Source organism: Spirosoma sp. (assembly GCF_026391055.1).
In the GTDB taxonomy this organism is placed as follows: Bacteria; Bacteroidota; Bacteroidia; order Cytophagales; family Spirosomataceae; genus Spirosoma.
In genome coordinates this window covers 57,672-115,342 of the sequence record NZ_JAPLET010000015.1, presented here as the reverse complement: position 1 = coordinate 115,342, position 57,671 = coordinate 57,672, and the positions used below count along the sequence as shown (strand labels likewise).

At 50.4% G+C, this 57,671-nt stretch carries 46 protein-coding genes and 1 tRNA gene (2 of these 47 cut by a window edge); 18 read left to right on the top strand and 29 right to left on the bottom strand.

Annotated features, from left to right (window positions below):
* The 10 genes from NT073_RS06155 to NT073_RS06110 form a co-directional block, all read right to left on the bottom strand.
* Positions 1-561, bottom strand: partial view of a c-type cytochrome gene (locus tag NT073_RS06155; RefSeq protein ID WP_297370357.1) — the beginning only. The gene continues 1,728 nt to the left of window position 1, outside the view; only the first 561 of its 2,289 coding nucleotides appear in the window; the start codon lies at positions 559-561; its stop codon lies off the left edge, out of view.
* 18 nt (positions 562-579) lie between these two features.
* Positions 580-1,401, bottom strand: coding sequence for a ceramidase domain-containing protein (locus NT073_RS06150; protein ID WP_297370354.1), 822 nt, complete (start codon positions 1,399-1,401; stop codon positions 580-582).
* A 59-nt stretch (positions 1,402-1,460) separates the two neighbouring features.
* Positions 1,461-3,722, bottom strand: a complete 2,262-nt coding sequence (locus tag NT073_RS06145; RefSeq protein WP_297370352.1) for a c-type cytochrome — start codon at positions 3,720-3,722, stop codon at positions 1,461-1,463.
* Between the two features lie 171 nt (positions 3,723-3,893).
* A complete protein-coding gene (locus NT073_RS06140; RefSeq protein WP_297370349.1) occupies positions 3,894-6,263 on the bottom strand; it encodes a GH92 family glycosyl hydrolase in 2,370 nt (789 codons plus the stop codon).
* A 64-nt stretch (positions 6,264-6,327) separates the two neighbouring features.
* Entirely contained in the window at positions 6,328-8,922 is a 2,595-nt protein-coding gene (locus tag NT073_RS06135; protein ID WP_297370346.1) for a glycoside hydrolase family 95 protein, read from the bottom strand.
* 37 nt (positions 8,923-8,959) lie between these two features.
* On the bottom strand, positions 8,960-10,666 hold the full coding sequence (locus NT073_RS06130) for a hypothetical protein (RefSeq protein ID WP_297370343.1): 1,707 nt from the start codon (positions 10,664-10,666) through the stop codon (positions 8,960-8,962).
* Positions 10,667-10,932: 266 nt separating this feature from the next.
* On the bottom strand, positions 10,933-11,421 hold the full coding sequence (locus NT073_RS06125; RefSeq protein WP_297370341.1) for a GtrA family protein: 489 nt from the start codon (positions 11,419-11,421) through the stop codon (positions 10,933-10,935).
* Positions 11,422-11,588: 167 nt separating this feature from the next.
* On the bottom strand, positions 11,589-12,347 hold the full coding sequence (locus NT073_RS06120) for a succinate dehydrogenase/fumarate reductase iron-sulfur subunit (RefSeq protein ID WP_297370336.1): 759 nt from the start codon (positions 12,345-12,347) through the stop codon (positions 11,589-11,591).
* 115 nt (positions 12,348-12,462) lie between these two features.
* On the bottom strand, positions 12,463-14,400 hold the full coding sequence (locus NT073_RS06115) for a fumarate reductase/succinate dehydrogenase flavoprotein subunit (RefSeq protein ID WP_297370333.1): 1,938 nt from the start codon (positions 14,398-14,400) through the stop codon (positions 12,463-12,465).
* Between the two features lie 89 nt (positions 14,401-14,489).
* Positions 14,490-15,185 (bottom strand): succinate dehydrogenase cytochrome b subunit, encoded by a 696-nt coding sequence (locus NT073_RS06110; protein WP_012929489.1) that lies wholly within the window; start codon positions 15,183-15,185, stop codon positions 14,490-14,492.
* 372 nt (positions 15,186-15,557) lie between these two features.
* On the opposite strand from NT073_RS06110, the gene fabD reads away from it, so the two are divergent.
* On the top strand, positions 15,558-16,433 hold the full coding sequence (gene fabD, locus NT073_RS06105; RefSeq protein ID WP_297370327.1) for an ACP S-malonyltransferase: 876 nt from the start codon (positions 15,558-15,560) through the stop codon (positions 16,431-16,433).
* Positions 16,434-16,558: 125 nt separating this feature from the next.
* Positions 16,559-16,629 (top strand) — tRNA-Gln (locus NT073_RS06100).
* 148 nt (positions 16,630-16,777) lie between these two features.
* Here the strand turns inward: NT073_RS06100 and treF are convergent.
* Positions 16,778-18,385, bottom strand: a complete 1,608-nt coding sequence (treF, locus tag NT073_RS06095) for an alpha,alpha-trehalase TreF (protein WP_297370324.1) — start codon at positions 18,383-18,385, stop codon at positions 16,778-16,780.
* 92 nt (positions 18,386-18,477) lie between these two features.
* Between treF and NT073_RS06090 the strand changes: the two genes are divergently transcribed.
* Positions 18,478-19,377 (top strand): hypothetical protein, encoded by a 900-nt coding sequence (locus NT073_RS06090; RefSeq protein WP_297370321.1) that lies wholly within the window; start codon positions 18,478-18,480, stop codon positions 19,375-19,377.
* A gap of 66 nt (positions 19,378-19,443) precedes the next feature.
* On the opposite strand, the gene NT073_RS06085 is transcribed toward NT073_RS06090, so the two are convergent.
* Together NT073_RS06085 and NT073_RS06080 are read right to left on the bottom strand one after the other, a co-directional pair.
* Positions 19,444-19,920, bottom strand: coding sequence for a hypothetical protein (locus tag NT073_RS06085; RefSeq protein WP_297370318.1), 477 nt, complete (start codon positions 19,918-19,920; stop codon positions 19,444-19,446).
* A 156-nt stretch (positions 19,921-20,076) separates the two neighbouring features.
* Complete coding sequence (locus NT073_RS06080; protein WP_297370315.1) at positions 20,077-20,484, bottom strand: Hsp20/alpha crystallin family protein; 408 nt, start codon at positions 20,482-20,484, stop codon at positions 20,077-20,079.
* Between the two features lie 283 nt (positions 20,485-20,767).
* Here NT073_RS06080 and hemC point away from each other — a divergent pair, with 283 nt between their 5' ends.
* From hemC to NT073_RS06065, 3 genes are read left to right on the top strand one after another with little or no spacing between them, the layout of a single operon-like run.
* The gene (hemC, locus tag NT073_RS06075; protein ID WP_297370312.1) at positions 20,768-21,697 is read left to right on the top strand and encodes a hydroxymethylbilane synthase; all 930 of its coding nucleotides are present in this window, start codon (positions 20,768-20,770) and stop codon (positions 21,695-21,697) included.
* Positions 21,694-22,131, top strand: a complete 438-nt coding sequence (locus NT073_RS06070) for a GNAT family N-acetyltransferase (protein ID WP_297370309.1) — start codon at positions 21,694-21,696, stop codon at positions 22,129-22,131. The genes hemC and NT073_RS06070 overlap by 4 nt, the downstream gene beginning before the upstream one ends.
* 57 nt (positions 22,132-22,188) lie before the next feature.
* Positions 22,189-23,445, top strand: a complete 1,257-nt coding sequence (locus NT073_RS06065) for an ABC transporter permease (protein ID WP_297370306.1) — start codon at positions 22,189-22,191, stop codon at positions 23,443-23,445.
* Positions 23,446-23,543: 98 nt separating this feature from the next.
* On the opposite strand, the gene NT073_RS06060 is transcribed toward NT073_RS06065, so the two are convergent.
* The 5 genes from NT073_RS06060 to NT073_RS06040 all read right to left on the bottom strand — a co-directional run bounded on the left by NT073_RS06060 (position 23,544) and on the right by NT073_RS06040 (position 30,834).
* Positions 23,544-24,590 carry an adenylate/guanylate cyclase domain-containing protein gene (locus tag NT073_RS06060; protein WP_012929499.1) on the bottom strand — a complete coding sequence of 349 codons (1,047 nt, stop codon included), beginning with the start codon at positions 24,588-24,590 and terminating at the stop codon, positions 23,544-23,546.
* Complete coding sequence (locus tag NT073_RS06055) at positions 24,587-24,967, bottom strand: response regulator (RefSeq protein WP_297370302.1); 381 nt, start codon at positions 24,965-24,967, stop codon at positions 24,587-24,589. Before NT073_RS06055 ends, NT073_RS06060 begins: the two co-directional genes overlap by 4 nt.
* Positions 24,968-25,034: 67 nt before the next feature.
* On the bottom strand, positions 25,035-26,090 hold the full coding sequence (locus tag NT073_RS06050; protein ID WP_297370299.1) for an alpha/beta fold hydrolase: 1,056 nt from the start codon (positions 26,088-26,090) through the stop codon (positions 25,035-25,037).
* Positions 26,091-26,190: 100 nt separating this feature from the next.
* Positions 26,191-27,564, bottom strand: a complete 1,374-nt coding sequence (locus NT073_RS06045; protein WP_297370296.1) for an ATP-binding protein — start codon at positions 27,562-27,564, stop codon at positions 26,191-26,193.
* 99 nt (positions 27,565-27,663) lie between these two features.
* Positions 27,664-30,834: a cyclic nucleotide-binding domain-containing protein gene (locus tag NT073_RS06040; RefSeq protein WP_297370293.1), complete on the bottom strand. Its 3,171-nt coding sequence runs from the start codon at positions 30,832-30,834 to the stop codon at positions 27,664-27,666.
* Positions 30,835-31,195: 361 nt separating this feature from the next.
* Here NT073_RS06040 and NT073_RS06035 point away from each other — a divergent pair, with 361 nt between their 5' ends.
* The 3 genes from NT073_RS06035 (at position 31,196) to odhB (ending at position 37,627) form a co-directional block, all read left to right on the top strand.
* A complete protein-coding gene (locus tag NT073_RS06035) occupies positions 31,196-32,824 on the top strand; it encodes a SulP family inorganic anion transporter (RefSeq protein ID WP_297370290.1) in 1,629 nt (542 codons plus the stop codon).
* Positions 32,825-33,106: 282 nt separating this feature from the next.
* Positions 33,107-35,905 carry a 2-oxoglutarate dehydrogenase E1 component gene (locus NT073_RS06030; protein WP_297370287.1) on the top strand — a complete coding sequence of 933 codons (2,799 nt, stop codon included), beginning with the start codon at positions 33,107-33,109 and terminating at the stop codon, positions 35,903-35,905.
* A gap of 99 nt (positions 35,906-36,004) precedes the next feature.
* Positions 36,005-37,627, top strand: coding sequence for a 2-oxoglutarate dehydrogenase complex dihydrolipoyllysine-residue succinyltransferase (gene odhB / locus NT073_RS06025; RefSeq protein WP_297370284.1), 1,623 nt, complete (start codon positions 36,005-36,007; stop codon positions 37,625-37,627).
* Between the two features lie 81 nt (positions 37,628-37,708).
* Here the strand turns inward: odhB and gpmI are convergent, their stop codons facing one another.
* The 4 genes from gpmI to eno all read right to left on the bottom strand — a co-directional run bounded on the left by gpmI (position 37,709) and on the right by eno (position 41,624).
* On the bottom strand, positions 37,709-39,286 hold the full coding sequence (gene gpmI, locus NT073_RS06020; protein ID WP_297370281.1) for a 2,3-bisphosphoglycerate-independent phosphoglycerate mutase: 1,578 nt from the start codon (positions 39,284-39,286) through the stop codon (positions 37,709-37,711).
* Between the two features lie 53 nt (positions 39,287-39,339).
* Complete coding sequence (locus NT073_RS06015) at positions 39,340-39,858, bottom strand: low molecular weight protein-tyrosine-phosphatase (RefSeq protein WP_297370278.1); 519 nt, start codon at positions 39,856-39,858, stop codon at positions 39,340-39,342.
* Between the two features lie 97 nt (positions 39,859-39,955).
* Positions 39,956-40,267 (bottom strand): hypothetical protein, encoded by a 312-nt coding sequence (locus NT073_RS06010; protein WP_012929509.1) that lies wholly within the window; start codon positions 40,265-40,267, stop codon positions 39,956-39,958.
* Between the two features lie 76 nt (positions 40,268-40,343).
* Positions 40,344-41,624 carry a phosphopyruvate hydratase gene (gene eno / locus NT073_RS06005; RefSeq protein ID WP_012929510.1) on the bottom strand — a complete coding sequence of 427 codons (1,281 nt, stop codon included), beginning with the start codon at positions 41,622-41,624 and terminating at the stop codon, positions 40,344-40,346.
* Positions 41,625-41,885: 261 nt separating this feature from the next.
* Here eno and NT073_RS06000 point away from each other — a divergent pair, with 261 nt between their 5' ends.
* Together NT073_RS06000 and recA are read left to right on the top strand one after the other, a co-directional pair.
* Entirely contained in the window at positions 41,886-42,392 is a 507-nt protein-coding gene (locus NT073_RS06000) for a hypothetical protein (protein WP_297370275.1), read from the top strand.
* A 176-nt stretch (positions 42,393-42,568) separates the two neighbouring features.
* Positions 42,569-43,663, top strand: coding sequence for a recombinase RecA (gene recA, locus NT073_RS05995; protein WP_297370272.1), 1,095 nt, complete (start codon positions 42,569-42,571; stop codon positions 43,661-43,663).
* An 80-nt stretch (positions 43,664-43,743) separates the two neighbouring features.
* On the opposite strand, the gene NT073_RS05990 is transcribed toward recA, so the two are convergent.
* From NT073_RS05990 to uvrA, 4 genes are all read right to left on the bottom strand, one after another.
* A complete protein-coding gene (locus NT073_RS05990; RefSeq protein WP_297370269.1) occupies positions 43,744-45,030 on the bottom strand; it encodes a citrate synthase in 1,287 nt (428 codons plus the stop codon).
* Between the two features lie 279 nt (positions 45,031-45,309).
* Positions 45,310-46,584: an amidohydrolase family protein gene (locus NT073_RS05985; RefSeq protein WP_297370266.1), complete on the bottom strand. Its 1,275-nt coding sequence runs from the start codon at positions 46,582-46,584 to the stop codon at positions 45,310-45,312.
* Between the two features lie 271 nt (positions 46,585-46,855).
* A complete protein-coding gene (locus NT073_RS05980; protein ID WP_297370264.1) occupies positions 46,856-47,248 on the bottom strand; it encodes a hypothetical protein in 393 nt (130 codons plus the stop codon).
* Positions 47,249-47,304: 56 nt separating this feature from the next.
* A complete protein-coding gene (uvrA, locus tag NT073_RS05975; RefSeq protein ID WP_297370262.1) occupies positions 47,305-50,211 on the bottom strand; it encodes an excinuclease ABC subunit UvrA in 2,907 nt (968 codons plus the stop codon).
* 108 nt (positions 50,212-50,319) lie between these two features.
* Between uvrA and NT073_RS05970 the strand changes: the two genes are divergently transcribed.
* The 6 genes from NT073_RS05970 to NT073_RS05945 all read left to right on the top strand — a co-directional run bounded on the left by NT073_RS05970 (position 50,320) and on the right by NT073_RS05945 (position 54,385).
* The gene (locus NT073_RS05970) at positions 50,320-50,607 is read left to right on the top strand and encodes a type II toxin-antitoxin system HigB family toxin (RefSeq protein ID WP_297370259.1); all 288 of its coding nucleotides are present in this window, start codon (positions 50,320-50,322) and stop codon (positions 50,605-50,607) included.
* 13 nt (positions 50,608-50,620) lie between these two features.
* Positions 50,621-50,983, top strand: coding sequence for a transcriptional regulator (locus tag NT073_RS05965; RefSeq protein ID WP_297370256.1), 363 nt, complete (start codon positions 50,621-50,623; stop codon positions 50,981-50,983).
* Between the two features lie 109 nt (positions 50,984-51,092).
* Positions 51,093-51,401 carry a DUF3761 domain-containing protein gene (locus NT073_RS05960; RefSeq protein WP_297370254.1) on the top strand — a complete coding sequence of 103 codons (309 nt, stop codon included), beginning with the start codon at positions 51,093-51,095 and terminating at the stop codon, positions 51,399-51,401.
* A 53-nt stretch (positions 51,402-51,454) separates the two neighbouring features.
* Positions 51,455-52,228 carry an HNH endonuclease gene (locus NT073_RS05955; protein WP_297370251.1) on the top strand — a complete coding sequence of 258 codons (774 nt, stop codon included), beginning with the start codon at positions 51,455-51,457 and terminating at the stop codon, positions 52,226-52,228.
* Between the two features lie 321 nt (positions 52,229-52,549).
* On the top strand, positions 52,550-53,599 hold the full coding sequence (locus tag NT073_RS05950) for a ribonucleotide-diphosphate reductase subunit beta (RefSeq protein ID WP_297370247.1): 1,050 nt from the start codon (positions 52,550-52,552) through the stop codon (positions 53,597-53,599).
* A 111-nt stretch (positions 53,600-53,710) separates the two neighbouring features.
* Positions 53,711-54,385 (top strand): class I SAM-dependent methyltransferase, encoded by a 675-nt coding sequence (locus NT073_RS05945; RefSeq protein WP_297370244.1) that lies wholly within the window; start codon positions 53,711-53,713, stop codon positions 54,383-54,385.
* Positions 54,386-54,404: 19 nt separating this feature from the next.
* Here NT073_RS05945 and NT073_RS05940 read toward each other — a convergent pair whose 3' ends face one another.
* The 3 genes from NT073_RS05940 to NT073_RS05930 form a co-directional block, all read right to left on the bottom strand.
* Positions 54,405-55,352 carry a glycosyltransferase family 2 protein gene (locus NT073_RS05940; protein ID WP_297370241.1) on the bottom strand — a complete coding sequence of 316 codons (948 nt, stop codon included), beginning with the start codon at positions 55,350-55,352 and terminating at the stop codon, positions 54,405-54,407.
* A 66-nt stretch (positions 55,353-55,418) separates the two neighbouring features.
* Positions 55,419-55,874 (bottom strand): regulatory protein RecX, encoded by a 456-nt coding sequence (locus tag NT073_RS05935; RefSeq protein WP_297370238.1) that lies wholly within the window; start codon positions 55,872-55,874, stop codon positions 55,419-55,421.
* Between the two features lie 67 nt (positions 55,875-55,941).
* Positions 55,942-56,943, bottom strand: coding sequence for a nucleoside hydrolase (locus NT073_RS05930; RefSeq protein WP_297370235.1), 1,002 nt, complete (start codon positions 56,941-56,943; stop codon positions 55,942-55,944).
* Positions 56,944-57,044: 101 nt separating this feature from the next.
* Here NT073_RS05930 and NT073_RS05925 point away from each other — a divergent pair, with 101 nt between their 5' ends.
* A protein-coding gene (locus tag NT073_RS05925) for a glutathionylspermidine synthase family protein (protein ID WP_297370232.1) crosses the window boundary here: on the top strand, positions 57,045-57,671 show its 5' portion. The gene runs 546 nt beyond the window's last position; 627 of the gene's 1,173 nt are visible here — the first part of the coding sequence; it begins with the start codon at positions 57,045-57,047; its stop codon lies beyond the right edge, outside the window.

Genomic DNA, 57,671 nt, shown 5'->3' with positions numbered 1-57,671 from the left:
GGTATACACGGCCCGTTTTTCGTCGGCAATGCCATCGCCGTTGGTGTCTTTATAGCTGAAAATATCGTAGGTATCGGTTTCGTTGACCAGCAGTTCGTGGTTAACACACAGGATCATGCGCGGCAGCATCAGGTCTTTGATGAACACCGTACTTTTGTCCATTTTGCCGTCGTTGTTGGTATCTTCCAGCAGCATTACCCGGCTTTTTTTGTCCTTCGTTCCGGTGCCGTCGGCATCCTGCGTGTAGGTTTCCATCTGGGCCACATACATGCGGGCGTTACCGTCCCAGGCAATAGCGACGGGTTCGGTAATCATCGGCTCGCTGGCCACCAGTTCCATATGATAACCGGGGGGCAACACAAAAGCCTGCTGGCTTTGCTCGGGGGTTAAGGGCGTGATGGCAAACGGGGCCAGCGGCAGGGTGGTATCTTTATCGACGGCAGGGGCAACCGCCACCGAAGCGGAGCTACTGCCAGGCGTGTTCGTTGCCATCTGCACTTTACAGGCGTAGATAAACGCGGATAAAGCCAGCGTACAAACGATCAATGGTTTACGCTTCATTTTAACGAGTATTTTGGTCTAGGGTTTCGTAAATCGGAAGAACGAGTAACTGCAAACGCTGCTCAGTGCCGTTAGTAAATGCCAGATGGAATGGCCCTGTATCAGTGAATGTGGGTCGCAGCCAATTTTCTGCACATCCAGCGTGCGAAAACGAACAGCAACCACCATAAGCACCAGGCTGGCAACGCCTAACGAAATCGAGCGTTTTCTCCTGAACTGGAAATAGTTTACCGCTATACAAACCAGCAGCGCCAGAATTAACGAAGGCAACAAAATGGAGCTGGAAATCAATAGGGCAATTTTCAAAAACAGGAGGATTACAATGACTAAAGCAGTGATCCAGATGTTTTTAACGAGTTGCGTCAATCTAATTTTATAGAGCACATGATACAGCGCAATACTAACCAGAACGAGCGTAATCCCATACGTACCGTTCATGTCGACCCGCTGGCCTATCCATGTTAGCGATGCGTGAAAAAAGGCACTGCCAAAACTTAAATACACAAAGCAGATTCCCATCAGAGCCGAGAGCGCGGGAAACGCTTCCAGCCGGTTCTGAATTTTCAGGCCCTGGTTTCTATGATCGTCGATTGAGATTTGCAGAATTAGTACCCCGAAAAAGAAATACGCCAGATTGGAATACGTATTCATGGGCTGGTGAAAGAACCGCGCCACGTTATTGAATTCGCAATACTCAACCACCAGCGCCGACTTGCTCACCACCATTCCCGCCCAGACGGCTCCATTAAAAAACGAATCCAGCCCCCACCAGATAACGAGCATACCCAGCGTGAGGATAAACGAGCGAGTAAGGAGTTTATAAAGTGTTGGAGATGGCATAAATAAGGGATAACAAGCCGTTTGAGGGTATGTTACACGAAGCCATCGCCCTACGCTACTTACTTGTCAAAATCGTCTTCGAGCAATTGTTTCTCGGTCAAGACGCCACTCCCGGCGGGCTTTTTGTCTCTCATTTTCTTGACGTCGGCCGCCGAAATACGTTTCCCTTCCTTCGCAAGGGCATTTTGGGTATATTGAATAATATCGACAATGTCCTGGTCGCTGATGTCTTTATTGTTGAGCAGGGCGGGCATTTCGTTGTTCAACTGGTAGAGTTTACCATTCACATGAATTGGCCCGCTGACACCGTGGAGAATGATTGCTGCCAATCGTTTCATAGACCCGTCGATGTACTCAGAGCCTTTGAGGGGCGGTGCCAGATCCTGAATACCTTTACCGTCCGGACCATGACAGGTAGCACAAATAGTCCTGAACAGTTTTAAGCCTTTTGTTCGTGTATCCACCTCGTTCGTCTGAACCACGTAAATCGAGTTCATATCGTTTTTCTGCCGCCTGGCTATCGTAGCCGTTATGTTCTTCTTCAACAGATCGCTGGGGTGCATTGAGCTCAGATACTGTTCTTCCTGCCCGTCAAGTGCGCTGGTAATAGCCTCCTGGAAGATGGGTTTACTGACGTATTTCTTATCAATTTCGGCGAGAACAGGCAAAAACGTGCCCTCCGAAAGCTTACTCCACGTCCTCAATGACATAGCCAAATAGAGGTCTGTTGTTTCATCGTTTCGGGCCAGCAGTTGCGTACTCATTGCGTTCATCTTTCCTACCTGCTGTGGTGAGGCAAACCGCTCTAAAAGGCCCAGTGCATGAGCAACGGTTTCGGGTTGTTTTGATTGGTTAATGATGTCACTCAGCGTAGCAAACGAAAGTGCGTTAAGGCCTTCCAGTACGTAGAGGGCGTGAATAGCCGTTGAAAACGAGTTGTCGGCTTTGGCTAAGCGGGTTAACGGTCCCACCACCGAAAGGTCTTTCTTCTGGATTAGTAGTTGTTGAGCGCGGTCTCTCAACCAGCCATTTGGGCTACTCAGCGAAGCAATTAATTGAGTGGCTGTTGCCTTCGACAAATCCGGTATCGGATTGAGCTTCGCTGTGGTGCTGGTGATTTTCAGAATCCGCCCGGCATTTTGCAGCGTGTCCAGCTTTTTACCGGCAAGCTGCTCGGTCAGGTATTGCGAGATGTAGGCTTTATGCTGAATGATACCCCGGTGCATATCGACCACATACATAGCGCCATCGGGACCGTTGAACAGGTTCACTGGTCGGAAACCTTCGTCGGTAGATGCAATAAATTCTTTCCCTTCGGTTGCCTGACTGGCGGTTATTTTTGTGTTGTCGAAATGCAGAATATTGCGTTTGATCAGGTTGGCTTCGGGCACGCAGACGAACACATTTTGATTGTAAGCCTCCGGGAAAGCTCCTCCCCGATACACCAGTGGCCCACAGGCCGCCGTCACCTCTTTCAGAAACCCTTTTTCGTCGAGAACCCCCGGCTGGTAACCCCGGTTGACCGATGTTTGATGGAGGGGGTACACCCGATTGCTGGCCAGTCGCTGATGTTCTGCAATGGCGGGCTTGAAATACTTGTTCCGGATTACCTTGTTGGGCAGCACATAGTCGCCCTGCAAATTAGTGGAGTTGTTGTTGTAATAGAGTCGACCGAAATTGTCTCTTGTAATCCCCCACTGCCCCCGGTCGGTAGTAGGCTCTTTCACCCATTTGCCATTTTTCAACTGATACCTGAAGTTGTAATTAGCGTTATAAATCCAGTTATCGATGTTCATCATCAAGCCATTGGACGAATGCTCCACGTTTCCGCCTTCGGCATAAAGTGGATCAACCAGCGTTTTTTTACCGGGCTTGTCGTTTTTTATCTCGACGAACCAAAGTTTGGGACCATCTACGTACAACAGGCCACCATACACATGCGCCAGCGCTCTGGGCAGCACGAGTTTATCCAGAAATACCTTTGCGTGATCGGCCACGCCATTTTTGTCACGATCTTCGAGTATAGAAATCCGGCCCGTTGGCTCTTCCTCTCCTATCCCTTCCAGATTGGGCATGTAGCCAATCATTTCAACCACCCATATGCGGCCCTTATCGTCGAAATCCAGGCTAACGGGGGCTTTCAATAACGACTCGGAAGCAATTAGCTTTAGCTTGAAACCATCCTCTACGACATAGTTCTCAAGCGAAATTCGGGGCTCGTCAAAGGTAATTTTCTGAAACCCCACGATGAACGCCGAAAGCAGCAAAAGTGAGCTGATTAGTAATCTGAATGGTCTTTTGGTAGCCACGTCTATTGACATTTGAATGTATTGTTCGGGGGCCATGCCGATCACTGCACGTGATACAGAATGGCCGTTTTGAATAAGTTAGTAAAGGTAAGCGTAAGCACAATAGTAGCTCCGTTCCTTCGGTCAACATACGAATCGACTGTTTTGCTCCTTTGTTCAGGAACAGATGGTTACAGCCAATTCCTAATTAGAAGCCGACGACATTGACGCCGGTACCTGCTCCGGCTTTCCGCCCCAGGCCTTGTTCGGTTTGTCGCCCAGTTGAAGGGTTAGCTTGCCACCGTTGACGACCGTTTCGTGCAACATCCACGGTCTATTGAGGGGTTGACCGTTTAACGTAGCCGACTGAATATAAACGTTCTGAGCGGAGTTATTCTGCGCGTCGATCACAAATTGTTTGCCTTTATAATATTTCGGATTCAGCTTGATTGTGATCTTCCTGAAAATTGGACTGGTGATCTCGTAGAAGGGCTCGGGCGTAGTGCCGCCGTTGGTGGAAAACAGGCCTGTTTTGAGCAGCACCGACAGACTGCCCATAAGCCCCTGATCTTCGTCGCCACTGTAGCCGTAATCGGGCGAGATACCGCTATACACCTTTTCGACCACCTGCCGCGTCCAGTATTGGGTAAGCCAGGGTGAACCAGCATAGTTGAACAGAAAGGCCGTTTGCATACAGGGCTGGTTGCCATAGTTGATGTATATCCGGCGCCGGTCTTCTTCGGTCTCGCTGGCGTGGGTTTTTCCCGTCACAAAATCATGTTTCTGAGCCTTTTCAAAGGAGCTGTTAAGTTTACCGACAAATGCCTCCCGGCCACCCATAAGGTTAATCAGGCCCTGCACATCGTGGGGAACAAACCAAGTGTACTGAGCCGCATTGCCCTCTTCCCAGCCATTATCGTACCGCAGGATATCGACGGGTTCGGCCCAGTTGCCGTCCAGCGTCCGGTTCCACATCCAGCCGAGTTTGGGGTTCCAGATATTTTTATAAGTCTGCGCCCGCTTCATAAATAGACCGTAATCGTCGTTTTTACCGAGCTTTTGAGCCATCTGCGCCAAGGTGTAATCCTGATAGGCGTATTCGAGGGTTTGTGTCGAACCATCCTGATGAAAGCCGTATCGGGTGCTGCTTATTGGGTGTGGAATGTACCCCCGTTCCATGTAAAATTCGATACCTCCCCCCTTGAAGGTGTTGTGCTCGTAGCCTGCTTTGCTCATCAGGCCGCCGGGAAAATGATTCTTGCGCATGCCCTCATACGCCTTGGTCGTATCAAAACCCCGAATGCCTTTCAGGTATGCACTCACGATAAAGGGCGTCGACGAAGCACCCGTCATCACGAAGGTGTAGTTACCCCCCGCCGGACCGCGCGGAATGAGCCCGCCATCGTCGTACATGAGCAGCATGGAGTTGACGAACGACTCCGTCACTTCAGGATACATCAAGTGCCAGAGCGTGTTGAGCGACCATTGTGCGCCCCACATGGCATCGAAGTTATGGTGATTGAATTTGGGGTTGCCGTTGGCATCCAGCGGAATCTGTTTGATTCGGCGTTCGGGACCGGTCATGTCGCTGTACTTCCCGTTCACGTCGGAGATGATGCGTCGGCCCTGCAAGGCGTGCCAGAGGTCGGTGTAAAAACGACTGCGCTCGGTGTCGGTGCCGCCCTCGATAGCGATTCGGCTCAGCCAGTTGTTCCAGTCGGAGCGGCTGTCCTGCACCGTTTTTTCGAAATCCCAATGCGGCAGTTCGGTCTTGAGATTGATACGGGCCTGTTCTTCACTAACGTACGAAATAGCCACTTTCATCTTCCGCATCTCGCCCGCTTTGGTTTTGAAGCTAATGTAAGCGCCCGTCCGTTCGCCTTCGATCAGGCCATCAGGGGTTTCGAGAGCACCGTTTCGCCAGCCACGGAACGAGTCGAAGGGCTTGTCGAAAACAGCGACGAAGAAAACGGTCAGCGTTTTAGGTCGCCGGATAGTCGGAGCCATTACTGCGTAGCCTTCGATCTCCTGATTGCTGACCTTTCTGACATGCCCTTTCTGCGTATCCGACGGACCCAGGAATGTGGAAAAATCGAACAGAATATGGCTTTGCGCCGACGCCGGATAAGTGTATTTATGGAATCCCACGCGGGTGGTCGACGTCAGTTCAGCGGTAATGTTATAAGCATCGAGCACCACTTTATGGTAACCCGCTTTTACGATTTCTTTCTGATGAGAAAACCGCGAGCCATACTGATCTGAGCCCAAATGCCCTTTAAACGCCCCGGTTGTAGGCATGACCGGCACCCCCGACAACTGCCAGCCATGAATATGACTAAAGCACTTGATACTATCCAGATGATATCGGTAACCGGCACCCCAGTCGGCATTGACACCATTGTCCGGACTCAGGTTAACCATGCCGAATGGCCGGGTGGCCGAATTAAAGAAGAACCAGCGCGAATTAGCCGCATCGACCAGCGGATTGACCAGATCGACGGGTTGTTTCTGGGCGAAAACGCCTGATGTTAAGCTTAGCGTGGTAGTAACAGTCAGTATTAAAAGACGACGCATTATTAATTTATTCATGTTCCATTTCCAGAATTGCGTACAATAGATGGAGCACCCCACGACAGCGCTATCTGATTTCATAAACCCTTCCCTTCTCCGTCTTCATATCAACTATGAAACCCTTCACGACAGACATTTCTCCCAGCTTCGTTTTGTCTTTGATAATGGGTTTCCCCGCGTCGACAAAGCTAAAGAGCGGATTTGGATTTGCCGGGCTAAGTTCGGCAGAAAGGGCGGGTTGCACCATCATCCGGTCGTTTGTCTTGATTCGCAGGTTGCCGCCTAGCGCCGAATGCACGACAGCTTTGGTCAATTTACCCGCTTTCCATTCCATGTCGACAGTAAAGCCTCCGCGAGTTTTCAGGCCCTTCACGCGGCCCGTGTGCCAGTCTTTCGGCAGGGCTGGCAGCAAGTGAATTTCGCCCGCGTGACTTTGCACCAGCATCTCGGCAATGCCCGCTGTAGCGCCAAAATTACCATCGATCTGAAACGGGGGATGGGCGCAGAATAGATTGGGATACGTTCCCCCGCCCGACATATGCGTCTTCTCCGTCGTTATAAGTTTAAATAAATTGGTGAGTAGCCCTAACGCGTGGTCACCGTCCAGCAAACGAGCCCAGACGTTCACTTTCCAGCCCATCGACCAGCCCGTTGCGCCATCGCCCCGGCGTTCCATCACACGCCTGACTGCTGCGGTCAATTCGGGCGTTGTTTGTCCATTAATCTGGTTGCTGGGGTGCATGGCGTACAGATGGGAAAAATGACGGTGCTGCACATCGGCATCCTCAAAATCGTCCTGCCACTCCTGCAACTGACCATATTTGCCGATCTGATAAGGCAGCAACTGCGCCAGGTTCTGCCTGACCCCAGCGGTGAAACTATCGTCGATACCCAGCGTTTTACAAGCTTCCAGATAACGGGAGAACGATTCGCGAACAATGGCCATATCCATCGTTGGACCGGGACTGAACGTGGCCTGTTTCTTATCGTCGTACAGAAAATTCTGCTCGGGCGAATGGCCCACTGGTGTTACCAGATAGCCCTGCTCATTCTTCATCAGCCAGCCCTGATAGAACTGAACGGCCCCTTTCAACAATGGAAAAGCTTCGTTTTTAAGAAACGTTTTGTCGCCACTGAACAGGTATTTCTCCCAGAAATGGCTCGTCAGCCATCCGGCCGCCATGGGCCAGAAGGCACAGTTGCACAGATCGATGGGTTCGGCATGACGCCAGATGTCCATGTTATGGTGCGCCACCCAGCCATCGTTACCGTACATATTCCGGGCCGTCTCGTGTCCGTTAATAGCCAGTTCCTTAACGGCTTTGAAGAACGGCTCCTGACACTCCGATAGATTGGTAAGCTCGGCAGGCCAGTAATTCATCTGGGCGTTGATGTTAATGGTGTAGCCACCATTCCAGGGGGGCACCATCTGATCGTTCCAGATGCCCTGCAGGTTGAGCGGTTGGCCACCCGGCCTCGATCCGGCAATCATCAGATAGCGCCCATATTGAAAATACAGGTCCGCAAACGAAGGGTCTTTACCGTTCGAGAACAGGTCGACACGCTGGTCGGTGGGCAGTTGCGATTGACTGGTTTCGGCCGCTAGCTGAATAGCAACCCGGTCGAATAACCGTTTGTAATCAGCCAGATGGCTATTGTATAACTCGGCATAAGGCTTCCTTTCCAACCCCCTAAACCGCTGATCGAGAATAGATCTGGGGGCCACTCCTTCATAAGCCGGACTTTTATCGAAGCCATTATAACTCGTGGCCGCCGATAACACAAACACCACTTCCGACGCACCCTGAACCGTCAGCGAGTTTTTATCCTGCCGGATATGTCCGCCGGTGTTGATCGCTTTTACCCGTGTTTCAAACGCCATACCCAGACCGTTTATCGTCTGTTCGTACAGCATGTTTTCAACGCCCGGTTTCCGTTGGCCGTTCTTGTCGTACACTTCGGGGTATTTGTACTGGTCACCGGCTTTCTCAACCTGCTCGAAACTACGTCTCAGCCCAAAACCGGGCACTTTGCCCCGTACCGTCAGCGTGTTCCCCTGAACGGCATAGCGTGCGCTTGATTCATGGGGCGTCGATAAATGGAATGTACAATTGATTTTACCGGGGCCATTAGCCGTCAGTTTCACCACCATAACATGGTCGGGGTAACTAGCGAAATATGTCCGGGTGTAGGTTGTATTACCCGTTTTGTATTGCGTCGTGGCGGTTGCTGTCGCCAGATCGAGCTGACGTTTGTAGGCAGATACCGGCACGCTTCTATGGTCCATGTCAATCCAGAAATCGCTCATGGGCTGGTAGAGTTGGTGATTCCGGCCCAGCCATTCGCGAGCAATCAGCGCTTGCGCTTCCTGGTATTTTTTATCGGCCAATAGGGTGCTAACCTGCTTAAAGTCTTTCCGGACGTTGATTGTCCTAAAGGTACTGGCCGGGTCGCCCGTGTATAAAGTTCCTTCGTTGAGTTGCAGATGCTCTTTCGCCGGATCGCCGAACACCATGGCCCCCATGTAACCATTACCCAGCGGCAAAGCCTCAGGCCATACGGTTGCCGGTTTATTGTACCACAACGTCAAAGAAGGGCTCTGGCCAAAGGAATGAGCGATGGATATGAATAGAAAAAATGATAAACGAATTAAGCGATTCATGATAGTAGGGCAACATTAACTACTTGTATAACTCAAGCTACCCCAAAAACAGACTGTGCTTAAACGGTGTGTAGCCGGTCAGGTAAACCGTTGGCGCTTCTATTGCCGGAACAGCACCCCGCAGTTGTACCCCTTTGTGCTGTACTCTCCCCGGCCCAAACCGGATGATATCGGTACCAACGGCGTATGTACCCGCTTCGTCGGATAAGAGAAAGGCGTTGTCTTTTTTTGGGTGTTTGGTAACGCCCCCCAGCGTACCGCCCGGCCGGAAAATCAGTTCCAGTGCTACCGGAACGTTGTCTGTACCCGACAACTCGACGTCGATGCGGAGCCCGTTGTTAACTTCGGTAATCGTAACGGTGGCATCAAGTTTCTGGATTTCACTCTGGGGGCGGTCGGTTCTGGGCATTTTGTCCCAGTCGCCATTGGCGTCAATTTTATCGGTCGCTATGGGTTGATAGTACGGCCCCTCCATCGACTGGCGCATCACCCAAGCATTGCCCTGCTGTTCAATTTTGGCAGGTTGAAATTGCCCCTTGCCAAAGAACGATGCAGCTACCCGCATTCCCTGCAAAACGGCATTTCCTTTATGAAAGGTGAGCCAGGCCGCATTGTTCGATAGCAGTGTGGCATCCCACCCTTCCCGTCGAATGCGCACTACGCCCGAATATGGAAACGCTTTGGCGTAACTGGTCGGCAGCGGTTTGCTGGGAGGCAGTTCGTTCCAGAGCGTAGGGTCTTCGAGAAAATAATCGAGGTAACCGGCCAGTTGCTCTTTTGGGCATGTCTTTTCAATCAAGCGACACATGGCCGCCATCTCGCCGTTTTTGTCGAGCAACGCCATGTAGCGATAACAATAATAGTACCGCGACATATTGCCAATAGTACCTTTATCCTGCCGGTTAGAGCCCTCGGTCACCACTTCGCCATTAGGATGTACGTAGTAGAGTGTCATCATCAAATTCCGGCGGACAGACTCGAGCAACTCAGTTTTTTTTAAACCTCTGGCCATAATAATCAGCGACCGGTCGACGATGGGCGAATAGCTGTTGGTGCTCTTTTCGTTAAACTGCCCGTCGGGGTCGATGTCGATATGTTCTGCCAGCCATTGGTCGATTCGGCCTGTATAACGTGGATTTGGGAACAATTCATTTAACTTGGTCAGAGCTGCCGAGACGACCCAACGGTGGTTAGGTGTGTGAATCCCGCCTACAATCAGGGCGTCACCGGCCTTGGTCAGGAATGTTTTCAGCAGTCCGAGGGCGGTGTTGGTACCTTTGACATTCGATTCATTCAGGAATCTGTAGGCCGGAACGATGTTCTCCAGCACAAAGGCGGTGTCGGGTGTCGAGTGAAAATTAGTGTCGAGGTAATCGATGGTGCCGTCCGAATGCTGGAATTTGAGCATGCATCGAGCCGCAGCCTCAATCTCCCCCAGCAGTTTGGCCGACTGATAATAGCTCGATTCGGGCGTTGCGAACAGCATACCGGCTCTCATCAGAAACCCGCTGGTAGATTGTGGGTTCGGCATGTCGGCTTCATTTAGGTAGCCTCCGGCATACGGGCTGTTTGTATCTGTTACCTTTATGAGCCCGTAGTTAGGCAGTTGTCGGTCGTTGATGGCAATCCAGTCGAGCAGCCAGGCCGGTTTGCGCACTGTGGTGATGTAAATGTCGGCAAATCCGGTTAGCGGCAAAAGGCTGAGGGACGTTGCACTAATCGAAATAAAATTCCGTCTGTCCATATCAAAGCATCTGTGAATGGCAGTCCTACAATCGAGCAGGGCTTTATGATCCAGTATGTGGTAACCCTTATATATTCCCTCTGCCCCACCGCCAGCTAACGGATAAGCGTTCTGGCGGAACAGTACTCATCAGTCGACCCCAACTTATCAAAGAAAGGCCACAAGGATTTCTAACCCTCCCGGTCGGCTATCCGCAGGAAAGAGGGTGCTCAGGAAGAAAGGAAAAGTACTATCTGAAATCGGCCCGATGGCTGAACGATCCGACGCTATAAATTCAACAGTCGTTTTAGCCGTTCGTAGAAGCCTGTATTGTGAAAGGTGAAGGTCTTGTGCAAAATGTAATTACTCAGGAAGCTAACTCCCATGCCTGTCGTATGCGCCACCAGTTTATTGACATTTACCTGCTTGACGGAGAGCGGCATTACAACCGTAAGTATATCGAATTTACTGACCGAGTAGTCGTATAATAGAGACGATCCATATACGGTAATCAGACATGAAACGATGGAAACAAGGGTAAACTTGACAGCTTCCCGGCGGGTTTTGGTGGAGTTCTTTGCGTTGAAGGCAAAGAGTTTCGTTAGAAAGAAGCCAACGACAAAAGCAATGACATAACCTGCCAGCAACGCTTGCTCATAACTAAACGTAAACCAATCCTGAAATAAACTTCCGGCAACAAGTTGTAAGGAAGCGCCTATTGCGGCAACAATAAAATAAGCAAGGATATCCCTGCGGTTGAAAAGCTCACTCGCCATATTCCACTAATAAGTGGGCAAAGCTACGCGTCCTTTTCCTAAATAGCCTAAGTATCCGATTACTTATTTTAGAAATACAAGGTATATTTTCCAGGAAATAATGATACAACAAAAAATCCGGTACCCTTTGCAGGAGTACCGGATCAGTTTATTCGCAAGCCTATCGTCTAACCCTGAACGTTTTCCGACGATAGTTTTGCACCAAGGTATTCCCGGTTCATACGGGCAATGTGATCAAGAGAAATTGACTTCGGACATTCAACTGAGCACGCACCCGTAAACGAGCAGGCACCAAATCCTTCGGCGTCCATCTGCGCTACCATCCGCTCAGCCCGTTCCTTGTGCTCCGAATGCCCCTGTGGTAAAATAGCCAGTTGAGATACTTTTGCCGAAACAAACAGCATAGCCGACGCATTTTTACAGGCAGCAACGCAGGCACCACAACCAATACAGGCAGCGGCATCCATCGCTTCGTCGGCCACGGTACGCGGAATCAGGATTTCATTGGCATCACGTGCCGAGCCCGTATTCACCGATACATAACCACCCGACTGAATGATTCGGTCAAACGCCGATCGGTCGACCATCAAATCCTTGATGACCGGGAACGCCCGAGCGCGCCAGGGTTCAACCACGATAGTATCGCCATCGTTGAACGACCGCATGTGCAGTTGGCAGGTGGTTGCGCCGGTTTGTGGGCCGTGCGCCCGACCGTTAATGTACATGGAGCACATCCCGCAAATACCCTCGCGGCAGTCGTGGTCGAACGTAACGGGATCTTCGCCTTTCCGGGTTAGTGAATCGTTCAAAACGTCGAACATCTCCAGAAAAGACATATCTTCCGATACGTTATCCAGCTGGTAGTCAACCAGTTTACCAGCCGTATTATTATTTTTCTGTCTCCAGACTTTTAGGTTAATTTTCATGATTACAGTCAGTGAGTCAATAAGTTGGTAAGTCAGTAAGTCAGTAAGTGCTGACGTATGAATTGTTCCGGCGTCAGCCACTTACCGACTTACCGACTTACCGACTTACCAACTATTATTTATAACTCCGCTGTGTCAGTTTAACGTTCTCGAATTCGAGAATCTCTTTATTAAGCAGTTCGGGCTGATTTTCACCCTGGTACTCCCACGCAGCTACGTAAGCGAAGTTTTCATCGTCACGTAAGGCTTCACCATCGGGTGTCTGGTGTTCCTCCCGGAAGTGACCACCGCAGGACTCTTCGCGGTTCAGCGCATCGTCGACCATCAGTTCGCCCAGTTCAATGAAGTCGGCAACCCGAGCGGCCTGTTCTAACGCCTGGTTCATCTCTTCCGAATCACCCAGTACTTTTACGTTGGTCCAGAACTCTTTCTTCAACGCCTGAATCTTCTGCTTGGCCAGTTTCAGCCCTTCGGCCGTGCGTGACATACCGCAATACTCCCACATGATGTGACCGAGTTCCTTATGTAGGTCATCAACCGGACGCTCACCTTTGATAGACAGCAGTTGGTTCACCTGAGCGTGTACTTTCTGCTCGGCTTCCTTAAATGCTGGCGAATCAACGGGTATTTTATCAGCCGGCCCAATCGTTGCCAGATAGTCGCCAACGGTGTATGGAATTACGAAATATCCGTCTGCCAGTCCCTGCATCAGCGCCGAAGCACCAAGACGGTTAGCACCATGGTCGGAGAAGTTAGCCTCGCCGAGTGCGTACAGACCGGGAATAGTTGTCATCAAGTTGTAATCGACCCACAAACCGCCCATCGTGTAGTGAACAGCGGGGTAGATCATCATCGGCAGTTCGTACGGGTTCTCACCGGTGATCTTTTCGTACATCTCGAAAAGGTTACCGTATTTAGCCTCGATCGTTTTCCGTCCGTCGCGCTTGATAGCATCAGCGAAATCCAGATAAACGGCCAAACCGGTTTTACTCACACCCCGGCCTTCATCGCAAACGTATTTCGCATTACGCGAAGCCACGTCGCGGGGAACCAGGTTTCCGAAGGCCGGATAACGGCGCTCCAAGAAGTAATCGCGGGCGTCTTCGGCCAGATCTGTTGGCTTTATTTCGCCTTTCTGAATGCGTACTGCGTCTTCTTTCGACTTGGGTGCCCACACCCGGCCATCGTTCCGTAGCGACTCCGACATCAGCGTCAGCTTCGACTGGTAGTGGCCCGATACCGGAATACAGGTTGGGTGAATTTGGGTAAAGCAAGGGTTACCAAACAAAGCCCCTTTCTTGTGTGCCCGCCAAGCTGCGGTTACGTTGCTGCCCATCGCGTTTGTCGACAGGTAGAATACGTTGCCATAGCCACCTGTGCAAAGCAACACAGCATGCGCTGAATGTGATTCTATTTTACCGGTGATCAGGTTCCGGGTGATGATACCCCGTGCTTTACCGCCTTCAACCACGAGGTCGAGCATTTCGGTACGTGGGTACAATTTCACTTTCCCGTTGGCTACCTGACGGCTCAGCGCCGAATAGGCACCCAGCAGCAGTTGCTGACCTGTCTGGCCACGTGCGTAGAATGTACGCGACACCTGAGCACCACCGAATGAACGGTTGGCCAGTGTACCGCCGTACTCACGAGCGAAGGGAACGCCCTGCGCTACGCACTGATCAATAATGTTGACGCTAACTTCGGCTAACCGGTGTACGTTGGCTTCCCGTGCCCGATAATCGCCACCTTTAATTGTATCGTAGAACAGGCGGAACACGCTGTCGCCGTCGTTCTGGTAATTCTTGGCTGCGTTGATACCACCCTGAGCGGCAATGGAGTGCGCCCGACGTGGGCTATCCTGGAAACAGAACGCCTTAACGTTATAACCCAGTTCAGCCAGTGAAGCAGCCGCCGATGCGCCTGCCAGCCCTGTACCCACTACAATAATTTCGTATTTACGCTTGTTGGCCGGGTTGACCAGCTTCAGCGAAAACTTGTGCCGGGCCCATTTCTCGGCTAAAGGGCCTGCGGGGATTTTTGATTCCAGTTTCATTTGTCCAATTGTCAATGAGTGAATGAGTGATTGAGTGAATAGACCGTTTCCAGCTAAAGTAGCCTCTGTGTTATCCACCCATTAACTCATTAAATTATATGGTGAACCTGTAAAAACACATAAATTGGCATTGCTGCAAAAGCCAGCGGGATAATAATGGCGAAGAAGTACTTGCCAAGAGCTTCAATAAGGGGCGTGTATTTCTTATGCCGAACACCGAGCGACTGAAAGCCACTCTGAAACCCATGAGCCAGGTGATAGCCAAGAGCCCCCATACAAACAACATACAGGAGTACATACCACCACTCGCCAAAGGCTACCTGTACTACAGCGTATAAATTCTTGTACTGCTTGCCATCGTACTCAGCCATTGGGACCGAACCGAAGTGCATTTCGTACCAGAATGTACGCATGTGAATAATGATAAATAACAGGAGGATGGTTCCCAAAATACCCATATTCCGGGACGACCAGTCACTATTCGCTTCCGGCTTACTGTACGCATACTTAACGGGCCGCGATGCCTGGTTATGGCGTGTCAGCACGAAGGCCATCAGCGCGTGAACCAGAATCGAGGTGTAAAGCAAATAGGAAACGGTCATAATAACCGGATTGTGGGTCATGAAGTACGTATACTCATTGAAGGCCCTTCCGCCATCACCCTTGAACAGCTGGAGATTACCAGCCATATGTACAATCAGAAAAGTACTTAAAAACAGTCCCGTTAACGACATAATGACCTTGCGGCCGAGGGAGCTGGAGAGAGTTTGTGTTACCCAAGCCATACGGTGAACGACACGAAAATTTTAGTGGTAAACTATTGAAAAAAAGCCGCTTTAAACGGCGCATCAAAGCTAAAGCACAATCCCGATGGAAACAAGGTTAAGCGGTATTATCAGCCGTTTTATAACTTTATTTACAGTCGATATAAATTGCACTATCACGCTAATTTCTCAACAGTGTGTTATAAATGTTTGTTCGATTTGCTCCGGTTTTAATTAGGTAGCTATCAGAAGATAAATTCGTTGCTTCTGATAGGCGGCAGGGTTCCTAATAAACCAATGATAAACAGTGCATTAGTCCGGCAACATGGATTTATCTTTTGAACAACCATAATTATCCGGCTATTTTGCACCATCAGTTAGTTCATCTCTACTATGAAAGCATACGTATTTCCCGGTCAGGGCTCCCAGTTTCGAGGTATGGGCAAAGACCTCTATCAACAGTCCGATGCTGCCCGGCGGTTATTCGACCAGGCCAATGAGGTGTTGGGCTATAACCTGACCGATATTATGTTTGAAGGGACCGACGACGACCTCAAACAAACGATTTATACGCAGCCCGCCGTTTTCCTGCACGGTGTTGTTACGGCGCTCACCAGCGACTCCTTTGCCCCGGCTATGGTGGCGGGCCATTCACTGGGCGAGCTATCGGCCCTGACGGCGGCTGGTGTACTCTTGTTCGAAGACGGTCTACGACTGGCATCTGTTCGGGCAACGGCCATGCAACGGGCCTGCGAACTGGTCGAATCAACGATGGCGGCTGTGCTGGGTCTGGCCGATGAGGCCATTGAACGGGTATGCGCCGAAATCACTGAAGAAATTGTGGTACCGGCCAATTACAACTGTCCCGGTCAGGTGGTTATTTCCGGTAGTGTGGCGGGCATTAAACTGGCCGAAGAACGATTAAAAGCGGCTGGTGCCAAACGGGTGGTGCTGCTGCCGGTTGGTGGGGCGTTTCACTCGCCTTTTATGGAACCCGCGCGTACCGAATTTGCCGAAGCCGTTCAGAATATGCCGTTCACTGCTCCCCGCTGCCCGGTTTATCAGAACGTCAACGCGGAACCCACTACAGACCCCGACCAGATCAAAGCAAATCTGATTGCCCAATTAACGTCGCCGGTACGATGGACACAGTCCATTGAACGAATGGTGGCTGATGGCGCTACGGAGTTTTACGAGTGCGGACCGGGCAAAGTATTGCAGGGATTGATAAAAAAGATCAGTTCTGCCACGCCCGTTACCGGTATTTAAGAATTGATAGCCGCCTGAAAATCAATCGGAAGGCTATTTACTGGCACAAAAAAGCTATTTTTTTTGTGCCAGTACTTGTTTTTAACCCCTAAAATAAAGTACCTTTGCACTCGCAATTACAAAACAGTCCGATAGTATAAGGGTAGTACGACAGATTTTGGTTCTGTTTGTGGAGGTTCGAATCCTTCTCGGACTACAAGAAAAAGCCGCTTGATTCAGTTCAGGCGGCTTTTATTGTTTTCAGCACTTTTGCTTCTCAATAACTCATAGTCCAAGTTGCCGAGCGCGGGTGTCTGTCTCCAAAGATCAGCTCGATCATTATAATCAGACAATACAGTAGGCAATCATTTTTCGGTCAGCAGCGTTAGGAGCACCCCGTTTGTCCAGCCAAAGCCGTCCTGATTGGGGTATTCCCCTCCCTTGGCTGCGGCCGTACTAATAACATCGTACTTTTCCACCATTTTTCCGGAAGCTTTATACACCCGCAAGTTTTCATTGACCCAATTAGTCTTGACCTTGTTAGCCAGTTGTACCTGATTGTAATTACGAAGGCCCCGGATGGATAGCCACTGCAAGGGTGCCCAGCCGTTGGGTGCATCCCACTGCTCGCCGGTTCGGATAAGCGTCGTTGTCAGACCACCGGGTTTCAGGAACGATTTTTCCAGCGTAACAGCTACCGCCTGGGCCTGCGCGGGTGTTGCAATTCGAACAAAAAGGGGGTAAACAGCGGCAAGTGAGTACACCGTCGACAGTTTCTCCGCAACGAAATCGTAATCAAAAAAGAATTGATTTTTGGCGTTCCAGCAGTAGCGTAGGATAGCGTCGCGCCGTTGCTGCGCCAGGACGGTGTATTTTTTTGACTGCACTTTGTCGCCCTTCAGTCGGTAGCCTTCCGCGAGTGTTTGTTCTAAATTAACCAGAAGCGCATTTAAATCGACCGGAATGAAATCTGTTGTATGAATGGTCTTCAGGTTCTTTCCATCGCGAAACCACCGGCTGCTGAAATCCCAGCCTGACTCGGCCCCGGCTCGAATATGCTTGTAGAGTATGGCCGGGGTTTTGGTTCGTTTTGCCAGTTGAACATCCTCTCTATACGACTCCGGCCGTGGCGTAATTTTATCATCATAATATCGGTTCAGGTAAACTCCTTCTTCGAGCCGAACCACGCGCCGGTAAGCCGGGCGTTCTTCAGTCAGTTGTTCTCTGCCATCCATCCAGAAATTATACTCTTTCTGTAACTCGGGCAAGTAGCTGACAAGTACACGGCGGCCCTGTACTTCGCTGAGCAAGTTGACCATTAATGAAAAGAACGGTGGTTGCGACCGGCCTAAAAAATACGTCCGGTTTCCGTTGGGAATAAAGCCGAACGTTCGGATTAGATAGGCGAAGTTGTCGATCATGTTCCGGATCAGGGCCGTCTGGCCGGATGCTTTCAAGCCGAGCATGGTAAAATAGCTATCCCAATAGTAGATTTCACCAAAACGGCCACCCGGTACCACGTAAGGCTTGGGCAGGGAAACTAGTGAACCCGCTGGAGTACCCGCTTTAGTGCCGGTCGATGCCGGTCGGGTAAGTACGGGCCATAGATCAGTAATGTGCTCCTGGGCCGTTTGGCCTGCTTTGCTGGTATAGCCCGACGCCGGTTTGATGGGTAGGGTGAAATTCTGAGTAACAAACGTTTTCAGATCGAAGTCGCTTCGTTGCCGCGCACTTTCATAGTTCGCCAGAATGGTGGCTATTGGAAATTTGGGCGTGCAGTCAGCAAATGTTTTCGAATCTGGAAAAACAGCTTTTAATTGAACAGCTTCAAACAACGCCCCGAACTGTTCGTCAGGACCCGCCAGATTCAATGTCGTTGACTGGGGTTTCTCAAGAACTGCCTGACTCCAGGCGGGTGTCAGGCAAAGTAGAGAGAAGAGAAGGATGAATCTATTTGCCGGGGGTAATTTCATAGTATAGTCTTTGATGATAGACTGTATAAACCATTTCCTGCCAGTTCTGTTAGTAAAAGGAATTTCCCCTAACACCTGCGGGATGTCAATTGATGATAACGACAACGGCTTACATGTTGGGGATAATAAGGCGGATCGCCAGGGCTTCCGTCGTTATTCTGGAGTTTCTCCTTTTCAGCAATATCTACATAGCCATTTGCGCGGTAGTGATGTGCCAGACCACCGCCCGTTTATTTGGGCTACACCTACCGGAATCGCTCCTGCTGTTCACCTTTTTGGGGACGCTTGGCAGCTATTCGCTGCACTGGTTTTTGACGGATTCGTCCGTTGATTACTCCAGAAGGGGCCGCTGGAATCACCGGCACAAACCACTGCTGTTCGGTTTATTTGTGAGTGCCGCACTGGCGGGGCTTTGGCTGCTATCGTACCTGACAACGTATTTGATAGACCTTTTGCCCGTTGTTTTTCTGACGTTTATGTACTCAGCGCCTAAAATTAACTGGCAGTTGTTTCGCATGTTGCGCCGGATTGCGGTTATGAAGAGCCTGTACCTTACGTTTGTCTGGACTTATCTTACCGTGGCCATTCCTTTTATCATGGCTGCTCCTGCGCAACGACCAGGCTGGATACTGATGGGTATCTGGTTTCTGAATAGGTTTCTGCTCATCTACAGTATTGCGCTCTGGTTCGACTACCGCGATCGGGCCGTTGACCGTCAGTCGAGATGGCTCACGCTGGCATCAATGCTAACTGAGACGCAGGTACGCCGGTTCTTTTACGGTATTGTCCTTTTGTTCACATTAACCCTTTTAGCCTTATATCAGCAGGGGTTGTCGGGCGGGTATATCATCTGCCTGGGCATTCCCATGCTCCTGCTGGTCCTGCTGACCCGGCGTGTACAGACGAGCCCTTCAGATTACGTCTATTATCTCTACATTGACGGCTTGCTGATGCTGTCGGGTATACTGCTGGCGCTTGTTTCCAGTCAATGAGAGAGGTGGGTACTTTTCAGATCGATCTCCCAAATAAGCAGCCTCCTTCCTGTGTCAATATCTTATTTATCTGGCCTGACACTGTTTGATAGCTCCTTCGAATCGGTGTTGAATTTCCTGAACCAGCTGTTCATCCGACGTGCGCAGGTCGATTGACGTATGCCCTTCGTTGGCTTTAGAACGAATCTTTTTCGAAAAGATGCCAATTTTCATCTTCCCTTTCACCTGATCGCCGGGGATGTCGAGCAGCAGCGTATACGCTCCGCCCGTCGATGGTTTGTAGCTCACTTTGCGAATTTCTTTGAGCGGCCAGTTCATATCCATCTTAACCGTGATGCCTTCTTCTTTTGTATCGACTTTCATAGTCATCTGGCAGTCGTTGAAATCAAACTGTGGATTCACCGAATCGTCCGTATCGATCACCAGGCTATTGAGCTTTTCCTTGAGCCAGTTAGTGTCGGTTGTAAGCGTTTGGGCCTGAACCACTGAGGAGACAAAAATTCCCAGACCAAGAATGAATGATGTAAACGTATTGCGGAGCATAAACACGGGTTGAGTTGTTTTACTACTCAATATACACACAAGGCCGATACCAAAAAGTAGAAAAATCAAAAAGCCGCTTCCGTAGAAGCGGCTTTGAACTCATCTATAGGCTACAGGACCAATGTATATGTCCCGGACGGAAATGCAGGATATAGACTAAAAAAGATTCTTGATATCGATCCGGCGGTGCATATGCTCTTTGTCTTTAAAGGGCAGCATAACCATCACCTGACCATGTTCGTGGATAGCTTCAATTTGATCAGCGTCAACAAAAGGGGGTATATCCAGTACCCGCAAGAACATGGGCACAGCTAAACGCTGGTTGGTCCCATTGTCCAGCAATTGTCTTGAGGTGCTGACCAGCAATGTATAAAGAACGAGCTTATTGCCCTCGACAAGCACATTAAATGAGTTAGCACTCACACCGGCTGCGGCCAGGGTAATTACCAGGCGTTCATCTTCACGCTCAACATTCATGGTTGTTTGACTAGAACCACCGTAGAGCGTGTTTAGCAAGTCTATCTGACCGCCTGTTCCCTGAAACACATTTTCTATCGCTTTCATAGTGGATGTTGTTTACTGTCCAAGTATTACTTAATAGACAAAGGTCGTGCCTAATGGTTTAATCCCATTTATTTTAGCCAGTTTGTCAGCAAAATTGAGCAAAATTAGGGCAAATAATGCCGTTTTGGCACTGTACGAAACCATTTGGCTATTTATGTCCTTTTTTTGTGTGTAGAAGAATAGTGTTGCTTTTTGTGGTCTGTATGTGGTTGTCTTTCTACACCTTACCACAATTCCAATTACTATCTGAAAGCTGGTTTCCATAGCGTATCTTTGTTATATCATGCATATCCGAATTGGTACACGAAGCAGTCGCCTGGCCGTATGGCAGGCCGAACATATACAGGCATTACTCGAAAAAGGGGGCCTCACCTCAGAACTGGTCCTCATTGAAACCAAAGGTGATCTGGTCCTCGATCGCTCATTAGCCAAGATTGGCAGTAAAGGTGTTTTTACGCAGGAACTGGAAGATCAGCTTCGGTCAGGCACCATTGATATTGCCGTTCACAGCGCCAAAGATTTACCCTCCAACCTTCCCGCCGATCTGCATATACTTGCCTTCACCGAACGCGAACCCGCCAACGATGTTCTCGTTAGCCGTAATAAATCTCTTTCCCTGCAAGGGAATGAATCGTTTCGGATCGGCACCTCATCAACGCGCCGGGTAGCGATGCTTAAACATTATTGCCCGCAGTTGGCTACGGTCGATATGCGGGGCAACCTCCAGACCCGAATCCGTAAACTCGACGACGGCCATTGCGATGCCTTGCTGCTGGCCTACGCCGGTGTGCACCGTATGGGTTACGACGACCTGATTGTAGAACGCCTGCCACTGGATGAGTTTACCCCCGCCGTTGGGCAGGGTAGTATTGCCATTGAAGTAGCGACAGATGCCCTGAAAAGCGACGTAGCCGAAGCGATTACGCGCCTGATCGACCATGAGCCTACGGCAGCCTGCCTACGGGCCGAACGGGCTTTTCTGGCCCGGCTTGAGGGTGGATGCAGCATTCCATCCTTTGCACTGGCCCAATGGACAGACGATACAACCGTTAGCCTGACGGGCGGACTGGTAAGTCTGGATGGAAGTCAGCTCCTGCGCGAAACCTTTTCCGGCTCCGCACAGGAATCTCACCTACTGGGCCATTCACTGGCCGAAGCTATTCTGGCACGTGGGGGCGATACCCTGTTACTCGACATTCGCGCACAACTATGAGCCCTATGATTGCCCACTCGGATGACGATATCCGGCGCTGTCTACCCGCTATGCTGGCCCTCCGTGGTCATTTGACCCCCGAGCAAGCCTTCGAGCAAATTCGTTCTCAGCAAGCCAACGAACGCTTTGTGCTGGCCTTTATTCCGGCCGAAGACCCCGCCGAACCTGCGCCGGCCGTCGTGGGCTATCGTCTGATGAATTTTCTGTACTGCGGCAAAACGATTTATATCGACGACCTCTCTACCTTGCCAAGTGCGCGGGGAAAAGGGTACGCCAGCGCCCTGGTCGACTTTGTTGTTGATCAGGCCCGTCAATCAGGTTGTCAGTGTATATCCCTCGACTCAGGACAGAACCCGGCGCGGTACGACGCTCACCGATTATATCTGAACAAAGGATTCAATATCACCAGCCATCATTTCAAACTGGATTTGTAATATTACGCGGCCAAAAGGCCTTTCTTTGCAACCTTCGCGGTTAAATCCCGATAACAAATGAATCTGTTCCGAATTAGTTGGAGTAACCTGAAAGACAAACCCCTGAGCAGTTTTTTAAGCGGACTGCTCATGACGTTCGGTATTACGATTATTTCGTTGCTGCTGTTGCTGAATAAGCAATTGGATGATCAGTTTCGCAAAAACATAAAAGGGATCGACATGGTGCTTGGTGCTAAAGGAAGCCCGCTGCAGCTGATTCTGGCGAGCATCTACCAGATTGACTCGCCAACGGGTAACATTCCACTCGATGAAGCTGAACGACTGACCCGCAACCCGATGATCAAAACGGCGATTCCCCTGTCGATGGGCGATAATTACCAGTCATTTCGGATTGTAGGCACAAACAAAAAATACCTCGATCATTTTGGTGCCACCATTGCTCAGGGGAAGCTTTTTGACAAAGCACTGGAAACCGTTATCGGCCCACGCGTGGCCGCTGTTACTGGTTTAAAACTTGGCGATACGTTTTCCGGCTCACACGGCCTCGACAAAGACGGCGACGTACACGCCGACACCAAATATAAGGTTGTTGGTATCCTGAGCCCCACCAATACCGTTGCCGACCAGTTGATTGTTACGCCACTGTCCAGCGTTTGGGCCATTCACGAGCATCATGAGGAACACGAAGAGGGACACCATGACGAAGAAGCGCAGCCAGCCGGACCAACGATTGGCGGCCCGGCGGCCGATGCAGCAGAAGAACCTGGGGAGCCCCGGGAGATTACCAGTATGCTTATCAAGTTTCGGAACCCGCTGGGGATGATGCTGGCGCGGGGCATCAACAGCAACTCTAAACTTCAGGCGGCATTACCCAATATCGAAATAAACCGCCTGTTTTCACTGCTCGGTGTGGGGGTTGAAACGCTGCGGGGCCTGGCTATCGTCATTATGCTGATTTCCGGTATCAGCGTGTTTGTTTCGTTGTACAACTCGTTGAAAGAACGGCGCTACGAAATGGCCCTTATGCTGTCGATGGGCGCTACCCGTGCACAGCTTTTCGGTATGTTGCTTCTCGAAGGGCTGGTACTGGCACTAATCGGCTTCATCCTGGGCATCCTGCTTAGCCGCGTTGGCCTGTGGTTATTCTCCAGCAGTGTATCGTCTGAATACCATTATAATCTGGCCGCATTCGGCATTCTGCCCGAAGAATGGGTCTTACTCGGCGTCGCCATTCTGATTGGCCTGCTGGCGGCTGCCCTACCCGCTCTGGGCGTTTACCGCATGAACATCTCCAGAACGCTGGCCGAAGAATAGATAAAAATAGATAATGAAAAAAGAAGAATGGCTAATGAATAATGTGGCTGGCTGCTAAAGCAATCCATTATTCGTTAGCCATTCTTCTTTTTTCATTATCACCCCAGTACGTTGTAAACCACAACCGGGGCCGACTTATTCTTGAGGGTTACTTCACCGATGCGTTCGCAGGTGAAAGACTCCGCAATTTCCTGTTGTGCCGACTCGACAATCACGATCTGGCCCGCCTGGGCAATACTTTGCAAACGCTGGGCCATGTTGACAGCATCGCCGATAACCGTGTAATCTAATCGCCGAAGCGTAGCCGACCCAATGTTGCCCGACACCATCTCGCCGGTGTTGATACCGATAGATACCTGAGGATGGTAATTTGGGTGATTCGGCAGATTGTCTTCCAGAGCGGCAATCTGCCCGCGAACAGCAAGTGCGGCTTCAACGGCGCGGTCCAGGTGGTACTCACCCCTAAAAACGGCCATTATAGCGTCTCCCATGAATTTGTCGACGTGCCCGCCTTGGGAAATAATCTCCTTCACCATCACATCGAAATACCGATTGACAAGCCGCACGACAGTATCGGCTGATTCACGCTCCGAAATGGCGGTAAAGCCGCAGATGTCAATAAACAGGACGGTAGCCACAACGGTTTCGCTGGCCGAGATGGCGGTTTCAAATTCGGTCCGGCTCATGAACGTCAGTACCGACTCATCGACGTACATCCTGAGGATATTGTTCTCTTTTATGGCCTGGAGCGTTTGCCGCAACTGAGCTACGTACTCCATGGTCTTCTGCATGGTTAACTCCAGATCCTCGAAATTGACCGGTTTCGTCACAAAGTCAAACGCGCCCCGGTTCATGGCTGTCCGGATGTTATCCATATCGCCGTAAGCCGACACAATTACGGCTTTGAGCATCGGATTACTTTCGTGGAGTTTAACCAACAGCGTCAGGCCATCCATACCGGGCATGTTGATATCGGTCAACACCATATCGACATCGGGTTGCTCCGCCAGCATTTCCAACGCTTCTACGCCATCGTGGGCAAATACGAATTCGTACAGTTTTTCTCTAATCTGTCGTCGAAACTTCTGTTTTATCAATAACTCAAGATCTGTCTCGTCGTCGACCACCAGTATTTTGGCCTTCATGCTAAATCGTGAAGTTTTTGTTTGAGGACTGTAAAATCGAGTGGCTTCGTCAGAAAATCATTAGCACCCAGTTCAACAGCCTGCTGTTGCGAATCAGGATCACCATAAGCCGTGATCATCATGACAACGGGTGATGGCGGAGCCTGAAAATCTGTCCGGATATGCCGCAATAGTTCAAAACCACTCATACCGGGCATATTAATATCCGACAAAATCAGAATAACTTCCGATTGATGACCGGCAAGGTACTTAAGCGCTTCTTCGCCCGAATTAGCGAACGCTAGCTGAAACTCAGCATTGCGAATTTCCCGACGAAAACGCTGAAGAAAGAGGTCCTTTACGTCTAACTCATCGTCAACTACTAGAATTTTCATCATAAGGATGGGTATGACTCAAAGATAGATGATTTGGTGTATGCCCTGGCAGGTTTGTACAGGTTCCTTTTCAACGGACAGCAGCGGGCGGGGTCAGGTATCGGGCTAAAAACCGATAGATTTCCTCCCGCGAATCATGCGCCAGACGGGTGTCGAGCCGATTAAAACTGTGTCCACCCGGAGCATCCTGATATATTTTGTACTCAAATTTTTTGTCGTGGGCTTTCAGAGCGTTAATTAACGATTCGACCTCCAGCACGTTTACATCTTCGTCGTTCGTGTTGGTATGAATGAGAAGTGGTGTTTTTAGTTTCTGAGCATTCCAGACCGGAGACCGCCTACGGTATTCGGCCACATTGTCGGACGGATCTTTGCCAATATGCGTCGCTTCCGAAAAGATGGTCCGGTAACTCTGGGGCTTGTACCCGAGCCGGGCAATGATATCGGTTACGGGTACACCGGCATAGGCTACTTTATAATCCTCGGGATGGTCAAAAATATTCATCAGCGAAATCATACCGCCGTGGCTCCACCCTATAATACCCACCCGATCGGGGTCGACCTGTGCCATATTTTCAACGGCCCAGCGTTTTCCGGCCAGCACATCGTCATTTTCATAATCACCGTAGTCGATCTGCCGGTAAAACTCCCCGCCATAACCGGCGCTGCCTCTGTATTCGGGCGCGATAATCAGGTAGCCCTGGTCGAGCAGTTCCCTAACAACGTGGGCATACAATGTGCTGAAATCTCCGTGGATGCCATCGTGGACAAAGACGAGCAACGGCAGTTTTTTAGCCGATGCAAACTTCTTTGGAGTGAAGGTGTAGGCCGGAATCACAACCGGGTTGCTGGCTCCCTGCCCGGTTGGATTTTTGATCACATGGGGTGGTTTGCTGCCATACCGGACTTTGTCAATAACGGCAACATCGCCCAGCTTCTGGTACCAAAGCAGATCATCAATGATTTTAGTTACTCCCTGATTGGCATAGCGGAGGTTTTCTTCAAGCACACGAACCCGCTCGGTAAGGTCGGCAGGCGAAGCCGGAGCTGTGGCGGGGGGAGTACTTTGCGCATAGGCAGTGCAGTGAATGAGAAATAAAAAAAAGATAGTGTAAACGTTACGCATGGGTTGATGAATGATTGATGGGTTACTTGATTTCACGTCAGGGGTATGTATTCATCTTTAGCTCAAGGAGGTACTATTGGTATAAACGGTGCTTAATTTCTCAGCCGGGCAGTGTAACAATGAATTTAGATCCTTCTCCGGCTTTGCTTTCCACCTCCAGCGTACCGCCATGCCCTTTCGTGATGATTTCGTAAGCCAAGGATAGCCCGAGTCCTGTTCCTTCGCCCGTGGGCTTGGTAGTAAAAAACGGCTGAAAAATCTTCTGCTGTACATCCTCGGCAATGCCCGTCCCGTTATCCGCTACGGTGATGACTGCTTCGCTATTGGCACAGCGGGTGCTAACGATAACTGTTGGCTGGTAACCATGCGTCTTCTCCTGCTTCTGGCGTTGCTGAACAGCATAAAAAGCGTTTGTGAATAAGTTAAGCAACACCCGGCTGACGTCCTGCGGCACCAGGCTGATTAACCCCAGCGAGGGGTCCAGCTCAGTACTGAAAATTGCATTGAAGCTTTTATCCTTGGCACGCAAGCCGTGATAAGCCAGGCGGAGATACTCCTCGCAAAGCGCATTAACGTCCGTTGGCTCCCGCTGTCCGGCCCCAGCCCGTGAGTGCTGAAGCATGCCTTTTACAATGGACGAGGCCCGCCCGCCATGGTGATTTATTTTTTGTAGGTTCTGCTTTAGATCCGTCAGCAGTTCAGCTTCCAGCTCAGGGTCTCGCTCGGGTTTGGCTTGCTCTTCGGCCAGTTCGTCGATCAGTTCAATGCTGACTTCGGAGAAGTTATTGACGAAGTTGAGTGGGTTCTGAATTTCGTGAGCAATACCGGCGGTCAGTTCGCCCAGCGAGGCCATTTTCTCGCTTTGGATCAGTTGGGCCTGTGTTGCTTTCAGTTCTATGAGTGTCTGTTCCAGCTCTTCCTTTTGCAGAGTAATTTTGGCAGTTCGTTCGGCAACTAAGTATTCAAGCTCCTGCTTTTTCGCTTCAATAATACGCCGTTGTTCCGCTTCAATGGCGCGCTCCTGCTCAATTTTGACCAGTGCTTTCTTCTGCCGGTTGGCAATTACGAGGAACGTGCCAAGCCAGATGGCTGAAAAACCAATCGAACTGTCGAAAAAACCTTCGTTCGCCTGGTAGAACTTGGGGGCATAGTGTTCAAGATAACTACCGACCACCCATAGCAGTAAAAAAGGAGCTACGGCTAATATTACCGTGCGCGACGGTTGAAAATGTTTCAGCTGCCACAGCATGAAAACAAATACCAGGCTCATAGCGAGCGCAACCCAGCCATTCGACAAGTCGATGGAAAAGAGTGCCGAGAGGCCTAGTAGTACGCCAAAAATGACCCATATGCGTTTGAAAAACGGCTCCCAACCGGGCAAACGGGTTGGCAAGTCAAGAAAACGACGGGCGAATTGAAATGCCCCGGCAGCCAGCAGAATGGTTCCAATGCCCTCGGGTGATGACGTATTCATACTATGAGTCAGAGAATGGAAATCGTATAAACCCCAGGGGTCGCCACAACGACCTATATGAACGCAGCCTTATTCCCAAGTGCCTGAACTACGCAGTATCTACTGCGGTGTTGTAGCCCGGTTTGACAGCAATTCGTTCTGCCGCCGAATACGCCCTGACAAGCTTTTAACAATACTACGAAGAACCTCGCTCCGTTCTTCCATTAGGTCGTAAAAATCATCCTGGTCAATACGCAGCAGCCGAACATCGGTAATAGCTTCTGCCGTAGCGGAGCGGGCTTCGGTATCCAGTAGCGCCAGTTCGCCAAAGAAGTCGCCCCGCCCAAAGCGAGCCAGTTCGGTATCGCCATCCAGAATAGCCACTTCGCCGGTATAGATAACGTACATGCCCGTACCCAGATCGCCCTTACGGAAAATGGATACACCGGACTGATGTTCCTCTTCTTTCATAATTGGCGTGATACTCGCCAGTACATTCTCGGGCGTTTGGGAAAAGAGACTGGCCTGGGATAATAGCAGTACCCGGTCGTAGGCTGAAATCTGCTCGGTAGAATGAGGGGCGTGCGACATAAGCAAAGGAGATAAAGTACCAAAACGGGATTCTAAAGATTGCCGGGCCAGCAAAGCCTCTGCCGGTGGCAATGTACGCAGCACAACATCGACCGTCCAGGATGAAAAAGTGGTTTCACCCATCCGCAACACAAACGCCCAGATGGGTTCCTGGTCGTCGAAAGGGCCTAGTTCTGCATCGAGAATACGATTTTTCTCGGTGCGGGGCAGATCATCTACGAGTACCTGAAGCGTTTGGTAGGTAGCTCGTGGAATCAGGTTATCCAGCATTTCGAGCGAGTTGGCCCGCCGTTCGCGGGCAGGATGTCCAATACCCATGCGAGCCCCGGCAATAGTTTCAGAATCGTAAAGCTGCATCAGCACATCGAATAGCCGCTGTAGCAGTACCGATAGTTCATAATCCAGCGTCTTGGTTAGGGCTGTATCCGTCAAACTCCCGTGCAGGATCCGCTGGGCCAGTAACACCTCTTCCTGCATGACCACGCGAAAAAGTGCGTCGTCTTCGGGTTCGTTCGGGAACCGGCGCAAGGCCCGGAGGGCGGCACTCCGCACCAATACATCGGGTTGCTGCGCCAGCCCATTGAGCAAATGGCGGCTCTCCGGCGTAGGTATAGCTCCGCAAACGGCCGCTATACGTTCCAGCATGAGTCGATCTGTAGTCGACTGCCGCACCTGGCGCAGGGCTGCAATGGTTTCGCTTCCGCGAGCTTTCAGTGCCTGGGTAACGGCTCGCCCGATGGTCTTATGGGTAAGGTTATCCAGTAAATACCGAGTCAGATTGGTACTGGGCAAATGACCTGCCGTATTGATAGCGGCCTTTCGTACATCGGCATTCGGGCTCTCCAGCCTATCGCTAACCAGCGCGGCAAAGCTGGTCAGTCTAAGGGTAGCTATGAGGGATAAAGCTATTTGCTGAAGAACAACGTCCGCAGCGGTGGCCAGTTTATTCAGGGCCGCCAGAGCCGCCGTATCGTGTGGGTTTAATTCCAGCACCCCCTTGATAGCACCCTGCCGGATAGAGAGATCGGTGTGATTGATAAGCGGGGCCAGTTCAGCGGCTTCTGCATTTATGCGTCGTCCCAACAGGTAGGCTGCTTGCTGACGTAAGGCCGGGTCATCGTCCGTCAGGGCAATGTGCGTAACCTGACGAACGGGCAGGGGCTGCTTCATCCGGGCCGCTGCGGCCAGCGTTCTTCGGCGAATACTGGCGCTGGTATGCGTAAGCAGCGAAGGGATTTGCCGGCTTAGCTCATCCGGATTATGCGCATCCAGCCAGCTAATTGCCGTTAGTACGTCGCCGGGTCGGTTACTTTGCAACTGCCTTACCAGACTGGCCTGCGCTACCGTTGGCATTGCCAGTTGATCGCTTTCCAGAAAGCGTCGGCCAATAGCATCCGTCAACTCATGCAGGTACCGTTTGTAGGTGTGGCGCAGCAGCCAGATCGCACCCGCCAGAAGTAAAATCCATACCAGTACGCCACCCGATTCGAGCGTTGTATGCAAAACATAAATGAGCAGACCGGCCACACCTAAGCCAATGGGTTCGTATAAACCTTTGGCCAGTGTATGCCCTTTCAGTCGCTGGGGAGGCAACAATGGCTGAAATAAGACGAGAAATACGGGATCGAACAGCGCCCGGCGAGCTACCTCAAAGAGCAGATATAAGCCACAGAAGTAAATCAGCAAGACGGTTTCATTGGTGGTAAAATAGCGCAGTCCAATTAAGCCAATTAGGCCCGTCAAGGCCAGCCAGGGCAATACCAGCAACGAACGCTGTATCCCAAATCGGTCGAGCACCTGCCTCGACATCAGCAATTTAACCAGCATAGCTACTCCGTACGTCAACGCCAGTACATAGCTCACGTAGCGGATAACATCCGTTTGGTCGTGAAAGCGGTGCTTGACATTAATAAAGAAGTTGTATTCGATCTCGGTTGCCACAGCGGCCAGAACGGCCATACTCAGGCACATGTAGAAGATTAGTTCACTCCCGCCGAACCGCTTGCCAATTAATCGAGACGGCTCCCGGCGTGCGACCCGGTCGGCTCCCTGTGGCGCGTGTACATCGTGCGACTGAATGGTTAACTGAAGAATATAAAGTGCTGCCAGAAAGGACCCGAAAGCAACCAGCAACAACCGCAACACATCGGCATGGGCATGTACCAGAGCCGCCAGGATAGCGCCTATGGCTTTGGCGGGCATATCGCCGGAGCTGATCACGCCAAATAAACGCTTACTCTGACGCGTATCGAATACAACGGCCGAAACGCCCCAGAATTCGAGGTTGGTAAGCAGATAAATAATTCGATAGCCCGTCATGATGGCTACAGCCGCCATAATGGAATGCCCAACAACGACCAGAATACCCACCACAATCGTCATCACAACAGCCGCGATCAACACCCGAACGGCCAGACTGCGTAAAGCTAAGTGATGCTCAAAGTAGCCATAGATCTGACCAATGCCGATCATGGCTACCGCCGAGGCTATATAGGCAATAGGGAGACTTGTATCAGGTTGATTCTCAAGCAGAATTGCATTGGCTGCTACATAAATGAGAATAGTGCCGATGCCAAGCAAAAAGTTATGAATGAAAAATAACCCCACCGTTCGGCTTTCCTCCGGCCGGATGCCTAACGCACGATGCCATCGCTGAGGAGTAGAAACAGGTTGAGAAGTAGAATCTGCACCAGCAATCATAAGCGGGATTTACAACGCAATTTACCGTCAAATATACACACCGCTGAATGAGAAGCGGGTAAGTAATCCGTTAATTTAAGTCGTTCCATAAGCTTAAAATACCTTAAGTTGTTATTAATAACAGAACCTATCAATGTATATACGTTAGTCAATATTAGATAGCTCACATTTTCTATAGAATTACATATAAAGTACAAAATGTAAAATAATATTTCCTATAATTCATATTATCCAAATAATTATAAGATTTTATCCACTTTTTCATATCATTAATCGTATTTTAATCTTTGCTTAATAGCAGCTTAATATGGGTTGTCGAACGTTGTCATATCTTAAACCTTGAACGTAACTGATAACCTAAATGGAAGCACAAGTTAAACCTATTATTCACGTCGTTCCGGCGAAAGGTCTTGCCGGGTTGAAAGAAAATTGGCAGTCCGATTTATTATCGGGGTTCCTGGTTTCGCTGATTGCTTTGCCACTTAGTCTTGGTATCGCATCAGCCAGTAACTTTCCGCCAATTATGGGCGTGTTGACAGCCATTGTCGGTGGGTTGATCGTTGCGTTTTTTGCCGGCTCAGAGCCAACAATTAAAGGTCCCGCAGCTGGATTGATTGTGATTGTGGCCGGTTGCGTGGAAGAATTAGGAAAGGGTGACCTCGAACTGGGCTGGAAACTGACCCTAGGTGTTATCATAGCAGCCGGCGTCCTGCAAGTCGTTATGGGCATGCTGAAAGTAGCCAAACTAGCCGACTTTTTTCCGCTGTCGGCCGTTCATGGTATGCTGGCAGCCATCGGGATCATCATCATGTCGAAGCAGATTCACCTGGCCGTTGGTATCGCCCCATCCGAACTAAAGGGCAAAGAGCCGCTCGAACTGCTGGCAATGGTGCCCCACAGTCTCAGCCATATGGAGTGGCACGTAGCGGTGATCGGGCTCGTCAGCCTCATTATTCTGTTTAGCTGGCCGACCATCAAAAGCAAAGCGATCAAGCAAGTCCCTCCCGCGCTGGTTGTTTTGGTAGTAGCCATTGCCCTAGGATTATACTTCCACCTGTCTGATACAAAACTATACAGCGCCATTAAACCACTGGTCAATCCCGGCGAGTTTAAGCTGTCGTACAATGCAAACTTTGGAGCCTGGTCGGGCGACATGCTGCCCGTCGCCCTGAAATACCTCGCCATGTTCACTATCATTGGCTCGCTGGAGTCGCTGCTGACGGGTAAGGCCATCGACCTGCTTGACCCATACAAGCGTAAATCGAATTTAAGCAAGGATTTAACAGCGGTTGGTATTGGCAACATGGTATCAGCAACCCTCGGCGGTCTGCCAATGATTTCGGAAGTAGCCCGTTCGTCGGCTAACCTGACTAATGGGGGCAAAACTCGCTGGGCTAACTTCTTTCACGGCGGTTTCCTGCTGCTTTTTGTGGTGGCTCTTGTTCCGCTCATCAAACTTGTTCCGGTAGCGGCACTGGCGGCCATCCTGATTGCCGTTGGATTCCGGCTGGCTGCTCCCAAAGAGTTTCGCCATATGCGCCACATCGGGGCTGAACAGTTGATTGTATTTGTGATTACAATTATAGCTACACTGGCTACTGACTTGTTGATAGGCATTGCGGTGGGCATTGCGGCAAAATTTGTTATCCAACTGGCACTCGGCCTGCCGGTCAAATACCTTTTCAACCCCCAGCAGGAGCTTGTTTCCGAAGGATCTCACCATACACTGACCATCACCGGAGCCGCTGTATTTACCAATTACCTATCGATCAAAAAGCAATTGGACACCATCCCACAGGAGGCTGGTCAGCACGTCACGGTCGACTTACACCAGGCCCGGTTCGTAGACCATACCGTTATGGAAAACCTACATAATTACGAGCGAGATTTTCAGCTGGCGGGTGGCGAGTTCCACGTCATTAACCTCGATGAGCACCAACCCATGTCGACGCATCCGCTGGCGGCCCGTCGAAAAAAAATGGCCATTTAACAGCCTATTCTTCATTGTACAAAAGCCGTCCCTAATGGATGGCTTTTTGTTTAGGTAAAAATCCGTTTTCTTACCGTCGCGCTGAACCTATAACGCACTATATGGTTTCATTTGTAGTTCTTTGTTTAGAACTTAATTTTTGCAAAAAATTCAACTTTTCAGGTCGTTGTTCACATAAACGGACGGCTATTAGCAGTTGGTAGGATAAAATCAATAAATTTTGGGCCAACTCTGTAGCTGATACGCTACCTTTGCGGGTCAAAACAACGACGCGCCCCCGTCATGGATCAGTACTCATATATAGCCAACTCCGACGCGGCTTACGTAGATCAACTTTACCAGTCTTATAAACAAGACCCACAGACAGTTGACGAAAGCTGGCAGCAATTTTTTAAAGGGTTTGAGTTTTCACTCACCTACGGTGAAAAAGCCAATGGAAACGGTACCGGCACACAGGCCGAGCCAGGTAAAAGCAATGGTACAGCTCTAAACGGCTCATCCGGCAACGGACAGGCCACGGCCAAACCAGTCGATGCCACCCACGCCGAAAAGGAAGTCTCGGTTGCCAGTTTGATCAAGGCATACCGGTCACGTGGTCACCTGCTGGCGAAAACTAATCCGCTCCGTGAACGCAAAGACCGGCAACCCCGCGTCGATTTGCCCGATTACGCCCTATCTGAAGCCGATCTGGATACGGTATTCGAGTCAGGCAAACTGCTCGGAATCGGACCGGCTACGCTGCGCGTTATTATGGATTCGCTGCGAAAAATCTATGCCGGTGAAATTGGATTTGAGTATATGTACATCCGCGAGCTGGATGTAAAAAACTGGCTGCGCAATAAGATTGAGAAAGAAGCGCTCGTTTTCATGCCTACCCTGGATGAGAAAAAGCGTATTCTCGAAAAACTAAACGAAGCTACCGTTTTCGAAAACTTCCTCGCTACGAAATACCTCGGTCAGAAGCGTTTTTCGCTGGAAGGTGGTGAAGTAACGATTCCAGCTCTGGATACTATTATCAGCCAGGCGGCCGATATGGGCGTTGAAGAGGTAATGATCGGTATGGCGCACCGCGGACGGCTTAACGTACTGGCCAATATTCTGGGCAAGTCGTATGAGTCGATATTTGATGGCTTCGAAGGCAATGTACCCGATCAGGTACACGGCGATGGTGACGTAAAATACCACCTCGGCTATTCGAGCCTGACCGAAACTAAATCGGGCAAGCAGATCAGCGTGAAGCTGGCCCCTAACCCATCGCACCTGGAAGCGGTCAACCCCGTTGTTGAAGGCTTTGTACGGGCGCAGGCTGACGAAGAATACCGGGGTGATTTCACCAAGATCATGCCGATCCTGATCCACGGCGATGCAGCCGTTGCCGGTCAGGGTATTGTTTATGAGGTGACACAAATGGCGAAACTGGCGGGTTATACAACCGGCGGTACAGTTCATTTTGTTATCAACAACCAGATTGGTTTCACTACCGATTTCGAAGACGCCCGTTCGTCTATTTATTGCTCAGACATTGCCAAAATCATCGACGCGCCTATTTTCCACGTCAACGGCGATGATCCTGAAGCAGTTATTTTCTGCGCCAAACTAGCGGTAGAGTTCCGGGAGAAATTCAACCGGGACGTGTTTATCGACATGGTCTGCTATCGTCGCTACGGCCACAATGAAGCCGACGAGCCGAAGTTCACGCAGCCAACGATGTACAACATCATCGACAAGCATCAGAACCCGCGCGAAATCTACAAAGACCTGCTCATCAAGCGGGGCGACGTAGATGCTGAACTGGCGCAACGCATGGACACGGAGTTCAAGAAGCAGTTGCAGGACCGGCTCGACCGCGTCAAGCAAAAAGCCGAAATACCATACAAGCCACTCCGGCTGGACCTCGACTGGTCCGAACTTCGTTTCAGCGAACCATCAGACTTCGACAAGTCGCCCGAAACGGGAGTACCGGCCGAAACGTTGCAAACCATTGGCAACGCGCTGGTGAAATTACCGGAAGGCTTCAAGCCGCTGAAGCAAATAGATAAGCTTCTGAAAGACCGGCAAACGATGCTCAACGACACCAAAATGGTGAACTGGGGTACGGCCGAACTGCTGGCCTATGGCTCGCTGCTGCTCGAAGGCAGAGCTGTTCGGCTGAGTGGTCAGGATGTGCAGCGGGGTACGTTCTCGCACCGTCATGCCGTGCTGCATGATTCCGAAACGAATGCCTCGTACTCGTCACTGGACTACATTCAGGATGGTCAGCAGAAATTCCAGATATATAACTCCTTGCTGTCGGAATATGGCGTGCTTGGTTTTGAATATGGTTATGCCATGGCAAATCCGCATGCGCTGGTAATCTGGGAAGCCCAATTCGGCGATTTCTCGAATGGTGCCCAGCTCATCATCGACCAGTTTATTGCTGCTGCCGAGTCGAAATGGGGTATTCAGAATGGCGTAACGATGTTGCTTCCCCACGGCTACGAAGGCCAGGGGCCGGAGCACTCCAACGCCCGTCCTGAGCGTTATCTGCAACTCTATGCAGAATACAACATGGTGGTGGCTAATATCACGACGCCCGCTAACCTGTTCCACGTTATGCGTCGACAGTTGGCCTGGGCATTCCGGAAACCGCTGGTCATCATGTCGCCCAAGTCGTTGCTTCGCCATCCGAAATGTATTTCCCCGCTGGAAGACCTTACCAAAGGATCGTTCCAGGAAATTATCGACGATAGCTACGCACAGGCGAAAAAGGTGAAGCGTGTACTACTTTGCACAGGTAAAGTCTATTACGACTTACTCGACAAGCAGCAGGCCGATCAGCGCGACGACGTGGCCATTGTACGTATTGAACAGTTGGCTCCGCTTTCCAAAACGCAATTGAACGCCGTGTTGGAGAAGTACAAAAAAGCCGAAATCTTCTGGGTACAGGAAGAGCCGGAAAACATGGGCTACTGGACGTACCTGCTACGGATTGGGTTGAACTACCCGATTATTTCGCGGAAAGCTTCGGCTTCACCCGCTACCGGCTACCCAAAAATACATTCTCAGGAACAAGCCGATATCGTTCGAAGAGCGTTTGAATAAAAATTAGTCGGTAAGTCAGTTAGTCGACAAGTCAGTTAATAGCTGATGGTCTGTCAACTTACTGACTTACCGACTTACTGACTTACCGACTAAAACATTATGGCCGTTGACATGAAAATCCCTCCCGTGGGGGAATCCATTACCGAAGTAACTGTTGGTACCTGGTATAAAAAAGAAGGTGACCACGTAAAAATGGACGATGTGCTCTGCGGGCTCGACTCCGACAAGGCGACGTTCGAACTTACTGCTGAAGCCGATGGCGTTCTGCACATTCTGGCACAGGAGGGCGATGTGCTGCCCATTGGAGCCAGCATTTGCACCATCGACAGCGATGGCAGCGCTCCGGCACCTGCCCCGGCGGCCGAGCCAGCTAAAGCTGAAGCTCCGGCACCGGCAACACCCGCACCCCAGCCTACTCCGGCGATGCAGTCGGTAACGGAACCCGCACAGGCAGCAGTAGCCGCTCCCGCAGCAGCTACCAGTGTCATCGAAATGAAAGTTCCGGCCGTTGGCGAATCTGTTACGGAAGTGACGATTGCCTCGTGGAGCAAAAAAGATGGTGATCAGGTTGCTCTCGACGAAGTTCTCTGCGAATTGGAATCCGATAAGGCCACATTTGAACTCCCGGCAGAAGCTGCCGGTACACTCCGTATCGTAGCTCAGGCTGGTGAAACGCTGCCTATCGGCGCGTTGATCGCAAAAATAGAAGTTGGTGCCTCTGCTGCTGCTCCGGCCGCTGCTCCCGCGCCACAACCTGCTGCGAGTGCCCCCGCTGCCGAAGCATCAGCCACCGGTCAGAACGGTACTAGCTATGCAGCAAATTACCCGTCGCCAGCAGCCGCTAAGATTCTGGACGAGAAAGGCGTTAATGCGCAACAAGTTCAGGGTACCGGCGTTGGCGGACGTATTACGAAAGAAGATGCCATGAAAGCATCACCGGCACCGGCTCCGGCACCTCAGCCAGCAGCGGCTAAACCTGCAGCTCCGGCACCAGCGCCGGCGGCCCCTGCCGTACCGGGCAGCCGCAACCAGCGTCGCGAAAAAATGACGTCACTCCGCCGGACAATCGCTCGCCGGTTAGTAGCCGTTAAGAATGAGACAGCTATGTTGACTACCTTCAACGAGGTGGACATGAAGCCGATCATGGACCTGCGGAATAAGTTTAAAGATAAGTTTAAAGAGAAAAACGGTGTAGGGCTTGGCTTTATGTCGTTCTTCACGAAGGCTGTTTGTATTGCACTAAAAGATTTCCCGGCGGTAAACGCCCAAATCGACGGCGATCAGATGGTATTCAACGATTTCTGCGACATTTCAATTGCCGTTTCGTCGGATCGGGGGCTTGTTGTTCCCGTTATCCGGAATGCCGAGCAGCTGAGTTTCGCACAAATTGAGAAAGAAGTCGTTCGTTTGGCGGGTCTGGCTCGTGAAAACAAGCTGACCATCGAGCAAATGACGGGTGGTACGTTCACCATCACCAATGGCGGTACATTCGGGTCTATGCTCTCGACGCCGATTATCAACGCCCCCCAGTCGGCGATTCTGGGTATGCACAACATTGTTGAGCGTGCGGTAGTCGTCAACGGCGAAATCGTTATCCGCCCGATCATGTACGTAGCGCTTTCGTACGATCACCGCATCATCGACGGTAAAGAATCGGTTAGCTTCCTGGTTCGCGTCAAGCAAATTCTGGAAGATCCAACCCGGATTCTGTTCGATATGTAATTGAATCGTTTTATAATTAAAAAGGCCGCGCTGAAATTTCAGCGCGGCCTTTTTAATTATGCCTTACGGGGACGGGCGGTACTACTTAACAATCAAGCTCACGCCACCCATTTCGGCGGGTTGCGGGATGCCCATCAATTCCAGAATTGTGGGGGCGATGTCAGCCAGTTTACCGTCTTTCAACGACGGGTGATAGTCTTTGTCGATTAAAATACACGGCACTAAGTTCGTTGTGTGGGCGGTATTTGGCGTGCCATCGTCATTAGTCATGAACTCGGCATTACCGTGGTCAGCAATGATGATCGTCGTGTAGCCATGAGCCAGCGCGGCTTCTGTTACGGCCTGGGCACAGGAATCAGCTGTTTCGGCGGCAATCTTCACTGCTTCGAATACACCCGTGTGCCCTACCATGTCGGTATTGGCAAAGTTCAGGCAGATGAAATCCGGCTCTTCACTTTCCAGCTCCGGGATAATCGCATCACGAATGTCGTAAGCGGCCATTTCCGGCTTTTGATCGTAAGTCTTAACCGGAATGGTTGTCTCCACGCCGTTTGCATCGCGAACGACCATCTCTTTCGGCGATGGGCACAGCAGGCGTTTCTCTCCGGCGAAGGGCTCTTCACGACCACCCGAGAAGAAGAACGTAACGTGGGGATACTTCTCGGTCTCGGCAATGCGAATCTGCTTCCGACCGGCTCCGGCGACGACCTCACCGAGTGTATTTTGTAGGTTATCTTTATCGAAAATGACTTTTACGTTCTCAAACTCGCTGTCGTAATTCGTCATCGTGATGTATTCCAGCGACAGTTTTTTCATATCCTGCTCCGGAAAATCCTTCTGGGTCAGCGCCTGGGTAATTTCGCGGCCCCGGTCGGTGCGGAAGTTGAAGCACAGCACCACGTCGCCATTCTCGATCACCGCTACCGGCGAACCGTCGGCGTTAGCGACAATAAGCGGCTTAATAAACTCGTCTGTCACGCCCGCATCGTACGACGACTGTAACGACTGCGATATATCGGCAGCAGCAATTTTTGTGCCTTCGCCTTTTACCATGGCATCGTAGGCAATTTTAACCCGCTCCCAGCGATTATCACGATCCATCGCATAATAACGGCCAATGACAGTAGCAATTTGGCCCGTCGATACGGCCATATGAGCCTGTAGATCGGTCAAGTAGCCGACTCCCCCTTTAGGATCAGTATCGCGGCCGTCGGTAAAGGCATGCACGAACACGTCGGTCAGGCCGTGGGCTTGCGCAATTGACAGCAGCCCCTTCACGTGCTCAATGTGGGCATGAACACCTCCATCCGATACAAGACCGATAAAATGTACTTTTTTACCGTTTGTTTTCGCGTAATTCAGTGCATTAACCAGTACCGGCTCGTTGTCGAGCGTGTGCTCGTCAACGGCTTTGTTAACTTTTACCAAATCCTGATAAACGACCCGGCCCGCACCCAGATTCATGTGCCCTACTTCGGAATTACCCATCTGTCCGGCCGGAAGCCCAACGGCCAGCCCGGAAGCCTCCAACGTACTGTGAGGGTATTTGGGGTATAACGAATTCATGAAGGGTGTATTGGCCGCTTCAATAGCCGACACTTCGGGCTTCAGCGGAATACCCCAGCCGTCGAGAATGATGAGAATTACTTTTTTGTCCATAAAAAGTGAAAGAGTAAAAGAGCGGAAGAATGACATTGTGAAAGCCATGCGGCTCATTTGTTCACGCTGTCGCTCTTTCGCTCAGTCAAGTTATGTTGCTGCACTAAATAGGTAAGTAGCTGACGACAGCATCGGAGGGTAATCTGGTAAACCTCTTCGAAGACTTCCGGTCCTTCGTAATAAGGGTCCGGCACGTTGGGCTGGTCGTTTACGTCCGGATCGAACTCACGGAGTAAAAAAATGGTATCGGCCGTATGCAGGCCTGTGCTCCGGTAATTCAGCTTTTCAATGGCTTCCAGATTCATCTCGTCCATTGCCACGAAATAATCGAACAGGGCCAGATCTTCGCCGATTAGCCGTCGAGCGCGGTGAGTGAGCGTAAGGCCATGTTCGAGTGCGTTTTCGCGGGTACGACGGTCGGGGAGTTGACCGATGTGAAACGAAGCCGTTCCCGCCGAATCGGTCTGAATCTGCTCATCAAGCCCGGCTTCAGCGACCAGCGTTCTGAACACGCCCTCCGCCACCGGCGACCGGCATATGTTGCCGTAACAAACGAAGAGAACGTTTAGCATACCTAAAACCAGGAAATGAGTAATGAATAATGGATAACGAATAATGCAGAACGAGTCAGGCTCCGGCCACTATTCATTATCCATTTTGTATTATTCATTATTTTTCTAACTGTTCATTCTGCTCATCGACGATGACGAACACATCTTCTCCCGGTTTCTTCATCAGGTATTTTTCGCGGGCAAATTTCTCACGAAGGCGGTCGTTGCCGAGCACTTCCCGGCGTTCGGTTTGTACAGCTTTGATTTTCTCCTGATAATAAGCTGCGTCGCCATCGAGCTTTCGGAGCTGCCACCAGTTGCGTATCTGTGTTGGCAGGTCGTTAGCATCGAAAAAAGTCATCCACACCAGCAACCCCAGGCCGGTAGCGACATAGAAATTGCGAACGAAGCGGAGAAGACGATTTAGCATAAGAATGAATAATGTATAACGAATAATGTACAATGAACAGACAGGTACTTATCCATTGACATTATTCGTTATACATTTAAAACTTAAGACCTGGGAAGTAAGCGTTTTCACCCAGTTCCTCTTCGATGCGCAGTAACTGGTTGTATTTCGCCATCCGGTCCGAACGCGAGGCCGAACCCGTCTTGATCTGGCCCGTGTTGAGTGCTACCGCCAGGTCAGCGATGGTGGCATCTTCAGTTTCGCCCGAACGGTGCGACATGATGTTCTTGTACGAGTTGCGCTTCGCCAGGTTAACAGTATCGATCGTTTCGGTCAGCGAACCGATCTGGTTCACTTTTACCAGAATTGCATTGGCAATTCCTTTATCGATACCTTCCTGCAAACGAGTTACGTTAGTTACGAACAGGTCGTCGCCAACCAGTTGTACGTTTGTACCTTTCAGCGCGTCGGTATGTGCTTTCCAGCCAGCCCAGTCGTCTTCAGCCATACCATCTTCAATCGAGAGAATGGGGTATTTGGTAGCCCAGTCTTTCCAGAAGCCAGCCATTTCTGACGAGGTCAGCTTGTCGCCGGTCGATTTTTTGAAATGGTACATGCCCGTTTCAGCATCGTAGAACTCCGATGTAGCGGCATCCATAGCAATCCAGACATCTTCACCCGGCCGGTAGCCAGCTTTCTCGATTGCCTGCATGATGGTTTGGATAGCTTCTTCGTTCGATTTGATGTTCGGCGCAAATCCACCTTCGTCACCTACGTTAGTGGCGAGGCCCATTTTTTTCAATACACCTTTCAGGGTATGGAAAATTTCGGTACCCATACGAAGTGCTTCCGAGAAGTTAGCTGCATTGGCAGGCATAACCATGAACTCCTGGAAGTCGATTGAGTTATCGGCATGTGAACCTCCGTTCAGGATGTTCATCATGGGTACGGGCAGGGTATTCGCATTTACACCACCGATGTAGCGGTAAAGCGGCAGGTTTGCTTCCTGCGCAGCGGCTTTGGAAGCGGCCAGCGATACGCCCAGAATGGCGTTAGCGCCTAAACGGCCTTTGTTGGGAGTACCGTCCAGCTCAAGCATAATTTTATCAATCATGCTTTGCTCAAAGACCGAAATGCCGACCAGTTCAGGATAAATCAGTTCGTTGACGTTCGAAACGGCTTTCAGTACGCCTTTACCCACATATACTTTAGGATCTTCGTCGCGGAGTTCGACAGCTTCGTGTGTGCCGGTCGATGCGCCCGATGGCACGGCGGCCCGTCCCAGAAAACCGTTTTCGGTACGGACGTCCACTTCGACAGTTGGGTTACCCCGTGAATCCAGGATTTGCCGGGCATGAATGCTTTGGATGGTACTCATTGCAAAATAATAAGAGGTGTTAACAACGAAATTTTCTATCGTTCCGGCGTACCGGGTTATCGAGTTTGACTACCAAGCTATTAGGCTTGTTAGCTAACCAGCCACAAAGTAACGAAATACAGGGCAAAACTTTAGAAAAAGGATAGCGATTGCTGCGTGACTTAATCAATAATTCATGGTCAATAGAGTCCTTAAACAGAACTTAACAGAAAATGTTGTCTATTTGTGAGCTGATCATTTGCCACTAAACAAACCATACCCATGCGAGGTCTATTATATTTTCTGTTGTTTTTATTAGTCATCTTCGGTGTTCTTTATGCACTCACCGGCTGGAGTTATAGTGATGGCGAACGGGCCGGTACGGTCTCCAAGTTCAGTCGCCGGGGTTTCCTTTTCAAAACGTATGAAGGCGTACTGAATGTAGGCGGCTTCTCGGGCGAAACTGGCTCCCTAACCCCCCAGTATTTTGATTTCTCGGTAAAAGATGATGCCGTAGCAGCTCAGGTTACGCAGGCTGTCAAAACAGGGCAGCGGGTAACCCTGCACTACGAAGAGAAGATCCTAAAATTCCCCTGGAATGGCGAAACCAAATACTACATTACAGCCGTCGAAATAGTAGGTCCGCCTACGCGCCCATACGGTGACGGTTCCGCTTATCCGGGCTATCAGCAAGGCCAGCCACAGGCGGCTCAACCCCAGCCAGCGCAGCCTCAGAATCAGCAGCCGGCAACTGCTCAACCACCCGTTATGGCAGACACCCTACGGTAAATACCCAGCCTACCATTAGCCTGTCGACTAACTTGAAAATGAGCTAGTTGACAGGCTTTTTTTGTCTGTATTATTTTACCTGAACGAAGCCTGAAAACCCCTTAACTATTTTCAAAAGTCATTTGGTAATTTGCCCATTTTTGGGTAATTTTATCTGTTTAAACAACCATCCTAACATGGCAAAATCAGATACGGCGCAAGCCACAGCATCTGCTAATGACAGTAAACTAAAAGCCCTTCAAACAACCATTGAGAAACTGGATAAAGCCTTCGGCAAAGGCACAGTTATGCGCCTTAGCGAAAGCAAAGTCGTAGACATTCCGGTTATTTCGACAGGTTCGCTTGGATTAGATCTGGCCCTTGGCATCGGCGGTATGCCCCGTGGCCGTGTTGTTGAAATCTACGGTCCTGAATCGTCGGGTAAAACAACATTAACAATGCACTGCATTGCCGAAGCGCAAAAAGCTGGCGGTCTGGCAGCTTTTATTGATGCAGAACATGCATTCGACCGGGTTTACGCAGAGAAACTAGGCATTGATACAAAAAACCTGCTTATCTCACAGCCTGACAATGGTGAACAAGCGCTTGAAATCGCTGAGCATCTAATCAGTTCCGGTGCGATTGATATTATCGTTATTGACTCCGTTGCTGCTCTTGTACCGAAAGCCGAGATCGAAGGCGAAATGGGCGAAAGTAAAATGGGTCTTCAGGCTCGTCTGATGTCGCAGGCCTTGCGGAAACTGACGGGTACGATCAATAAAACCGGTTGCTGCTGTATTTTCATCAACCAGTTGCGTGAAAAAATCGGTGTGATGTTCGGTAACCCCGAAACAACCACTGGTGGTAATGCCCTTAAATTCTATGCATCGGTTCGTCTGGATATCCGCCGTATTGGTCAAATTAAAGAAGGCGCTGATAACGTAGTTGGTAACCGCACGAAAGTGAAAGTTGTCAAGAATAAACTGGCCGCTCCTTTCAAAGTAGTTGAATTCGACATCATGTACGGTCAGGGCATTTCTAAAGTCGGCGAAATTCTCGATCTGGCCGTAGAAATGGAAATCGTCAAGAAATCAGGTTCCTGGTTTTCGTACGGCACCAGCCGTCTGGCACAAGGTCGGGATGCCGTGAAGGAACTGCTCCTCGACAACCCGGAGCTGATGGGTGAGATCGAAGGTAAAATCCGCGCGAAGATCGCCGATGATCAGGACGCCCTCCTCGATCCCGTTCTGGCAGCTACGGCTGAAGACGACGAAGGCGAAATCGACGATTAATGGTTTTGTCATAATTGAGTAAAATAAAAGGGAGCAAAATAATTTTGCTCCCTTTTATTTTACTCAATTATGACAAAACCCTAGCGGTTCTCGATTGGGACAAATTCCCGCAGGGTGGCTCCGGTATAGATCTGACGCGGCCGACCGATCGGTTCTTTCGTTTCGCGCATTTCTTTCCATTGGGCAATCCAGCCCGGCAGACGGCCGATAGCGAACAGCACCGTGAACATATTTGTGGGAATGCCCAGCGCCCGATAAATGATACCTGAATAAAAATCCACATTCGGATACAATTTGCGCGATACGAAGTACTCATCGTTCAGCGCAGCCTCTTCAAGGCCTTTGGCGATTTCAAGAACGGGATCGTTCACGCCCAGCTTAGCCAGTACATCGTCGGCAGCTTTCTTGATGATCTTGGCCCGGGGATCGAAGTTTTTGTAAACGCGGTGACCGAACCCGAACAAACGGAAGCCCGTCGTTTTGGCGTTTTTGGCCATTTCTACATACTTGGAAACATCGCCACCGTCGGCTTTGATATTTTCCAGCATTTCAATCACTTCCTGGTTGGCACCACCATGCAGCGGTCCCCACAGCGCGCTGATCCCAGCCGAAATTGACGAGTACAGGTTTGCCTGCGACGATCCAACCAGACGTACCGTTGATGTAGAGCAGTTCTGCTCATGGTCGGCATGAAGAATAAGCAGTACATTTAGCGCTTCGGCAACAACCGGATCTACTTTATACTCTTCTACCGGCAGCGCGAACATCATATTCAGGAAGTTCGGGATGTAGTCGAGATTATTTTTCGGGTAGTTAGTCGGATGGCCCATTGACCGCTTGTACGACCAGGTGGCAATGGTTGGCAATTTTGCCAGCAACCGGATAATGTGCAAGTCGGTTTTGTCCTCTTCTTTGCCGTTCTCCAGCTCAGGATAGAAGGCACTCATGGCGCTAACCATTGACGCCAATACACCCATAGGGTGAGCATTGACCGGGAAGCCGTTAAAAATCGTCCGCATGCCTTCGTTCACCAGCGTATGCCGGCGAATGGCATTTTCGAAGGTATGGTACTGCTCCTGCGTAGGCAGTTCACCATAGATCAACAGATAGGCAACTTCCAGAAACGACGCCTTGGCGGCTAAATCTTCAATTGAATACCCTCGGTATTGCAGAATGCCCTGTTCACCATCCAGGAATGTGATGGCACTTTTGGTGGCACCGGTGTTTTTATAACCACGATCTAAGGTAACGTAGCCAGTCTGATCACGAAGGTTCGAGATGTCGAAGGCTTTTTCATGTTCGGTTCCCTCTAACGTTGGAAATGAATACGTTTTACCATCGACGGTTAATTCAGCGGAGTTTGCCATACAAAAACAGGGTAGAGAATCTAGAGATAATGAGTTAGGCTTTTTTAAGCATCGGGACACCTATTCGCAGGCTGAATCTATTTTGCCGGAGCACGTAGCCCATCCTCAAACAGGAACAGAACCAACGAAACGAATCCACCGAACCATCGGTTCGGTGAGGTAAGGCCACGTCGGGCGAAATTAGTCCAAAAACCCAAACGACAGATGAAATTGTCTAAAAAAAGCCATGTTACGTTTGTATTAAGCTATAACCGAAAGTTTTTCCCATAAGTTTACCGGTCAACGCTTCGAAAAAACGCCCCCTTTCATAACCATCTGAACGCGTTGCACATCCGCAATCGTTTTTGTTGGATCACCCTGTACGGCGACTAAGTCAGCTAATAAACCGGGCCGAATGCGTCCCCGATCCGTCAATTTAAATACATCGGCGTTAATAGAGGTAACCGAACGCATAACGTCTATTGGCTTCATTCCGTAATCGACCATCAGCAAAAGTTCACGGGCGTTGTCTCCGTGACTAAATACGCCTACATCACCCCCAGCGCAAATGGTAACGCCCGCAGCCAGTGCCTGTTTGAATATGTCCCGTTTTTGCTTGAGCCGCTCGGGTTCGGGGTCCTGCCCTTTTTTCCAGCCTCGGTATTGGCTAATCGCATCGCCAGCGGCCAGTGTTGGACAAAGGGCGGTGCCATGCTGCTTCATAAGCGCAAAGATGTCGGGGGTTCCAGCATCGCCATGTTCAACGGTTTCGCAGCCGCCCAGAATAGCCCGGCGCATTCCCTCTGCCGTACTGGCATGGGCTACCACGCCCCGGCCACTGCTTCGGGCGGTTTCGACGATAAGCTTAATTTCATCGAGCGTATAGGTTGGTCGGGATTCGGCCATAAGTCCCCAGCGGTAATCGGCGTAAATCTTTATGGCATCGGCTCCTTTGCCAATCTGCCGCCGAACGGCCTGAATAAGCGCATCATGACCATCCGCTTCTTCGGCTCCCTGCGGCACGTCGATATCCGGGCTGAAGCCTTTTGGCGCGTAACTCCCGGTGGCGATAAGCGCCCGCGTTACAATCATCATGCGTGGACCGGGTATGATGCCTTTATTTATCGCCTGTTTCAGGCCGACATCGTCGTAATCGGCCCCTTCGGTACCGAGGTCACGCACGGTGGTGAAGCCCGCTTCCAGTGTTTTTTTAGCATGAACAGTGGCCCGCGCTACCCGCAGCGAGCGGGCTTCTTTCAGCACCTGATCATCCCAGGGCGTTTCGTTGTACGGATGCAGCAATAAATGCGAATGACCTTCGATCAAACCGGGCATGAGTGTTGTTCCTTTCAGATCGACAACGGTAGCCCCCGTAGCCGAAACGCTGTTCGCTGGCCCGGCGGCTTCAATTTTATCGTCTTTCACCCGCACCACCCAGCCTTCGTGCATGGTTTCGCCATCGAAGACGCGATCAGGACGGAGAAGGTACCCGACAGCATCCTGCTGTCGGCGAGATACGCTATAATTTTTCTGCCCCACCGACAGCAGGATGCTGTCGGGTACAAGCAAGAGCATAAGTAACCACTTACTCAAAGTCATTGTATTCAGGTTTTATGTAAGTCCATTCCCAATCCTGCCAGCAGTCACACAATCCAGCTTTTACCGAATTCTGTAACGTGGGTTGAACAATGTGATGAAGTTCGTTCCGGTCGCGCACGAGTCCCTCCCAGCGGTTGGATATGCGGCAGTTTCGTCCGATAAAAGTCACCGAAAGGTTCGTTCATATAAGCGTCTTTTGTACCCGACAGCATGGTTCCGGCCACCCGGCTTGCTGTCGAGCACACACCTACCGTAACCGCCGGAGCAACCCCTCTCCAAATACCAGCACCGTCAGACCCGGCAGCAGGATGGCCCCCGCCCGAAAACCGGCTCCGGTTAGCTTATATATACCCGTGTTGTATTGGGTAAAACTCTGAAACAGATAATAGGCGGATGCCGCCAGCAGGGCTACCGTAATCCCCAAGGCTACGGGCTTACTCAACTGCCCCACGGCCCAGACGATAAGCAGACACAAGCCCACTACCACCGCGACGGTTCCCAACGCTTTCGGAAATGTTTCGAGATACGAGTAGTCAAAAAAGAACACCCCAGCCTTACCAATAAGGTTGGGGTGTGCCAAGAGCCAGCCATCCAGAATGACCAGCACCAGCAATAAAACATAAAAAAAAGGGTTACGCATGAGTCTATTTTTCGCAGGTTGTTAGTACCGGCGAAGATACTAGATTTTGCCACTCCTTACCCCGCCAGTTCCATCTTCAGAAACTTACCGGTATAGCTTCCTTTAACGTCAGCAACTTTTTCAGGGGTGCCTTCGGCGATGATGTTTCCGCCTTTGTTACCACCCTCAGGCCCCAAGTCGATGAGATGGTCGGATACTTTGATAACGTCCAGGTTGTGCTCAATGATCAGTACCGTGTTGCCCTTGTCGGCGAGTTTGTTCAGCACGTCGAGCAGGTGGGAAATGTCCTGAAAATGCAGACCGGTGGTCGGTTCGTCCAGAATATAGAGGGTTTTACCCGTGTCCTTTTTTGATAGCTCTTCGGCGAGTTTGACCCGTTGGGCTTCGCCACCCGACAAGGTTGTAGCGTGTTGGCCAAGGGTAATATAGCCCAAGCCCACATCGTTCAGGGTCGTTACTTTACGCAGAATTTTGGGCTGGCTTGCGAAGAAGTCCAGCGCCTGCTCAACCGTCATATCAAGCACATCAGCAATGGATTTGCCTTTGAAGCGGACTTCCAGCGTTTCGCGATTGAAGCGTTTGCCTTTACAGGTTTCGCACATCACGTGAACATCGGGCAGAAACTCCATTTCGATCTTCTTCATACCCGCGCCCTCGCAATCTTCACAGCGGCCACCTTTCACATTGAACGAGAACCGACCGGGCTTATAACCACGAATTTTTGCTTCGGGCAGTTCGGCAAACAGGGTTCTGATTTCAGAGAACATGCCGGTATAAGTCGCCGGATTCGAGCGGGGCGTCCGGCCAATGGGCGACTGATCCACCTCGATTACTTTGTCCAGATGCTCCAGTCCTTCCACTGTTTTGAATGGTAGCGGCTCACGTTTCGACCGAAAAAAGTGTCTGTTCAGTATCGGGAACAGCGTTTCGTGAATCAGCGACGATTTACCGCTGCCCGACACGCCCGTAATGGTGACCATCCGGCCCAGCGGCAAACGAAGGGTTACATTCTTCAGGTTATGGCCCGTTGCGTTCTTGATAACCAGAAACTTGCCGTTTCCTTTTCGGCGCTCTTTCGGAACCTCGATGGCTCGTCGACCGCTCAGGTAATCGGCGGTGGTGCTGCTACCTGCAACGCCAGCATACTCGTTTTTCAAAAATTCGTTGGGCGTTCCCTGATTGACCACCTGCCCGCCATGCCGCCCAGCACCGGGACCAATATCGAGAATAAAGTCCGATTCGAGCATCATGTCCTTATCGTGCTCAACGACCAGAACAGTGTTACCCAGGTCGCGCAGGTTCTTGAGCGAGTCGATGAGTTTTACGTTGTCGCGCTGGTGCAGACCGATACTCGGCTCGTCCATGATGTAGAGCACGCCCACCAGTTGCGTCCCAATCTGGGTGGCCAGTCGGATACGCTGCGCTTCGCCACCCGAGAGCGTCCGCAACGGGCGGTCGAGGGTCAAGTAATCGAGGCCAATATCGAGCAGGAAGCCAATCCGTTTACGGATCTCTTTCAGTATCTCCTTACCAATCACATTCTGGCGGTTGGTCATCCGGTCTTCTACACCATTAAACCAGGCCGTCAGTTCAGAAATGTCCATACGGGCCAGTTCGGAGATATTTTTTTCGTCGATCTTAAAGAACAGGGATTCTTTCTTCAATCGTGCACCGTGGCATTCCGGACAGGACTTGATCACCATAAAGTCCTTGAGCCACTCCTGAATTTTGTCGGTGCTGTTCTCCTGCTGACGTTTTAGGAAGTTGACAATACCCTCGAACTTGAAGCTGTAATAGTCCTCTCCCACGTACTTTTTCGATGGTACGGTAGCCTCCTCCTCTGTTCCGTACATGAGCGCGTGGAGCAGGTCGTCGGGAAATTTGACAACGGGTGTCGTGAGATTCAGCTTGTATTTTTTCAGAATCGCTTCGATCTCCTTGAAGATCCACAACTCGCGGTATTCGCCCAGGGGGGCAATAGCGCCCCGACTAATACTCAGCGACTTATCGGGAATAACCGATTCTTCCGTTATCTCTTCAATAACGCCCAGTCCATTACAAACCGGACAGGCTCCGTATGGTGAGTTGAAGGAAAACGAGTTTGGCGAGGGTTCGTCGTAGCTGATGCCCGATTCGGGGTCCATCAGGTTCTGCGAGAAATACACCAGCTTTCCATCGGCATCCAGCATCTGCATGGCGCCCTTGCCCTGCTTCATGGCCGTCTGGATCGACTGGCTCAGCCGGTACCGGTCTTCTGTTTTTGGAACGAGCCGGTCGATAACGATCTCGATGTCGTGGATTTTGTAGCGATCGAGCTGCATCTTCGGCACAATGTCCTGCACCACGCCATCTACCCGCACTTTGGTATAGCCTGTTTTGGCAATTTGGACGAAAAGTTCGCGGTAGTGCCCTTTCCGACTTCGGATAATGGGTGCCAGCAGGGTTATTTTCTGCCCCTCGTATTGCCCCAAAATCGTGTCGATAATCTGGTCCTGCGACTGCCGTTCCATCTTCCGGCCCGTTACGTACGAATACGCTTCACCCGCCCGGGCGTAGAGCAGACGCAGAAAATCGTAAATCTCGGTGGTGGTACCCACCGTTGAGCGGGGGTTCTTGGACGTCGTTTTCTGCTCGATGGAAATCACCGGACTTAGACCGTTGATCTTGTCGACATCGGGCCGCTCCATATCGCCGATAAACGAGCGGGCGTAGGCCGAAAAGCTCTCCATGTATCGACGTTGCCCTTCGGCATAGATGGTATCGAAGGCCAGCGACGATTTGCCGCTGCCGCTGATACCCGTTACGACCACCAGCTTGTTGCGGGGAATAACGACGTCGATGTTTTTGAGATTATGTTCGCGGGCTCCCAGCACTTCAATCTGGTCGTAGCCGGTCAGGTCAATATCAGTCAGACCGGCCTGGCGCTCGGTCGTTTTTTCTTCTGTCACGTTCGGTTGGCTCATTCTAAACAACAACGTAAAACGGACGGGGGTAGTTTCCGGGAAAACAGCCTGCTCGCAAAGGATTGTTCCAAATTTGGGAACATGCTCTTAATTCAATACGTTTGTCTAATGCGAATCATTGCAAAGGGTACACTGCGGGAATTTTGGGAACAGAATCCCGATGCTGAAACAGGTTTGCGGTTTTGGTATGCCAAAATCAGCGCAAGTGACTGGAACACGCCAAATGATGTTATCAACGGCTTTAACGGTGCTGATACTGTAGGTAATGGACGTATTGTCTTTAACATCTGCAAAAACAAATACCGTCTTATTGTCTTCTTTCGATACGACATTCAAATTGCTTATATCCGGTTCATCGGCACTCACAAAGAATATGATGCAATAAATGACATATAAACCCTCTGAAACCATGAGCGAAATGATAATCAGGCCCATTAAAAGTGCCAGTCAGTATGAACAGGTGATGGCACAGATTGACCAGTTACTAGATTGTCCACCCAATTCGCCGGAAGCTGATCTGCTGGAAGTTCTCTCAATTTTAGCGGATGACTATGAGAACAAAACAACACCTATTTTACCACCAGACCCTATTGATGCAATCCGTTATCAGGCCGACGAACTAGGTCTGTCATCAAAAGAGTTAGCGGCTTTACTGGGGGGTAAAAATCGCTTATCAGAGGTATTGAATCGTAAGCGCCCTTTAACGTTGAAGATGATAAAAACCCTGTTTCAACAGTTACACATCCCGGCAGAAAGCTTGCTGGCAGCTTAAGAGAGTCAGTAAACACTTAATCTGGCCGAAGCAGCCATTCGGAAATGGATAGGAGAAAACATACCGGACGAACACTTAGGCCTAACCTCTACTCAACGTTTTCAAGTCTGTGCGTCCCTATCTGCTCCTCACCGTTATTTTCTTACTCAACGCGGTTTCGTGGATCACCGAAGCACAAACCCCGGCCTACCGTTCGCGCCCCCCGGTTCGGCATCATCGCACCCATCGACCGACTCGCCCGGCAGCCGCTTCGGTTGACTACTATACCAATAGCGCCGGTAACCGGGTTCAATCGCCGACTTTTTACACGGCTCCACCGTCGGGTGCTACAGCCGAGTGTCGGGATGGTACTTACAGTTTCAGCCAGTCAAGGCGCGGTACCTGCTCGCGTCATGGCGGGGTAAAACGCTGGATTTGAGACAAAGGAGTGATTTATAATACTAGACAAGCACAAAACGGTTATTTTCGCACATGGCAAAATCTCCGAACTGGACTCGGGAAGAACTCATAGTAGCGTTTAACCTTTATCTGAAATTGCCTTTTGGGCAAATGCATAAGGGTAATGCCAAGGTAAAAGAGTTAGCGGCCATTTTGGGACGTCGTACACCCGATTCAGTGGCGATGCGACTCACAAATTTTGCCAGTGTTGATCCTTATCATCAAAATCGTGGTGTAAAAGGAATGAGTGGGGGCTACAGTCAGGTAAAACCGATCTGGGATGAGTTCATCAACAACCAGGAAGAATTAGTTTTTGAAAGCGAACGAATTCTGGCTGGATACAAACACGAAACCATAGAGGAAGCCTACCCGGAAATCGAGTTCGACCTTAAAGATTTGAAAGGTGAGACGAAAACCCGTTTGGTAAAAACCCGCGTTAACCAAAGCGTTTTCAGGCAAATGATTTTGAAAACATACGAAAGTCGGTGTGCTATTTCGAGTATTGATCTACCTGAGTTACTGGTTGCCGGCCATATAGTCCCTTGGTCTGAAAATGAGCATGAACGGCTCAATCCTGAAAATGGAATTTGTCTGTCGCACTTGTACGACCGAGCTTATGAGAAAGGTCTGATTTGTATTGATACCGGCTACAAGCTACTGCTATCAAAGCAATTGAAAGGACATATAACGAAGGAATTCTATCAGCAATTTTTCGGACGCTTCGAGCATCAGTCAATCCGAATCCCAAAATCATACCAGCCGAAAAAAGAATTTTTAGAATACCGCTTAGAACGGTTTCAGATGTAAGCAGTGCCTGAAGGTAAAGGAGTTAATCAACGACGTCCGTTTCGTATGGAGTCGACTCATATAGGAACAGTGTACCGAAAAGATGATGTTGTCTTTATCACTGAACTATTCCAAGAACTTCCGTACGTCCCGAAAACACCACTTGCTAATTATCAGCACGTTACGACGTTTCATCATTTATATCCTGCCAGTTATCTTACCTGTTGGGCTTGCAGAAGCGACCAGAAACCTTAATTTTGTTAATCTTATTTTCATCGCATAGCTAGCCGCCCAGCTCATTCGACCGGTTGGGTATTTACATAAAAAACGCATTCCGGATACATGGTACAGACTGACGTAATTGAACCGATTTTAGAAGAAGACAAAGGCCGCTTTGTCCTGTTTCCTATCAAACACTGGGATATTTGGGAGTACTATAAAACCCACGAAGCATCGTTCTGGACCGCCGAAGAAATCGACCTCGGCCAGGACATGAAAGACTGGAACAGCCTCAACGACGGCGAACGCCACTTCATTTCGCACGTGCTGGCCTTCTTTGCCGCGTCGGATGGGATTGTGAATGAAAACCTGGCGGTCAACTTCCTCTCGGAGGTGCAGTACGCCGAAGCTAAATGCTTCTACGGGTTTCAGGTGATGATGGAGAATATCCACTCCGAGACCTACTCCCTGCTCATTGACACTTATATTAAAGATCCCGCAGAGAAAGACCGACTGCTGAACGCTATCGACACCATTCCATGTGTGCAGAAAAAAGCCGATTGGGCCCTTCGGTGGATTGATAACGGTTCGTTTGCCGAGCGGCTCATTGCCTTTGCCGTGGTTGAAGGCATTTTCTTCTCAGGCTCCTTCTGCTCCATTTACTGGCTCAAGAAACGGGGTATGATGCCCGGCCTGACGTTCTCCAACGAGCTGATCTCCCGCGACGAAGGTTTGCACCGCGATTTTGCCTGCATGCTCTACACCGATCACATTGTCAATAAACTGCCGGAGTCGGAGATTTACGACATTATTCGGAATGCGGTTGAAATTGAACAGGAGTTCGTGGCCGATGCGCTGCCCGTATCGCTCATTGGTATGAACGCCGAGTTAATGAAGCAGTATATCGCCTTCGTAGCCGATCACCTGCTGGTAACGCTTGGTCTCCGGAAAATATACAACGTAACCAACCCCTTCGATTTCATGGATATGATCTCGTTGCAGGGCAAAACCAACTTCTTCGAGAAGCGCGTGGGCGAATACCAGCGTGGCGAGGTAATGTCTAAATTCAAGGCCATGAAAGCCGCTGCCCAACAGCCTCAGGATGCCGAGAATCCGGCACCCGTTGTTGTTGCGGAAGAGCCCAAAGGCATTACGTTCGACGCCGATTTCTAAAAAAGCCTAGACCGTTAACACAGAAAAGTCTCCTTACAGCTTGTAGCTTAGGGGGACTTTTCTATTTTTAGCCAATTGCCATCTCAAACGGCGTTTACTCAACTGTTATTAGTGAATCGACTCGACGTTATTAAGGCGCTCATGCGTCAGAAAAAGCTTAGAAATTACCTCGAAATTGGCGTTGAAAACGGACACATTTTCTTCCGGATCAAAAGTGCCTTCAAGATTGCGGTTGACCCTAAGTTCATCTTCGATATCACCCGCCGATTTGGTAAGGTGATCATCAATCCGTATAACATCAATAACCAATACTTCGAGAAAACCAGTGATGAGTTTTTCGAGCGGGATGCCCAACAGGCTTTTTCTGCCAGAAAGATACAACTGGCGCTCATCGATGGCATGCACGAGTACCGGTTTGCCCTCCGCGACGTGGAGAATACCCTCCGTTATATGGAGGACGACGGCGTTATTATTATGCATGACTGCAATCCACAGACGGTGGGTGCTGCCGGGCGCTTTGAAGACTGGGAAACGGGCGAATGGAACGGCGACGTCTGGCGAACGATCATTCACCTACGCAGCCAACGACCCGACCTGAATGTGTTCGTACTCGACTGCGACCAGGGACTTGGCATTGTTACCCGGCAAAAACCCGAATCGGTCCTTGATTTCACCCCGTCTCAAATTGACGCACTTACATACGACGAGCTGGTGCTGAACCGTAAAAAGTGGCTCAACCTAAAGCCCGAAGCTTATTTTTACGATCATTTTGGCTTGAGTAAGTAAGCGTCGATGCCACCTTCGGCTACCGAATGGGCTGTCTGTATCGCAGGCTTTCCCGTATGGGGCTGCCCCGCCCGATAAACCAGGCCAAACGCCCGTAAATAGGGTCCCGGCGAAACTTCCGGCCATTTTTAATGAAGTAGTACGCTCTGAACAAAGCTCGTTCGGGCCAGGTATGGTACTTTCGGAAGTAATGAAACAGGGAGATGTAGTATTCTTTCTCGATGTCATAATTTCGGGTTGTACTTTGCCCGGTAAAATGAACATACTCGGCCTGCGGCACCAGATATGATTTATACCCTTTCAGCAGCAGCCGCTTGGCCAGATCTTCCTCCTCGACGTATAGAAAATGAGCCACATCGAAGCCGCCAATCAGGTCGAATGCCGATGCCCGCACAAAGAGCGTGCTGCCCATTACAAAAGGGACCTGTAAAGGCTCAGTGTACACTTGCCGGACGGATGGGTAAAGCGCTGGATTAAGTGACCGGACAAAACCATGGCCCAGAATTTTGCTGGCCAGGGTGGGCAAATAACCAAACGTAACCTGCCTGGATCCATCGCCCGCAAACATTTGCGCACCACACAGACCCGCATCGGGAGTGCTGTCCATGAAAGTGGCCAGTTGCGTGCACACGTCGGTTCGTAACACACAGTCGTTGTTCAGGAAGTAGTAGTAGTCAGTCGTTGGGTCGGCTAGTTGAACACCCAGCATGTTCCCACCCGAAAAACCCAGGTTAATACGACTCCGAATCAGCTGAATGCGCGGTCCATCTGCCGGGCCGTGGCCAACGATGGGCTTAAGTGCTTCATAATCCGTTATGACCGAGTTATTATCGACAACAATAATCTCGTACTCAACGCCACCATTAGCTACGGATGCGGTCTTGTCAAGTATCGAATCGACACAGTCGTACGTAAACTGATGCGAGTTGTAGTTGATAAGGATAATAGAGACTTTTCGCGACTTCATACCCGCAAAGAACCGGCAATTGTCGGGGGAAAGCAACCCGCCATTAACACCTCATGTTTCTCTGCGCTATTCCTCACCTAATACAGAAAAGATCAGATCGGGCTCGTAGCCCTTGCTGAGCGCATAACGCACAAGCTTTTGTTTGACAACAAGCGGGCTATCGCCCCGAAGGCTCTGCCGTTTTTTCGCTAATAAATCCGAGAGCGTCCCCCGGTAATCGTCGGGAGCAATTTCTTTCATGGCCTGATCGAGGTTGTAGCCAGTGATACCCCGCTGTTGCAGATGCTGCTTTATTTTCCGCTTTCCCCAACCTTTCACCCTGAATTTTCCGCCCGCAAATGACTTCGCAAATCGTTCTTCGTTCAGATAATTCTGCTGAATCAACTCGGCAATTACCTCTTCGGCATCGTCGCCCCAGATGCCCCACTCCTTCAGCCGGTCGCGGACTTCCTGCTGCGTACGTTCCTGATACGCACAAAACATAGCTGCCTTACGAAGCGCATCTTTCACTGATTCTGTCATATAAGAAGATAACACCACACAGGCCGAAATTGCTCACTGCATGGGTCGGAAATGGGCGTTTTTTACGTCAGTGCTTAACCGGCTGATGCTGCATTAACTCATTGATCAGCGTTTCGACTTCAGAGACTGGCTGGCTCACGACCAGGTATTCATGCCCTCTACCGGAATCGTTCCAGCCGTTGGAGCCGTCGGCATTCATCGTCAGCCGCCCCGATTTAACGGTATAATACGGTTCGTAGCCTTTCACCCCCACCAGTACGGCTGTCTGGTCCCAGCTCATCCGGCCGTTTTTATCCTCGGCCGCTTTAGGCAGCGAAATCCGAAAAACGTCTTTTACCGGACTATTCCGGATACGGTTATTTTGCGTAAGCGGCAGACCCGAATGAATCTGTTCACCTATTTCAAATCCACTCATTAAAATAGATGTGGGCCAGTTGTCGAAAACGACTTTCGACGAAGCTACATCCCGGTGGACATTGTACTCCCGACCACTCGGAAATTTGCCCGCCATGCTGACAAGCTTTTTTACTTTTTTCGTTACCAGTTCCTTGCCCGATAACCTGGAATACTGATCGGGTGGGGAGTTGAGCAGGTTAGCCAGATTGGTCAGGAAGCCGACCGTAATAATGGTAACGCTCTGGTCGGGTTGTTTGGCCAGAATTTGACGGTACAGCGCCACGGCATCCGGCACCTCGCTGTTCGACTTAATCCTGTGCGGATAACGTGCCACCAGTGTATCGGACCAGTGCTGCGTGTCTTTGTCGCCCACGGCTTCTCCTTTGGGGACGCCAATGGGTATGTTCGGGCGGTTAAAATAAGTGTTCAGCACACTCAGCACCGAGGTCACATTCGGGTAATTAGTACTGGCTATGGTGGCCAGGATACGCGCCTGTCCGGCATCGGCAAAGGCGTGAAGCATGGTAATGGCACCTACATCGTCGTAGTCCGGCCCCATGTCGGTATCGAAGATAATCGGAACCGGCTGGCTATTCGGGGCCGATTGTCCATACGATGAACCGGCTGTCAGAGCCAGTAACACACTGGCAAAAAATAAATAGGGTCGAATCATCAGGTTAAACGAGATTTGCAGGCCGGCTCATGACCAATTACCGGCCTGCGGAGTTATAAATTGATACGCTTCGTAATTCATCAGGAAAAGAACCAACTGCTATGATCTCCCTTACACCATTACATACACCCCCCACCACCCAGCTACGAAATCTTGGCTGGGACTGGATGCTCGGCCAGGATACACTACCTTACCTTGCCGATGAGGTTGTAACAATAAAGCCTACAGAAGCGGATGCCTACTATGAAGCGGCCAATGAGTTATTCGAGATGTTTATAGCCGCCGGGCAGCAGATCATCGACGAAAACCGATTTGCCGAAGCAGGCATTCCAGCCAATCTGGTTGAGCTGATAAAACTGTCCTGGAACGACGACCGTCATATCCACCTCTATGGGCGCTTCGATCTGGCCGGGGGCATCGATGAGCAACCCATCAAATTAATCGAGTTCAACGCCGATACCGCCACCTGTCTGCCCGAAACAGCCGTTGTTCAGTATGCACACCTGCGCGCCAACGGCCTCGACGACAGCCAGCAGTTCAACGCAGTGTTTGAAACCTTAACGGGCCAGTTTGAGGAACTCCTGGCCGTAAACCCCGACTTACAGCCAACGCTGCTGCTCTCAGCCATGCGGGGCTTTTCCGAAGATGACGCCAACGTAGCCTTACTGGGCGAAGCAGCCCGAGAAGCCGGTTATGATATTGAATTCGATTTTATCGATAATGTGGAT

What these genes read in the sequence shown, in the direction of transcription:
- NT073_RS06085 (WP_297370318.1), bottom strand. Translation starts at nt 19,920, where the DNA reads ATGCTCCGCAATACGTTTACATCATTCATTCTTGGTCTGGGAATTTTT.
- NT073_RS06010 (WP_012929509.1), bottom strand. Translation starts at nt 40,267, where the DNA reads ATGCTAAATCGTCTTCTCCGCTTCGTTCGCAATTTCTATGTCGCTACC.
- NT073_RS05955 (WP_297370251.1), top strand. Translation starts at nt 51,455, where the DNA reads ATGGCAAAATCTCCGAACTGGACTCGGGAAGAACTCATAGTAGCGTTT.
- NT073_RS06140 (WP_297370349.1), bottom strand. Translation starts at nt 6,263, where the DNA reads ATGCGTCGTCTTTTAATACTGACTGTTACTACCACGCTAAGCTTAACA.
- NT073_RS06110 (WP_012929489.1), bottom strand. Translation starts at nt 15,185, where the DNA reads ATGGCTTGGGTAACACAAACTCTCTCCAGCTCCCTCGGCCGCAAGGTC.
- NT073_RS05950 (WP_297370247.1), top strand. Translation starts at nt 52,550, where the DNA reads ATGGTACAGACTGACGTAATTGAACCGATTTTAGAAGAAGACAAAGGC.
- NT073_RS06130 (WP_297370343.1), bottom strand. Translation starts at nt 10,666, where the DNA reads ATGGACAGACGGAATTTTATTTCGATTAGTGCAACGTCCCTCAGCCTT.
- hemC (WP_297370312.1), top strand. Translation starts at nt 20,768, where the DNA reads ATGCATATCCGAATTGGTACACGAAGCAGTCGCCTGGCCGTATGGCAG.
- NT073_RS05980 (WP_297370264.1), bottom strand. Translation starts at nt 47,248, where the DNA reads ATGCGTAACCCTTTTTTTTATGTTTTATTGCTGGTGCTGGTCATTCTG.
- NT073_RS06120 (WP_297370336.1), bottom strand. Translation starts at nt 12,347, where the DNA reads ATGAAAATTAACCTAAAAGTCTGGAGACAGAAAAATAATAATACGGCT.
- NT073_RS05985 (WP_297370266.1), bottom strand. Translation starts at nt 46,584, where the DNA reads ATGCTCTTGCTTGTACCCGACAGCATCCTGCTGTCGGTGGGGCAGAAA.
- NT073_RS06150 (WP_297370354.1), bottom strand. Translation starts at nt 1,401, where the DNA reads ATGCCATCTCCAACACTTTATAAACTCCTTACTCGCTCGTTTATCCTC.
- NT073_RS06065 (WP_297370306.1), top strand. Translation starts at nt 22,189, where the DNA reads ATGAATCTGTTCCGAATTAGTTGGAGTAACCTGAAAGACAAACCCCTG.
- gpmI (WP_297370281.1), bottom strand. Translation starts at nt 39,286, where the DNA reads ATGGACAAAAAAGTAATTCTCATCATTCTCGACGGCTGGGGTATTCCG.
- NT073_RS06015 (WP_297370278.1), bottom strand. Translation starts at nt 39,858, where the DNA reads ATGCTAAACGTTCTCTTCGTTTGTTACGGCAACATATGCCGGTCGCCG.
- NT073_RS05990 (WP_297370269.1), bottom strand. Translation starts at nt 45,030, where the DNA reads ATGGCAAACTCCGCTGAATTAACCGTCGATGGTAAAACGTATTCATTT.
- NT073_RS06055 (WP_297370302.1), bottom strand. Translation starts at nt 24,967, where the DNA reads ATGATGAAAATTCTAGTAGTTGACGATGAGTTAGACGTAAAGGACCTC.
- NT073_RS06035 (WP_297370290.1), top strand. Translation starts at nt 31,196, where the DNA reads ATGGAAGCACAAGTTAAACCTATTATTCACGTCGTTCCGGCGAAAGGT.
- NT073_RS06080 (WP_297370315.1), bottom strand. Translation starts at nt 20,484, where the DNA reads ATGAAAGCGATAGAAAATGTGTTTCAGGGAACAGGCGGTCAGATAGAC.
- NT073_RS06145 (WP_297370352.1), bottom strand. Translation starts at nt 3,722, where the DNA reads ATGTCAATAGACGTGGCTACCAAAAGACCATTCAGATTACTAATCAGC.
- NT073_RS06045 (WP_297370296.1), bottom strand. Translation starts at nt 27,564, where the DNA reads ATGAATACGTCATCACCCGAGGGCATTGGAACCATTCTGCTGGCTGCC.
- odhB (WP_297370284.1), top strand. Translation starts at nt 36,005, where the DNA reads ATGGCCGTTGACATGAAAATCCCTCCCGTGGGGGAATCCATTACCGAA.
- treF (WP_297370324.1), bottom strand. Translation starts at nt 18,385, where the DNA reads ATGAAATTACCCCCGGCAAATAGATTCATCCTTCTCTTCTCTCTACTT.
- NT073_RS06050 (WP_297370299.1), bottom strand. Translation starts at nt 26,090, where the DNA reads ATGCGTAACGTTTACACTATCTTTTTTTTATTTCTCATTCACTGCACT.
- NT073_RS06000 (WP_297370275.1), top strand. Translation starts at nt 41,886, where the DNA reads ATGCGAGGTCTATTATATTTTCTGTTGTTTTTATTAGTCATCTTCGGT.
- uvrA (WP_297370262.1), bottom strand. Translation starts at nt 50,211, where the DNA reads ATGAGCCAACCGAACGTGACAGAAGAAAAAACGACCGAGCGCCAGGCC.
- NT073_RS06090 (WP_297370321.1), top strand. Translation starts at nt 18,478, where the DNA reads ATGATAACGACAACGGCTTACATGTTGGGGATAATAAGGCGGATCGCC.
- fabD (WP_297370327.1), top strand. Translation starts at nt 15,558, where the DNA reads ATGAAAGCATACGTATTTCCCGGTCAGGGCTCCCAGTTTCGAGGTATG.
- NT073_RS06030 (WP_297370287.1), top strand. Translation starts at nt 33,107, where the DNA reads ATGGATCAGTACTCATATATAGCCAACTCCGACGCGGCTTACGTAGAT.
- NT073_RS06070 (WP_297370309.1), top strand. Translation starts at nt 21,694, where the DNA reads ATGAGCCCTATGATTGCCCACTCGGATGACGATATCCGGCGCTGTCTA.
- recA (WP_297370272.1), top strand. Translation starts at nt 42,569, where the DNA reads ATGGCAAAATCAGATACGGCGCAAGCCACAGCATCTGCTAATGACAGT.
- NT073_RS06125 (WP_297370341.1), bottom strand. Translation starts at nt 11,421, where the DNA reads ATGGCGAGTGAGCTTTTCAACCGCAGGGATATCCTTGCTTATTTTATT.
- NT073_RS05940 (WP_297370241.1), bottom strand. Translation starts at nt 55,352, where the DNA reads ATGAAGTCGCGAAAAGTCTCTATTATCCTTATCAACTACAACTCGCAT.
- NT073_RS06060 (WP_012929499.1), bottom strand. Translation starts at nt 24,590, where the DNA reads ATGAAGGCCAAAATACTGGTGGTCGACGACGAGACAGATCTTGAGTTA.
- eno (WP_012929510.1), bottom strand. Translation starts at nt 41,624, where the DNA reads ATGAGTACCATCCAAAGCATTCATGCCCGGCAAATCCTGGATTCACGG.
- NT073_RS05935 (WP_297370238.1), bottom strand. Translation starts at nt 55,874, where the DNA reads ATGACAGAATCAGTGAAAGATGCGCTTCGTAAGGCAGCTATGTTTTGT.
- NT073_RS06040 (WP_297370293.1), bottom strand. Translation starts at nt 30,834, where the DNA reads ATGATTGCTGGTGCAGATTCTACTTCTCAACCTGTTTCTACTCCTCAG.
- NT073_RS06135 (WP_297370346.1), bottom strand. Translation starts at nt 8,922, where the DNA reads ATGAATCGCTTAATTCGTTTATCATTTTTTCTATTCATATCCATCGCT.
- NT073_RS05965 (WP_297370256.1), top strand. Translation starts at nt 50,621, where the DNA reads ATGAGCGAAATGATAATCAGGCCCATTAAAAGTGCCAGTCAGTATGAA.
- NT073_RS06115 (WP_297370333.1), bottom strand. Translation starts at nt 14,400, where the DNA reads ATGAAACTGGAATCAAAAATCCCCGCAGGCCCTTTAGCCGAGAAATGG.
- NT073_RS05970 (WP_297370259.1), top strand. Translation starts at nt 50,320, where the DNA reads ATGCGAATCATTGCAAAGGGTACACTGCGGGAATTTTGGGAACAGAAT.
- NT073_RS05930 (WP_297370235.1), bottom strand. Translation starts at nt 56,943, where the DNA reads ATGATTCGACCCTATTTATTTTTTGCCAGTGTGTTACTGGCTCTGACA.